Raw genomic sequence first — 57,671 nt, forward strand, 5'->3', positions numbered from 1 at the left:
CGCGCGAGCCGCAGCGCCGCGCAGCCGCGCAGGCGGTGCCGCTTCCGCTGTGCGTGCAAGCGGAAGCCGCGGCCCTGCCTCGGCGCGCAGCGAGGCAGGCACAGGCGCCGCAGCTGGCGCACGCGCGGGCAGTGCAGCGCCTGCGGCGGCGGGCGCGGCGGAGCAGGGTCGTGCGCCGCGTGGGGCCGAGCAGCGGGTGTTCGTGAAGCTCACCCCGCAGGCCGAGAAGCCCGAGCTGCTGGCGCGCCTCAAAGAGCTGCTTCAGCAACACCCTGGCCCGGTGGCGACCGTGCTCTTCTACGAGCAGCAGCAGAAGCTGCTCGCCCTGAGCGACGCCTACCGGATCAAACCTTCACCGGCACTGTTCTCCGAAATGGAGAAAATGCTTGGTGAAGGGACGGTCAAAATCAAATAAAGCTGAAGCGGGTTTTACCACCTTCAGCAAGGGGATGTCCACCGTTTACAAGATAGAGAACGGTGGACATCCTTTTTTTATACAAGATCTGCGAACCAAGTATCCCTTCGGCTCAGTGTTAGTGTTCACCAGAAGTCTTTGCGCGAATGTACAATTTTCCAGTGGTAATGATCATGAGAAAGGTTTATTCCGGTGAAAAACAGCAAAATCCGCCGGGAAATTCTATTTTATGATGAATTGTGTCCACTCCGGTTACCGGGATCTCCTTCCTGATTTACAAGCATCTCTATATGAATGAAATATGAGATAATGATCTATTTAAAATTTTAGCCAATGAACGCCAGCTGTACTTGCACACGCTTGCCAACAGAAGAGCGGTGTGGCGTGACGTTCGCTTGAGCGTGTACATTCGCACATTTTATGAACATTTTGGAAGTTCGCTGCATACACTTGAGAACACCGAAGAACCTTGAAGTTCTCTGGGGATTGATGCGGGAGGTCGAGATATGTCATATGAGATCGCGGAAGCTATGCTGGCCCGGCGAGGTGTACACATTGATGCTATCGCAGAAATTGTATATCGTTTGCAGAAAGGGTACCACCCGGAATTGACCATGGACGACTGTGTAACCAGCGTAAAATCCGTTTTGCAAAAAAGAGAGGTACAGTACACACTGTACACCGGCATTGCGCTTGATGAACTGGCTGAAAAAAAGCTTCTGCCCCAACCGCTGCAAGCGATAATGGAAGCGGATGAGTCACTCTATGGAGTGGACGAGACTCTGGCTTTAGGGATAACGCATGTGTATGGCATGATTGGACTAACCAGTTTTGGTTATCTGGACAAGGAAAAAATAGGTGTGATTCATGACTTGAATGAACAAAAATCTGCCGTTCATGTGTTCCTGGATGACCTGGTTGCAGGTCTTGCGGCGGCAGCCTCCGCCCGGATTGCACACAAAAATATTAAAGCTAAGAAATACCCTTCCGACCTGTAAAATCCATTAATACCAACATAATACTGCTGCTACCAACTCCATCTGTCTAATGGGATTGAGGGCGGCTATGGCTGCCCTGGAAGGTTTTTGCCGAGTGGAAAAAGTCTGCGAATTGCATCACATGACTATGACCATTTGGCTTGCAAAGCAGGGGTCAATGTCCCGAATCATCTGATTTTCTCCCGAAAGGTCTTCAACCCTTCCTTGCAGAAAAAAACGGTGGTATGGTATCATTAGTCCAATATACGGGCTCTGAACATTAGCTTAGGGGGCGGACATGGCATGTGGACGGTGATTTACATTGCGCCGACAGCAAAGGTTGCGGACAAGATCAAGACCAAGCTTTCGGAAGAAGGTTTTCTGGTACAGACCCGTCCCATCAGTTTATCCAAGCAACAATATGAGATTCGCGTCCCTTCTGGGGAATTGGAAGAGGTTCAGGAAGTGTTGAATTCCATTCTGCATTCTTGATTCTCGATATTGAAGTGCCTTGGCAGATAACAAAAAGTACCACTGGTACATAAGGGACTGACCGCGGAAGCGGAAAGAGGAATCGACTTGCATGTGTGTAATGCTACTGTCCTTCCTTCTTTTTTTGTTAATCGGTTATTGCAGGTAACATCAATTGTGCGGAGAGCAGCCGTTGATGTTTGCCTTGTATCGGAGGAATTTTGTTCTGAATGCTAATTAAGGTATAAGTCTTAGCATGAGTTATAAGCGTAAGCGGTTCACCGCAGCATGCAGATCAAGCTGATTGTTACAGCGGACTGTAGCCTGCGGCCATCAAATTATTGGCTGGAGAGGTGTAGTTGTGTTCAAAGATATATTCCAAAAGAAACGGAAGTACGCTACCATACCTTCCGAGCGTGCTATTCCAGGCGAGCGTCAGGAAGCCGTCGAGCGCCCAAAACGTGAAATACCTGAAGGACTTATGAACAAGTGCAGCAAGTGCGGCACCATTCAATATAGCAAGGAGCTGGAGAAAAACCTGAAAGTATGTCCTGCATGCGGCTACCATATGCGTCTTAACGCTATGGAGCGAATCGCAATGGTGCTGGACGAAGAAGGTTTTGTTGAGCATGATGCCGATATGGTTTCGGTTGATCCTCTCGGTTTTCCAGGTTACAGCAGCAAACTCGAACAGCAACGTTTGAAGTCTGGTTTGAAGGAAGCTGTTATTACGGGAGAAGGCACGATTGAAGGGCTGCCCGTTGTTGTCGCCGTGATGAGCTTTGATTTCTTCACAGGCAGCATGGGCTCCGTTGTCGGAGAGAAGATCACCCGTGCGGTTGAACATGCCATTGAGAAGAAGCTCCCTTTGATTATATTCTCTACTTCAGGCGGTGCCCGGATGCAGGAGAGTATTCTAAGTCTAATGCAAATGGCTAAAACGAGTGCGGCTTTAGCACGATTGGACGAGCAAGGCGGACTCTATATTTCCGTGATTACCGATCCGACGACAGGTGGGGTTTCGGCAAGTTTCGCGAGTCTTGGCGATATTATTATTGCTGAACCTGGTGCGGTATTTGGTTTTGCGGGCAGAATTGTTATTGAACAAACGATCCGTCAGAAGCTGCCGGATGATTTTCAGACCGCAGAATTCAACCTCCAGCATGGTCAGCTGGACATGGTTGTTCACCGGAAAGAACTTCGGGCAACCCTTGGCAAGCTTCTCGATATGCATAGTGAAAAGGGAGGGGTCTAAATGGCGGGTGGTTTGCCATATGAAGCGCCTCTGATTGAGATGCGCAAAAAAATTGAAGAACTCGTTCAGTTTGGACAGGAGAAGGGAATTGATTTCACCGAAGAGATCGCCCGTCTGGAAGAACGTTATCATAGACTGGAAGAAGAGATTTATACGGGCATAACGGCAGCGCAGAAGATGCATCTGGCTCGTCATCAGCAACGCCCAACCGCGCTGGACTTAATCCAGCTTATTTTTACCGATTTTACCGAATTGCATGGTGATCGTATGTTCGGCGACGACCTTGCGGTGGTTGGTGGACTTGCCAAACTGAATGGACAGACCGTAACGGTTCTTGGACAACAACGCGGCAAGGACACAAAGGATAACATCGCCCGCTTTTTTGGAAGTGCTCATCCGGAAGGTTTCCGTAAAGGGTTACGTCTGATGAAACAGGCTGACAAATTTGGCCGCCCGATTATTACGTTTGTTGATACTAAAGGGGCGTATCCGGGTAATACTGCAGAAGAGAGAGGTCAATCGGAAGCGATTGCTCGTAACTTGCTGGAGATGGCGAAGCTCTCGGTTCCTGTTATTGTTGTTGTCATCGGCGAAGGCGGAAGCGGCGGTGCTCTAGCTATGGCTGTAGGTAACCGTGTGCTTATGCTTGAGCATGCCATCTATTCTGCAATTTCACCTAATGGTGCGGCTTCGATTCTATGGAAGGATGCTTCCAAAGCAGATCAGGCCGCTGAAGCGATGAAAATTACAGCGAAAGACCTGCTCGAGATGGAAGTGATCGAAGAGATTATCCCTGAACCGCGTGGCGGGGCTCACCGGGATTATGATACAGCTGCGGCAGCGATCTCCGAAGCTCTAGTTCGTCATCTGGATGAGATGAAAGGATGGAGTGCGGAGCAATTAAAGCAGGATCGCTATGAAAAATTCCGCAAAATTGGTTCAGTGACCTTTGAAGCACCAGCCTCTGCGGTAGAACCTGCTGAAGAAAGAGTGTCTGCGGGTGAAGTAGAATCAAAATCTGGGGCAGAATCTGTTCAGGTAGAAGCATCAGAACAGCCCTTACAGGCAGAGCCTGTGAAAAATTTGTCGGGAAATGCAGAATGATGTGACGAATTTCCTATACAAATGATTAAAAGTATAGTAAATTTAATAGTTGGAAAAAGAAAAATAGAGATATAAAGTTAGACCTTTAAAATCGGAGGAAACCCAAAATGCGCAAAACGAAAATTGTATGTACGATTGGCCCATCCAGTGAATCCCTGGAGAATACCAAGAAACTGATTATGGCTGGCATGAACGTAGCCCGTCTGAACTTCTCCCACGGTGATTTCGATGAGCACGGCGGACGGATCAAAGCGATTCGCCAAGCATGCGAAGAGCTGAACAAAACTGTAGCGATCCTGCTGGACACCAAAGGACCGGAAATTCGCACAGGTAAACTGGAAGTTGAGCCTATTGAACTGGTTCAGGACGAGTACATCACTTTGACAACAGAAGAAATTCTGGGAACCAAAGATCGTCTTTCCATTACGTATGCAGAGCTTCCTAAAGATGTTGAAGCAGGATCTACAATTCTGATCGACGACGGTCTGATCGGACTGACTGTGGTGGAAGTACAAGGCACTGAGATCAAATGCCGTATCGTTAACGGCGGTACAATCAAAAGCAAAAAAGGTGTTAACGTTCCAGGTGTTGCGATTTCCCTGCCGGGTATCACTGAAAAAGATGCTAATGATATCGTGTTTGGTATCGAGCAAGGTGTAGACTTCATCGCAGCTTCTTTCGTTCGTAAAGCAAGCGACGTGCTTGAAATTCGTGAATTGCTTGAGAAACATAATGCAGGTCACATTCAAATTATCTCCAAAATTGAAAACCAACAAGGTGTTGACAACTTGGATGAAATCCTTGAAGTGTCTGACGGCCTGATGGTTGCTCGTGGAGACCTGGGTGTAGAAATCCCCGCGGAAGAAGTACCACTGGTACAAAAACGCATGATCGAAAAATGTAATGTAGCGGGTAAACCGGTTATTACAGCGACACAAATGTTGGACTCCATGCAACGTAACCCGCGTCCAACTCGTGCGGAAGCAAGTGACGTAGCAAACGCAATCTTTGACGGCACAGATGCAATCATGTTGTCTGGTGAGACTGCTGCCGGTAAATACCCGGTAGAGTCTGTACTGACCATGTCCCGTATCGCAGAAAAAGCAGAATCTGCTCTGCCTTACCAAGAGTTGTATCTGAAACAACGTGTTGCACAACAAACAACGGTTACTGAAGCGATCAGTCAATCCGTTGCTCTGTCTGCTCAAGATTTGAACGCAAAGGCGATCATCACTTCGACGGAATCCGGACATACAGCACGTATGGTCTCTAAATATCGTCCAGAAGCTCCAATCATCGCTGTAACGACAGAAGACAGAACTTCCCGTCGTCTGGCACTGGCATGGGGTGTAACTCCTGTTAAAGGCAGATTGGTTGATTCTACGGATGCTTTGTTCGAAAACGCAATTGAAGGCGGCGTAAAATCCGGTCTGGTTAAAGAAGGAGACCTGGTTGTGATTACAGCTGGTGTACCTCTGGGCCGCTCCGGTTCTACGAACCTGATCAAAGTAAGTCAAATTCCGAACAACGCTTAATTCTAGCGTATGATTCGGTAAGTAACATGAAAGAAGCAATGGGGCTTGATGTCCCGTTGCTTTTTTTCCATCTTCATGACACGATTCTGTGATGTGAAGCGTATGAATGGTAGAGCCAAGGAGGCTGAGAACGTGCAAAAAGAAAGTAATGGCAACTGGTATACAGCTCGTCTTCGTGTACGTTATCAGGAAAGCGACCAGATGGGTGTTGTCTATCATGCGAACTATCTGAACTGGTTCGAGATCGGTCGTACCGAGATGATTCGCCAAATGGGGTATACATATCGTAAAATGGAGGAACAGGGACTGTTGCTTCCGGTAACCGGTCTGGATGTGAAGTACCACAAACCGGCACGTTACGATGACGAGATTATGATCTTTACACGCATTGCCACCTTTAGTGGTCTGCGCCTGGGCTATGAGTACGACATAAGACGCATCTCTGAAGTGCCTGATGTTTCACTTGCTGTAGGAGAGCGGGTCTGGTCACATGACGAATCACTTCCGGGTGAACGGCTGGTTACGGGCTCTACCCAGCACGTGTGGGTGAATGCAGACTGGAAGCCTGTTAGACTGGATAAAGTAGCCTCTGAGCTATATAGCGTGCTTGAAAAGGTGTGGCTTTCAGGAAAGGAGTAACCTATCAATGCGAAAATGGATGTGGGCGTTACTATTAATTATTCCGGTGATTGAACTGTTTGGTTTCATTCTGATGAGTGATTGGATCGGGGCCGGAAAAACATTGCTTCTCATGATTCTCACGTCCTTGATTGGTATAGCCATGTTACAGTTTGAAGGGCGAAAGGTATTGATGGACGCCAAACAGGAGATGGAACGCGGCAAGGTGCCTGGGCGGAAAATGGTTGATGGTCTTTTTGTTTTTGTCGGGGGATTTCTGCTATTGATTCCCGGCTTTGTAACTGACCTGATCGGCTTTACGTTGGTATTTCCGTTAACACGTCCGGTATATCGGCTGTTCTTCTTGGGCTGGCTGGAGAAAAAGATGAGGAATGGCAGCATTACATTTTATCGCCGTCCGAAGTAAGAAATGACCTGGTATCAACAACAAAGCAAAAGTCTCCGTTCTGCAGATGCCTTCTGCTTGGGACGGAGACTTTTTTGCTTTTGCCATGTTTAGCTAAAGTGTAAATCAGACTCATCGGACTCTGCCATTAATGATATAAGTCCTGAGGTCACGAAGTACATTGGCACGATTGAAGGCATCGAGAATGACGAGGCTCACCGGGCCGATAATGAGGCCAAGCACACCAAACAGCTTTAAACCAACAAACATGCCCACTAATGTAGCAAGGGGGTCTAACCCGACACTACTGGCAAGAACTTTCGGTTCAATGATCTGCCGGGCAATGAGCAGGATAAGATAAATAACACTAATACCGATGCCAAGATAGATATCCCCGTTCATGAACAAATATGCTGCCCAAGGCACCATCACCAGACCGACACCAAGATAGGGGAGCAGATCGACCAGACCAATCAGCAGAGCGATCGTGAACGCTGACTTGACTTGAAGGATGAGAAGACCAATCATGACGAACAGTGCTGTAATCGAGATCATGATCAGCTGTGCGCGTACATAACCAAAGAGTGCTTTTTTGAGATCATTCCAGATATCAGAGATCGGTTTACGAACAGTAGACGGAACCCAGCCAGAGACTGTAATGCTATGACGCGTCCAGCCTTTGCTAATGAAGAAGGTAGATAATAGCACCACGATGAGAACCGCACCCATATTAGGCAGCGAAGTAAGCAAGTTTAGAATCAGGTTGAAAAAACCAGTAACAAGGTCGCTTACCGCTGTTCCGACGGTCTCCGTTGTTTTGCTGATGTTGCTATTAATGGTTTCTTGATAGTTCGGGTTTTCTTTGTAAAAATCGTTAATCTGCGCTATCAAACTTTGAATCGTATCGTTCTGTGTCCAGCGTACAAACGTTTCTTTGATTTCGTCCACATGCAGATCAAAGCTGGTCGTTAATGAAATGACTTCTTTAACCATACGAGTAACAGCCGCAGATAAAATTACAGCGATTGCCCCAAAATACAATAGGAGTGACAAGGTTACTGCTAGCCAGCGCGGAAAACGGAGTCTGTTCTGAAGCAGCTTTACGAGCGGATTCATGGCATACGCAATAATCCAGGCAATAACAAAAGGATATAACAGCGGGAATAACAGATATATGGCTACAGCGATCAGAAAGGCAGCTACAATGACCCACAGACCGCGAAGCAGACGTTTGAGAATGATTCGATCCAAGGTTCAACTCTCCTTTATTCAGTCAAGAGCTTATCTTATTAATATAGAGCAATCGTAAGCTTTTGAAACGCCAAAAAGAACAGTCTGCAACCGTGTGCCGGAATGCTACTATGTACATTGTCTGCCTAAAGTATGCCTGAGGTTTACAAATTATAGCAATACATTTTGTAATTATATTTTTGGGTACATCCTCTAATGACATGAATTGTTTAATACACATTAAATGTCAACCTTGCTTGTGTAAAGGTTTTCAAAAATGCTTTATCACTCCGATAAATATGTTTGATGTGCGAATGAACTCTCATCATGTTCACATAAACGACAAAATCCAGTATGATGATATAAGTAAATACCGATTGACAGATAAGAAAACCGAATTTTGACAACTTAGGTCATTTTTAAAAATGAAACGGTTTACAAAAGAGGTTAGGTGCACTTCGGCACTGATATGACTTAGAATGATTTCTGATTTCGCTTATTAAAGGAGAGATGTAATATGACAGCTACCAAAGGTCTGGAAGGCATCGTTGCAACAACCTCTTCGATCAGCTCTATTGTAGACGGTGTGCTTACATACCGTGGATACGATATCGATGATTTGGCTGAACATGCAAGTTTTGAAGAAGTTGCTTATCTGCTCTGGTTTGGCAAGTTGCCAACAGCAGATGAACTGAAGTCACTTCGTAAAAGTCTGAGCGATTACGCACCGATTCCAAGCGAATTGATCGCCCAAATCAAGTTGTATCCAAAACACATCAGCACGATGGCAGCTCTACGCTCTGCAGTCTCCGCACTTGCGCTCTATGATGAGCAAGCCGACGAGATGACAGAAGCTGCGAACGAAAACAAAGCGGTGAAGTTGCAAGCCCAATTGCCAACAATTGTAGCGGCGATCTCACGTATTCGTAAGGGGCAAGAGCCTGTGGCTCCAAAAGAAGGCGCTTCCATCGCTGAGAACTTTTTATACATGATGACAGGAGAAGAGCCGTCCGAGACCGCGGTAAAAGCACTTGATCAAGCACTTGTTCTGCATGCGGATCACGAGCTGAATGCTTCAACATTTGCTGCCCGCGTTACGGTAGCGACCCTGTCTGATATTTATTCAGGCGTAACTTCTGCGATCGGTGCACTCAAAGGGCCTTTGCATGGTGGTGCAAACGAAGCTGTTATGAAAATGCTGGACGAGATCGGTACACCGGATCGTCTGGAAGCGGCTATTCAGGAAAAACTGAATAACCGTGAGAAAATCATGGGCTTCGGACACCGCGTATACAAAAATGGTGACCCACGTGCAAAGCATTTGCAGAAGATGTCCAAAGAACTGGGTGAGATGAACAACGATACCCGTTTATATGAGATGTCCGTAAAGATCGAAGAGATCGTGACCGGTCAAAAAGGTTTGAAGCCAAATGTCGACTTCTATTCCGCTTCCGTTTACACTCAACTGAAGATTGATCAGGAATTGTTCACACCGATCTTTGCGATCAGCCGTGTGTCCGGTTGGACAGCGCATATTCTGGAGCAACTTGCAGATAACCGCATTATCCGTCCGCGTGCCGAGTACACTGGCCCAACAGATCAGAAATACGTTTCCATCGATCTTCGCTAAACTTTAGCAAAAACAGTATAATCATATAGATGAGGTGAGGGGCTTGTGAATACAAGGCTATACTGCCGAGTAGAGACAGCCCTTCCTTCCTGCAAAAATGTGGTATGCTTCATACTGTGAAACCAAAACTTAGGAGGAATTGTAATTATGAAATTGGAAAAATTTGCACTCCCAACTGAAGGCGAAAAAATTCAAATTGACAACGGTACGCTTCAAGTACCTAATAATCCAATCATTCCATTCATCGAAGGTGACGGTACAGGCCGTGACATCTGGAAAGCTTCTGTACGCGTTCTGGATGCAGCGGTAGAAAAAGCATATAACGGTACTAAAAAAATTGCTTGGTATGAAGTGTTTGCTGGTGAGAAAGCATTCAATACATACGGAGAGTGGTTGCCGAATGATACGCTCGAAGCGATTCGTGAGTACATCGTAGCAATCAAAGGACCTCTGACTACGCCAATTGGCGGCGGTATCCGTTCCCTGAACGTGGCCCTGCGTCAAGAACTTGACCTCTACACTTGCCTGCGTCCTGTACGTTATTTCGATGGTGTACCTTCCCCGGTTAAACGTCCTGAGCTGGTTGACATGGTTATTTTCCGTGAAAACACAGAGGACATCTATGCAGGTATCGAGTACGCTGAAGGTTCTGCAGAAGTGAAAAAAATGATCCAGTTCTTGCAACAGGAGATGGGTGTTAACAAAATTCGTTTCCCTGAAACTTCCGGTATCGGTATCAAACCTGTATCTGAGGAAGGTTCGAAACGTTTGGTTCGTGCAGCGGTACAATATGCTGTTGACCATAACCGCAAAACCGTTACTTTGGTACACAAAGGTAATATCATGAAATTCACTGAAGGTGCCTTCAAAAACTGGGGTTACGAAGTGGCTGAAGCAGAATTTGGCGACAAAGTATTCACTTGGGCACAATACGATGTAATCAAAGAAAAAGACGGTACAGATGCAGCTAATGCAGCGCAAAAAGCAGCTGAAGATGCTGGCAAAATCATCGTAAAAGATGCAATTGCTGATATCGCTCTGCAACAAGTATTGACTCGTCCGGGTGAATTCGACGTGATCGCTACATTGAACCTGAACGGTGACTATCTGTCCGATGCTCTCGCAGCGCAAGTTGGCGGAATTGGTATTGCACCTGGTGCAAACATCAACTATGTAACTGGACATGCTATCTTCGAAGCAACACACGGTACCGCACCTAAATACGCAGATAAGGATGTCGTGAACCCTGGTTCCGTAATCCTCTCCGGCGTAATGTTGCTTGAGCACCTGGGCTGGCAAGAAGCGGCTAACCTGATCTACAAAGGCATGGAAACATCCATCAACAATAAAACGGTAACGTATGACTTTGCACGTCTGATGGACGGCGCAACAGAAGTGAAATGTTCCGAATTCGCTGATCAAATCATCAAAAACCTGTAACAAAAACCTGTAAGGGGAGATGTGAATCGTGACTATTCAGCGCAAAAAAATCACAGTCGTTGGTGCCGGTTTTACCGGTGCTACAACTGCACTGATGCTTGCCCAGAAGGAACTCGGGGATGTTGTTCTGGTTGATATTCCTCAACTGGAGAATCCGACCAAGGGTAAAGCACTCGATCTGCTGGAGGCTAGCCCTGTGCAAGGGTTCGACAGTCATATCGTGGGAACTTCCAACTACGAGGATACAGCTGGTTCAGACATTGTGATCATTACAGCCGGAATTGCCCGCAAACCGGGCATGAGCCGTGACGATCTGGTGAATACGAATGCAGGTATTGTGAAGTCCGTGTGTGAAAATGTGAAAACATATTGCCCTGATTCCATTGTCATTATTCTGAGCAACCCGGTAGATGCAATGACGTATGCAGCGTATCAGACACTCGGTTTTCCGAAAAACCGCGTGATCGGACAGTCGGGTGTTCTCGACACTGCCCGATACTGTACGTTCATTGCGCAGGAGTTAAATGTATCCGTAGAGGATGTACGTGGCTTTGTACTTGGAGGTCATGGTGACGATATGGTACCGCTCGTTCGATATTCGAGTGTAGGCGGTATTCCAATCGATACCCTGATTCCAGCAGATCGCATTGATGCGATTGTGCAACGTACTCGTGTAGGCGGCGGTGAGATTGTTAACCTGCTGGGTAATGGCAGTGCATACTATGCTCCGGCAGCTTCACTGGTTCAGATGACGGAGGCCATTTTGAAGGACAAAAAACGCATTATTCCGGTTATCGCTTATCTTGAAGGTGAGTACGGATATCAAGATCTGTTCCTCGGTGTGCCAACCATTCTGGGAGGCAACGGAATTGAGAAGATTTTCGAACTGGAGTTGACAGCCGAAGAAAAAGCAGCGCTTGATACATCGGCAGATTCGGTGCGCAACGTCATTTCAATCGTTAATATTTAAGTTTTGAAGACTTTTTGAACATAAAAAGTGAGAAAACCTCCGTAAACGCGGAGGTTTTCTTTTCTTTGGATAAGTTCCCCAGTATAATAAAATGTGATATACAGCACAGCGAATATGTTGAGGAGGATGAAAATTTTGACAATGATTATGTATTTGCTCCATATCGTCGGAGCACTGGCCATGGGATTTTATCTGATTCTGCCATTTGTGGTCGGTAAAATTCGCACATTGAGCTTGCCAGCACAGGAGGGAGCATTCGCGTCACTTCGTTCCTTAAACAAAGTTGCACAGTATGCACTGGTTATTCAGCTCCTTACAGGTGGTTATCTGATGACAAAAGGGGATTACTCCCACATCTGGATGGCTGTTGTAGTGGTACTTCTTCTCGCGATTGCAGCTATTGGTGGAATTATGGGTAAACCGTTACGTCTTGCCGCAGAAGGCGTGAAAAGTAATAAGGATGTAACACCATACCAAAGCAAAATTCGTACATTCAGCACGTTGCTTGCCGTGTTCTTGCTCATCATGGTGTACCTGATGGTCGACAGATCCATTTTCTAATAAGAGAAATAAGCGACTTCAGGCTCGAATGCTGTTCCTCAGAGTATAACTACGAGTACAAGGTGAAGCGTTTGCACATGCTCAGGACGAGTGACAGCGCTGAAAGCTGGACTGAGGAAACATGTAAGCTTCAAGCCATGTGGCGTAAGTAACGCCCGTTCCTCTTGAATCAAACCGTACAGACAAACAAAAACAGACAGCCTGCAAAGGCTGTCTGTTTGATTTGTGACTTCTTATTCAATGACTGCGCTAGGAACATAACGTTACGTAACCTTGCAACTCACAATGAACTAACACTTGCACTATAAACTCTTACTGCATTTCGGCCATTCCGTTTCGACTCATACAGCGCATGGTCTGCATCACGAAGTAATGATTCCAGGGTATCCGCCTCGCTACCCGTTTGGGACACACCAAAACTGGATGTGACTGAGATGGACTCTCCTTGTATATCAAGCGGTTGATCCAGCAATGCGATTCGCAGTTGTTCGGCTAAATGATACGCTTCCTGATTTGTCATGTTGGGCAAGGCAATAACGAATTCCTCTCCGCCGTAACGGGCGAATAACACCTCACTGTTTAAATAACCATTGCATACGGATACAACATGAATGATGGCTTGGTCACCCGCATCGTGACCGTATGTGTCGTTGATGCGCTTGAAATGGTCAATGTCAAACAAGATGAAGGAGACCGGTTGAAGATTAAGCCGGGCTTCTTGAAGCAATTCTCTTCCTTTGTTCAAAAATTGAGTCCGATTATATATCTTGGTTAAACCATCGAAATAAGCTAGTTGTTTCAACTGTTCTTGTAAAAAACGTTGTTCGGTAATATCGATTAGCATAATGAGAATACCGACAACTTGAGGATTTTTGTTAAATACATAAGACGTCCTAACCTGGTAACAGACGGTTTCTCCGTTTAATTGCCAGTACAGGTCGGTTTGCAGCCCTTCTCTTTCATATTCAACGGGAAAGGTCTCTCCTGCAAGACCAAGCCATATGTCATTCAAAGGTTGTCCAACCATCGATATTTCAATCTCAGGTAACATGAGTCTTAGGGATCTGTTGAAATCGACAAGACGATAGGAACTATCCAGCACGAGAACCCCTTCACGCATGCTTTCAAATATACTTTCTTTGGCAATGGGCACAATAGTCAGCAGCCTGGAAGAAAGAATAGCCCAAATGTACATGGCGGATGTGACACACATTAGAATAGGAACAGGATCTAAACCAGAGGGTGTCAGACCAAGTAAGTACACAAACGCGGCAACCATCGGTATAATCTGCGATACAATTAATGTAAGCAGTTGACGACGATACATCTTTTTGGTGTGACGCCATTGTGCAATTAAGATAAGGCCAGCACATAAAAGGCACGAGAACGTAAATGCACCATGGACAACATACCATTGACCGATTTCCATTGCCATGACAGGGACATTGCTATCCTCACGTAACCATACTTTCTTGTAATAGAGATGATGCCAATCATTCGTAGCAACCAGAAGGACTGTAATGGTAGGAATGATGAACAAGGCTGATGTCCACCACTTAGATAGCTTTTTTCCAGTGTAATGAATCATGAGAAGCAGGCCAAGCGGTGCAGAGATCGGCATACCAATATATTGGACGATATTCCAGAACTTCATCTGTTCCAGTGTATTACTGGCGAGGCCGATGGCATATCCGAAGGTATATACGGACAGGGAAGCCGTGTACAGTATAAAGATGTTGGCGTTTGGAAAATGGGCTCTTCTGAAGTACGTATACATACACAGAAACAGATTCAGCACGGCTGACGTGGTCACAAGTGTAATGTATGAAGTAATATGCGATTCCATGTTCAGATCTCCATGTCAAATTAGATTGTTGTCGTATTTAAGCAAATGAGATGATGCTGCTAATCACGCTAGGTGACTAAAAAAGATGAATATAATCTCCACACTGTACATTGTACATCAGCCCTATCTGCTTAGGAACACCATTTGCATGATGAAACAGGTCAATTTCGAAAAAAATTCGAATATTTCACAAATGCAGATGGTGACGAAATACAAGTTTTAATTTCCATATATGTGGTAAATAAGGAATGACAGTAATTATGATGGTTCGCATAGCTGTCCAGTAGAAGAATAATCTGGTCGCTTCATGCCATCCTACAGAATGAGACTTATGACGAATGAAAGACAAGGAAGCAAGGTGATTGTGTCCGAGTCTTCTTTAAATCAAACATGTTCATTTTGAAAGGAGAAGGTACCATGTCAAACACTACCCAGCAACAACAAACGATGCCTGCCCAACATCAGGATCAGCGTCCAGGAATTGAATCCAAGATGAACCCCAAACCTGAATTTGAGAAGCGGCAGTATAAGGCGGCTGGCAAACTAATGGATAAGGTGGCTTTGATTACAGGAGGGGACAGCGGGATTGGACGGGCTGTTGCGGTTACGTATGCCAAGGAAGGCGCAGATGTAGCGATTGTATACTTAAGTGAGCATGAAGATGCCAAGGAAACAAAACGTCAAGTGGAGCAGGAAGGGCGCAAGTGTGTGCTTATCGCAGGTGACATCGGCGATGTGAATTTTGCGAAGAAAAGTGTTCAGCAGACAGTCGATGAACTTGGCAAACTCGACATTGTGGTGAACAACGCAGCCGAGCAGCACCCGCAACAAAACCTGGAAGATATTACGCCAGAGCAACTGGAAAAAACGTTCCGTACCAACATCTTTGGTATGTTTTATGTTACACAGGCGGCTATGCCCCATCTGAAACAAGGCAGTACAATCATTAATACGACATCCATTACAGCTTATCGGGGAAGTCCGACGTTGCTGGATTATTCATCGACCAAAGGGGCAATTACATCATTCACCCGTTCATTGTCGATGAATCTGATTGAAAAAGGGATTCGTGTGAACGCGGTAGCCCCTGGTCCAATCTGGACACCCTTGATTCCTTCGACATTTGATGAGAAAAAAGTAAGTGAATTCGGAGCCACGCAGCCGATGAAACGTCCAGGCCAGCCGGATGAATTGGCTCCAGCTTATGTGTACCTTGCTTCCGATGACTCTTCTTATGTCAGCGGTCAGGTGATGCATGTGAACGGCGGCGAAGTCGTTAACGGCTAGGTTGATGCACCCGCGCAAATAACGTTGCGGAACGGGCGAGTGTATGCGCTGTATCGAGAAAGACGGGACGCCAAAGGAATGCGGCGTCCCGTCTTTTTTGTTTTAATTTTTTTTGACTATGTTCATCCTCAATGTTGATTTTCAGCCAAAGATAAACCGCCTTGGAAAGACGGTTTAATATGCTATCGTATCGCGATAGTTGAACGATATAAGCATTTTTGTTGCACACCTTATAGTGAAAAATCACTTGTTTATTTTCCCATAGACTACATGCCTCTTCACCTATAAAAGAGTCCTTTTTTTTCGAAAATAAAACTTGTTGAATTCCCCTTCAAAAAATATGCCATATTTCCTTCACTAGAAGACGAGTTTTAATGTATCTTTATCATCCATATTCTTCTTTAGCTATTCTCCCGTTAGCTCAGCAGTAAGCCATCCGTCGAAGTCTGGCGTTCGTATCCGTCACAGAAAACAGGCATGAGGATACCAACATTGTAAGATGCGATTTACAAAAGTCTGTATCTGCGTTGATATATCTATGATACCTTATACAGGTCTGACTTTAAAGCAATGGATTGAGTCAGAGGGAAAGAAGGCAGACGTAAAGCTCCTTTTACATGGAAAGATATCTCATTATCTGTGATATGATAGACCGGATAACATATTCGGGAGGCACTCATATGAAGATTAGCAAACAAGAGGCAACGCATTATATATGGGGAGCTCAGTGTGATGGTTGGCATCTGGTTCAGGGAGAGACACTTAGTGTGATTCATGAGCGAATGCCTGCAGGCACGACAGAAACAAGGCATGTACATGTGAAGAGTCGTCAATTCTTTTTTGTTCTCAGCGGTGAGGCTTGTATGGAACTGAATGGAGAGACCTATGTGCTGGAAACACATGAAGGTATCGAAATCCCGCCGGGAGCACCTCATCAGATGCAAAATCAAAGTGCGCAAGATGTGGAATTTCTGGTCATCTCACATCCAACGACACGCGGTGACCGCATCGAATTAAACGGATAAACAATGGTTTGTTTTCATCATTTGAATTTACTAATTTACTTATTTACATATGAACGGAGAGGACAGAAAAAACCTGAAAAACGAAGTGTTCACCTTGTTCAACGGATCAAAATATAACAGAAGGAAGAGATTAATGAGACCGTTTCGCATTCGATTGGCTCTAATTATGATGGTTCTGATTGGCGTATCCGTCATTGTCGCAGGATATACGATGGGCAGAGTTTTCAAGACCACTCACATCTCCGCACTGGAGCAAACGATGGTGCGCGAGATTAATTTGTTAAAAGCAACCTTCCCGTTTCATGATGCTTCGAATCCGACTTCAGCGGAGACACGGAAGTATTACTCGGATCGGGCGCTGGAATTGGATCGTCTGACAGACTCGAGGGTAACCTTCATTAATAAAGACGGTATCGTCATTGGCGATTCCGAGAGCGACCCTGCAACAATGGATAATCACTTGAATCGGGAAGAGATTAGGACGGCTAACGCAAATGCTTTTGGACAGTCCATCCGATATAGTGCAACGTTAGGGCAGGACATGCTGTATGTTGCGTTGCCTGTTAATTCGGATCAAAGTGACATGATTGAGATACCCAGTGGCAAATTTGACGGTTATATTCGGTTGTCTATGAGTTTGCATGCGGTGGATCAGGGGCTTCAACGTGGATGGATGATTATGTTTGCAGCACTCGGACTGCTTTTCTTGATTGTGGCATTAGTCAGTTACCGGGTAGCCCGGGGATTAACATCACCCATTGAGCATATTACCAAAGTTGCCCACCGGATTACGAAACTGGAGTACGATGCCAGAGTAAAAGTTACACGCAGGGACGAGATTGGCCAGCTGGGTCTGGCGATTAACGGAATGGCGGACAGTCTGCAGTCGCAGCTCAAGACGATTCGAGACAATGAAGCGCTGCTTCAAAGTGTTCTGGCGAATATGACCGGCGGCATCGTCATGATTGATGCAACACAGTCGATTGCGCTGGTTAATCGGGAAGCGGAACGTATACTCGGTATTCAGGCCATGAAGGTGACAGGCAAACCGTATACCGAATTCAAGCGTCATTACGAGTTAACACGCACGATTGAAGAGAGTGTGGCCAATCAGGAACGGATGCACGAAGAAGTAAGTGTATTTAACCCGGAGGAACGGTTGATAAGGCTGGATGGTGTACCGATGTCGGAAGACAATGGCGGATATCGGGGAATGTTATTCTTGCTGCAGGATGTAACCGCGATTCGCAGATTGGAATCCATGCGCAGCGAATTTGTTGCCAATGTCTCACATGAACTCAAAACACCTGTGGCAGCAGTGAAGGGATTTGCAGAAACCTTACTAAGCGGCGGTGTACAGGATAAGGAAACGGAACGTTCTTTCCTGCAAATTATTTATGATGAAGGTGATCGACTTAACCGTTTGATTGGAGATATTCTGGAGTTGTCCAAGATTGAATCCAAACGAGCACCGCTGGAATGTTCACCGGTACATGTGCATTCCTTCTTCGAAATGGTGTTGGGAACCTTGTCCAAGGTAGCGGAGAAAAAGCAGATCCGTTTGGAAATGAACGTACCGGAGGAGCTGTATATCGAAGCGGATGAGGATAAAATGAAGCAGATTTTCATTAATCTGTTATCCAACGGCATTAACTATACACCTGAGGGCGGAAGAGTGAAACTGCAGGTGAAGATGGATCAGACGAGTGAGGAAGAACAGGTGGTTTTTTCGGTGTCCGACACTGGAATCGGTATTCCCAAGAAGGATTTGCCGCGAATCTTTGAACGTTTCTATCGCGTAGATAAAGGTAGATCACGGAATTCCGGAGGCACGGGACTTGGACTCTCTATCGTTAAACACTTGGTGGAGCTGCATCACGGAAAGGTGTCGGTGGATAGTGAACTGGGCATGGGAAGCACCTTCCGTGTCACCCTACCATTAATTCAGGAGGAAGAAATCTAGTTTACATCAAGAAGAAATGTAGGCGTATAGAAGCAAAATGTAAAATGAGTCATTTGCTTTACACAGCGTTAACAAATTAGTGCTATGATAGAAAAAGTGTTGTGGCAACAGACAACCTATGAAGAGAGAAGGGGTATCATGGCACAGCGTTTGCTGGTTATTGAAGATGAACCGACATTATCGAGATTACTTACGTATAACCTGACACAGGAAGGCTATGACGTAACGGCAGAGGATCATGGATCAGCAGGATATGACCGGGCCTTGTCCCAGGATTTCGATTTGATTTTACTGGATCTGATGCTGCCAGGCATGAATGGTCTGGATATTCTGAACAAACTGCGTATTCAGGGAGTAAGTACTCCTGTCATTATCCTTACCGCCAAGAACGGTGAAGCCGAGGTTGTGCAAGGGCTGAAATCGGGTGCAGATGATTACATTACAAAACCTTTTGGTGTATCCGAGCTTTTGGCACGTGTAGATGCGGTACTCAGACGGTATTCGAATGGCGAAGATTTACCGCAGCCTGAAGATAAAGACGGCTCACGAATTATTCTTGGAGAACTTGAGATTTATCCGTTGAAGTATGAAGTGACTTTGGGAGGACAATCGATCAGCTTGCGTCCGAAAGAGTTCGAAGTCCTATTATATCTCGCTAAAAAACCTGGCGTGGTGCTGACCCGGGATGATCTGATGAATGCGGTCTGGGGTTTTGATTATATCGGAGGCCAGCGAACCGTAGATGTGCACGTCAGTTCATTACGTAAAAAGCTGGAACTTGATCCTGAATCCGTTCATATCGATTCCATCCGCGGTGTAGGTTATAAATTGGTTGTCAAAAGAAAAACTCCCCATCATTCTAGTTAAATGATCGGGGAGTTTTATTTTTACATCCATTTTACACAAAGGAAGATTTTTCTTCATTTATGGGGAGTAGGATGAGGTTATCCAAGTGATACTTTGTACCTAAAAAGCCACCTTAGGGCGGAGCTAACACGTAAAGGAGAATGTGTAATTATGCCCATGTTGTTAGAGGCTAGACCTGAGAATCTGGATGTTAGTTTACCAAAAGAGGAAGAAATACGGTTCGTACCTGAGTTGGAATCGGATGAATCGACAAGCGAAGTTCAGGAAGAAAATGCCGTTTCTTTAACCGAATATTTCCGTCAGGTGCCTGTAGCAAGAGGAGATACGACTTGCGGAGAAGCCGCTGCGATGCTCAGTGACGGACTGGAGCATCCGTGTATTGTGCTCTGTGATGAACACTTGAAACCGACAGGATTACTGATGCGTGAGAACTTATATCGGTTACTGAACGGAAGATTCGCAGCGGACTTATTTTATCGTAAACCGATTATGAATGTAGCTAACGCATCACCGGTTATTGTAGATATACATATGGAACCTGCAGCTATTATTGATGCCGCGCTTCGGCGGGATGAGGATCATTTCTATGACTGTCTGCTCGTAACGGAGCAGGATCGATTTCTTGGTGTGCTCACGATCCGTGATGTAATGTCGCTTTCCCGTAAGCTCCAGCAGGAGGCATCCGCAGACCGCATATGCACCGTGACAGAGAGTGGACAGGAAATTTCACGCATTCATGAGGCCGTAACCAAATTGGTTCAAGCCGCTAATCAAACCGTGCAAGAAGCAGGGCAGGTTATCAGGTTATCCAATGATGGAGAAAGCCGTTTGCGTCAAGTTGAGTCTTCCTACCTTCAGGTTCATGAGCATATGGGAGATCAGGGCAAACATGCAAGTCAGATGCTCGAATCCATTAAAACAGGTGCAGGAATGGCACGTTCCATTCGAACGTTGGCGGATCAGAGTGGGCTTCTGGCACTGAATGCATCCATTGAGGCTGCTCATGCGGGAGAATATGGAAGAGGGTTCCAGATTGTTGCCGGAGAGATCCGGGCACTGGCCAAGCAGACACGCGAAGTGGCTGGAAACATGACTGTTTTGCTTCAGGACATTGAACGTTTAACCCAGCAGACCGTATCTCTCGTTCAGGCGAGTGGTGCTGAAATCGATGATAGTGCGCAGTATGTGCAGGAAGGTGCGGCAGCGTTTGGAAAGTTAAATCGTGCGGTGAATGCTTTGTCCTGCATCGTTGAGACGATTGCTACTGAAGGCGGGGAAGCTGGCAGGGTCGCAGCGAATATCCAGTTGAAGCTGAAGGCCATGATTACGGATCATTCCGAGCTATGAACTAAAGCACAAACCGGGGCACAGAGTACAACGGAAATCGCGAAAGGCAAAAAAGAGAGACCTGGGACGTTAATATAACGGCTTGGGTCTTCTTTAAGGTGTTTTTACATTCCGTTAACATGAAGGTGGTACTGTTTTTACAATGTTACGTTAGGATATTAAAGATGACTGTGCTGATTGATAGAGAATATGAACGCCGGTCTCAACGTAAAGGGAATCCAATGATCCCTGCAGCGAAGGAGAAGTGAGCATCCATGAAAGACCTCATTCACATTGATGGACTTAATTTATACTATGATACGCATCACGCGCTTAAAAATATATCGATGGATTTGCCGGAGAAAACCGTCACGGCGTTTATCGGGCCGTCAGGTTGCGGTAAATCGACATTGCTCCGCACGTTGAACCGGATGAATGACATGATTCCGGGCGTTCGTGTGGAAGGACAAGTTATGCTGAACGGTTCGGATATTTATAGTAATGAAATTGAAGTGGAGACGCTTCGCAAACGGGTAGGAATGGTATTCCAACAGCCGAATCCTTTTCCAAAATCGATCTATGACAACGTGGCGTACGGACCACGTCTGCACGGCGTAACCCAAAAAGCAGAACTGGATAGACTCGTCGAACAGAGTCTGGTTCATGCGGCATTGTGGGATGAAGTCAAGGATGTGCTGAAAAAATCGGCATTAAGTCTGTCTGGTGGACAGCAACAACGTCTGTGCATCGCACGTGCACTGGCTGTACAGCCAGATGTGTTGTTGATGGACGAAGCCACTTCGGCGCTGGACCCGATCTCCACGCTGAAAATCGAGGAATTGGTCAAAGAGTTGCATCATAAATATACCATCGTCATGGTTACGCACAATATGCACCAGGCAGCACGAGTGTCTGGGCGTACGGTATTTTTTCTGAATGGTGAGGTGGTGGAGGCAGCTGATACGGAGACGTTATTCTCCACACCGCAAGATTCCCGGACCGAGGACTATATATCCGGTCGGTTTGGTTAAGGCGAGCTGAACAGGATGATCCCGGCTTACCCGGAGATGATGGAGAAGGAGGACATGGAATCTATGATTCGCAGAAAAGAATTTGATCAAGAGCTGGAAGAACTGCGCACCCTGCTGAAACAAATGGGGGAACATGTAGGAAATGCCTTGGACGGTGCGATTGAGAGTTTGCAGACATTAAATGTAGAGAAAGCTCAGGTCATCATTAAGAATGATGCGAATCTCAATGCCCTTGAGGACAAAATCATGGAGCTGGGCTCCAAGCTTATTATTACGCAGCAGCCCGTTGCCAAGGATTTAAGACGCATTATCGTGGCCTTCAAAATCTCCAGTGACCTGGAGCGTATGGGGGATCTGGCCCTCGACGTGGCAAAGGTAACGATTCGTATGGAAGGTCAAGAACTGATCAAGCCGCTGGTGGATATTCCGCGTATGGCGGAAGTGGTGAAATCCATGATTGATGAGTCCATTGAGTCCTATTTGAAGGAAAATACGGATCTGGCCTATAAAATGGCACAAACCGATGATCAGGTCGATCAGTTGTACAGCAACATGATTCGTGATCTCTATACGTTGATGACTGAACATCCAACAAATGCATCTCAGGCTATGCTGCTCTTGATGGTTGGACGTTACATTGAACGTATTGGTGATCATGCAACGAACATTGGTGAAAGCACCGTGTACCTGGTGACGGGTCAGCGTCCAGACCTGAACCAGTAAGTTGTTCTGGGCAGGCTCTGCTGCACAAGCGGGGAATAATAGACATACAAGATAAAAGAATATGATCGAAATGGGGAACTTTCTTCCGGCTGGCCTGTGCACAGGCTGACTGGGAAGGAGGTTCTTTTTTTGCGGAAGAAAGTGGGGAAAAGGGTTGCGAAGTTTTTTTGATGTAGGTGGCAGGTATGGTATCATGAGAGTATGTAGGTAAGTACAGTCTGACCATATGATACGCGAGGTGCTGGAATGGACAAGTTTATTCTTATAGATGGAAATAGCATTATTTATCGGGCATTTTTTGCAATGCCTCCCCTGACGAATTCGAAAGGTCTGCACACGAATGCGGTATACGGCTTTACGACGATGCTGCTTCGCTTGTTGGAAGAACACAAGCCTACGCATGTTATGGTGGCGTTTGATGCGGGCAAAGTGACGTTCCGCCATGAAGGGTACCAGGAATACAAGGGTGGACGGGAAAAAACACCGCCGGAGTTGTCAGAGCAGTTCCCTTTGCTCAAAGAATTATTGAAAGGACTTGGGATTGCCCAGTTTGAACTGGCTGGTTTCGAGGCAGATGATATTATCGGAACGCTAACCAAACGCGCGGATGATGCAGGCAGACAGGTTCTCGTTGTTTCAGGTGACAAAGATATGCTGCAGCTTGCTTCTGACCATGTACATATCGGGCTGACGCGTAAAGGGGTTACGGAGATTGAACTGTATGACCCTGCTCAAATTAAGGAACGTTACGGTCTGACACCTCTGCAGATTATTGATCTGAAAGGTCTGATGGGCGATGCTTCGGATAATATTCCGGGTATTCCGGGTGTCGGGGAAAAGACGGCGCTGAAGCTGCTCCATCAGTTTGGATCGGTAGAAGAAGTGCTGAACGGTACAGGTGAACTGAAAGGCAAGATGAAGGAAAAGATTGAAGCCCACGCCGAAGATGCACGCATGAGCAAACAGCTGGCGACCATTCACCGCGAGGTTCCGCTGGAACAGACGTGGGAGGACATGCAGTTTGATGGATTGAAGGAAGCAAGTGCGGGACCGGCACTTGCTAAGCTGGAGTTTAAGTCGTTGCTCGAGCGTTTGGCCTTTAGCAGCAGCGTAGCTTCTGAGCAAGAAGCTGTTCCGGCTGCTGAGGTTGAATCCACAATCGCAACAGAGGAAAACCTGGCTGAACTGATTGATGTACTGGGTTCAATCGATGTGCTTCACGTGGAGACCCATGGAGATAATCCGCATCAGGCGAAGCTTGTTGGACTTGCTGTAGGCGCCGGGGAGAAATATACGTTCATATCTCCGGAGCTGCTGCAGTCGGGTGCGGCAGCTCCTGTACGGGAATGGCTTGCAAGCGCCGACCAGCCGAAGCGTGGATATGATCTGCATCGTGTGGATTTGGCTTTGCATGCACATGGCATTGAATTCGCCGGTGCAGCTTTTGACGTGCAGCTTGCTGCCTATTTGCTTGACCCAACTGAGTCCAATCAGACCATTAGCGGGCTGACGTCTAAGTATGGACTGCCCTCGCTGGTTGAAGACGATATAGTACTAGGTAAAGGGGCTAAATACAAACTGCCAGAGGCGGAAGTTCTGGGCGATTTCCTGTGTCGGAAAGCTGCTGCGCTGGCGGCAATTATCCCGCTTCAGGAGCAGGCACTGGAGAGCGATGAGATGAATTCGCTGTTCCATGAGCTGGAAATGCCGTTATCTCGTATTCTTGCCGACATGGAGAAGCAGGGAATCAAAGCGAATACAGAAGACTTACAAGCCCTTGGTCGTGAATTTGAAGAACAGATCGGCAAACTGATGGCCGAAATCTACAAGTTGTCCGGTACGGAGTTTAATCTGAACTCACCAAGACAACTCGGCGAGATTTTGTTTGATAAGCTGGGTCTTCCTGTCGTGAAGAAAACAAAAACAGGCTACTCTACTGACGCTGAAGTGCTCGAAAAGCTGGCTCCTTATAACGACGTGGTGCAGCACATTTTGCAATATCGCCAGCTTGCCAAGCTGCAATCCACTTATGTGGAAGGTTTGCTGAAAGAAATATCGGACCGGGATGGTAAGGTGCATACGTTCTATCGTCAAACCATTGCAGCAACAGGACGACTGAGCAGCCAGTTCCCGAACTTGCAGAACATTCCGATACGTATGGAAGAAGGGCGTAAAATTCGGAAAGTTTTTGTACCGTCCGAGCCGGGCTGGTCTATTCTGGCAGCCGACTACTCCCAGATTGAATTGCGTGTACTGGCACACATCTCGGATGATGAGCGTCTAAAGGAAGCTTTTGTACATGATATGGATATCCATACGAAGACCGCTTCTGATGTATTTGGCGTGAAGCCGGAGGATGTAGACAGCGACATGCGTCGTTCCGCGAAGGCGGTTAACTTCGGAATCGTATACGGCATAAGTGATTACGGCCTTTCCCAGAACCTGAACATTACGCGGAAAGAAGCAGCACAGTTCATTGATCAATACTTCGAAGTATTTCAGGGTGTACGCCGCTATATGGACGATATCGTGAAGGAAGCAAGGCAGGACGGGTATGTGAAAACATTGCTGGAACGCCGTCGCTATTTGCCCGAAATCAACGCGAGTAATTTCAATCTGCGCTCCTTCGCGGAACGTACGGCGATGAATACACCGATTCAGGGTACTGCGGCTGATATCATTAAGCTGGCGATGGTGCAGATGGACGAGGCGTTGCGGGAACGTAAGCTTCAGAGTCGTATGTTACTTCAAGTACACGATGAGCTCGTGTTTGAAGTGCCAGCAGATGAACTGGAGCTGATGAAGGAGCTTGTGCCTTCGGTGATGGAAAAGGCGCTTACGCTGTCGGTGCCGCTAAAAGCTGAAGTTAGCTTTGGTGAGAACTGGTATGAAGCAAAATAGATAAGAAAGGGTCCCGCTGAGCGTCATCTTCCGTTATAATGTAAGGGAGGTGAGAACATCATGCCGGAACTACCGGAAGTCGAAACAGTCAGAAGAACGTTGAATCAACTTATTGTAGGTAAAACGATTGATCATGTTACCGTTAATTTGCCGCGGATTATTCAGCGGCCTGACGATATAGAAGCATTTGCATTGGAACTGGCAGGACATACCGTGATTGGTGTAGAGCGCCGGGGCAAGTTTTTACGTATTTTGCTGGACGGGCTTGTGCTGGTCTCCCATCTGCGAATGGAGGGACGTTACGGTGTGTACCATCAGCGCGAAGAGGTGGAGAAACACACTCATGTCATCTTCCACTTTAATGATGGTACAGAGTTGCGATACAAGGATGTTCGTCAGTTTGGAACGATGCATCTGTTCAGTGCAGGTGAAGAGCTGGTATCTAAACCACTCATGAAGCTCGGACTGGAGCCACTGGATGAGGCATTTACCGTGGATGCGTTCCGCGATGCAGTAGGCAAAAGAACCACCAAAATCAAAGCTGTATTGTTGAATCAGGCATATGTTGTTGGCATCGGGAATATTTATGTGGACGAGGCACTCTTTCGCGCAGGTATACATCCCGAGACGATTGCCAAGACGTTGACCGAAGCACAGCTAAAGGTGTTGCATGAAGCCATTGTGGCTACGTTGCAGGATGCGGTGAATGCCGGGGGCTCCTCGATCAAATCGTATGTCAACGGGCAAGGCGAGATGGGCATGTTCCAGCATCAGCTGAAAATTTATGGTCGCAAAGCGGAGCCTTGCCATACCTGCGGCACATTGATTGAAAAAAGTGTCGTTGGCGGCCGAGGCACGCATTTTTGCCCCAATTGTCAACGGCTTTGATCTCCCGAACCAGAACTGAATCAAGGAAATGATGAAATCATAGCACCCTTGGATTCCTCCCTCCATATACTGATATGGCAGAAATAAGCGGGCATATACCCATACTGACATCATCAGTTGGCACGTACCGCACAGGGGAGGAATCCGGGGTGCTGCATCATTTTATTTCATTACTGGCGCTTGCTTTTGCAGTGAGTTTAGATGGTTTTGGAGTTGGAATTACATATGGACTTCGGAGGACCAAGATTCCGCTCTTATCCATTGGTATTATTTCGCTTTGTTCGGGATTGGTTATCGCGTTATCTATGCAGGTTGGCGTACTTTTATCTCATGTTGTGTCGCCAGGTGTAGCTTCCATTGTGGGGGCTGTCATTCTGATTGTGATCGGTGCGTGGTCGCTCGTGCAGCTGATTCTTCGGCGGGGCAAAAAACGTGAGGAAACAGAAAGTGCAGTGTCGCAGGAGAGATTGCTTCAGGAAAATGGAACAATGGATTCGGGGCTTTCATCCAGAGGCAAGAATCAATTAATGGTCCTGGAAGTGCAGCCTTCACCAACGGATGGCTCTGTGGAGCGCATGGTATTCACACTGGAATTACGCAAGCTTGGTGTGGTCATTCAAATTCTGCGCAGCCCGTCCAAGGCGGACATGGATAACTCAGGGAGTATCTCCGCACAGGAAGCGATGTGGCTTGGAATTGCGCTGTCACTGGACGCCTTTGGTGCAGGTCTGGGTGCGGCGTTACTTGGATTTCCTACGCTGTGGACAGCACTGGTGATTGCGTTGTTTAGTGGGGCGTTTCTGTCACTTGGCATGAAAGTAGGATTACGGTTTGCAGCACAGCGCTGGATGCAGAAGCTTTCCATTCTGCCGGCTCTGCTGTTAATGATTATGGGAGTAATAAAGCTGTTATGAGGTGAGACGATGAATATAGGCTTAACGGGCGGAATCGCAACAGGCAAAAGCAGTGTTTCCGCCTATCTGGCCAGTAAGGGAGCGCTGCTCATCGATGCAGATGTTATTGCCCGGGAAGTCATGTTGCCTGGGCATCCCGTTTTGGCCGCCGCTGTTCAGCGGTTTGGACAAGCCATACTGAATGAGGATGGAACGCTGGATCGGAAGAAGTTGGGGAGTATTGTTTTTCAGCACCCTGAGGAACGTAAAGCGCTTGAGGCCATCACTCATCCCGCCATACGGAAGGAGATGCGTGAGAGAGCGGCTGCATATGAATTGAACCATCCGGACAAGCTGGTGGTATCGGATATCCCCTTGCTGTACGAGTCGGGTCTGGAGGAAGGTTTTACGGAAGTTATGGTCGTATATGTACCTAGAGCAGTACAACTGGAACGGCTGATGAGTCGGGATCTGATGACCCGGGCTGACGCCGAAGCGCGCATTGCGGCACAGATGGATATTGAACGCAAAAAAAAGCGGGCAGATATCGTGATTGATAACAGCGGTTCATGGGCTCAGACGGAGAGGCAGCTTGAATCATTTTTAACGCATAAGGGTTTGTTATGAAAATACTGCGTAAAAAACGTGTACTGCTGATCATGTTTGTTTCCTTTGTACTGGTGTTATTTCTAAATACGAACTGGATGGCCTGGTTTTATCCGATTGAATACAAGGAAGAGATTCGGGCGCAATCCCAGAGTTATGAGGTTGATCCGTTTCTGATCGCTTCAATCATCAAGGTGGAGACCAATTTCAAAACGAGCAAAGAATCCAAGCGGGGTGCGATAGGGCTGATGCAGCTCATGCCGGATACGGCGAACTGGATTTTGGAACAAGCCAAAATTCCGGATACTTCGCTTGATGAATTAAAGCATGAACCTGAGCGAAACATACAGCTGGGCACATGGTACTTACGTAATCTCTCCGATCAGTTTAATGGCAACGAAATTGTGATGATTGCAGCCTATAATGCAGGACCGGGGAAGGTCAGCAGCTGGTTGAAAAATGGTGTGTGGGATGGCAAACTTGAAACGGTGAAAAATATTCCTTTTGGTGAGACACGCCACTATGTACAACGGGTTATTTACTATTATAATCAGTATGTGAAGATCTACGATACGTTCTAGAGCGATTGCTTGGAAAAAGATAAGGGAGAAGCACGGAGCAGACCGGTAGTGTACCGGCCGCCCCATGCTCCTCTGTGTAACGTATTACGATGCAGATAATTATTGGTATTGACCTGCCAATTGCTGTTCTGCAATTGTTACCAGACGCTTCGTGATGTATCCACCGATCGAACCGTTCTCGTAAGAAGTCATGTTACCTTGGTACCCATCTTGCGGGATGCTGATTCCGAGTTCTTGAGCTACTTCGTATTTCATTTGCTCCAGGGCTGCGGAAGCTTTAGTTACGACCAAGTTGTTGGAGTTACCGTTGCTTTGTGCCATTGCTGTTCACCTCCTCGCGGGTTGGTAAAAGTATTATGTGTCGCCGATGCGATTTTCATAACAAAATATGCTCAGGGAATATGTGGTAAAAAGTAAAAGTGGGAAGTGATCTAAGTTGAAATGTCCTTATTGTGGTTATCTGGGTACCAAAGTGCTGGATTCCAGACCAGCGAATGAATCCAAATCCATCCGTCGCCGACGCGAATGCGAGCAGTGCGCGAGAAGATTCACAACCTTTGAAATGATTGAAGAAACACCTTTGATTGTCATTAAGAAGGATGGCAGTCGGGAAGAATTCAGCCGTGACAAAATTCTGCGTGGATTGATCCGTGCGTGTGAGAAGCGTCCTGTCTCTGTAGAAACGCTGGAGATGATGGTATCTGAAGTGGAGAAGTCACTGCGTAACACAGCCGAAGCTGAAGTGGAAAGCCGCCAGATCGGCGAGCTTTTAATGGAACAGTTGTTTCCGGTGGATGAAGTGGCGTACGTGCGATTTGCTTCTGTGTACCGCCAGTTCAAAGACATCAACATGTTCATGAAAGAACTGAAATCGCTGCTGTCCAAAGAAGATCTGGAGGACTAAATGTAGTGGGAAAAGGAGAAGAGCAATCCGGAGCCGCATCTGGTATGTGCCGTATGTGCCCGTAACATGAATGTTCTTCTCCATAAGATTTTCGGTGCACGAAAACCCCTAACGAAAAACCAAATCTAAGTATTTGAAAAAACTACGCCTAAAGCAAGTTTTTTTCTAAATGGAACTCTACGTAGAGGGAGTAGGCAGTAGAACAGTCTCAATATTGGGGAATAAAAAACATTACATATTTAAATAAACAAAAGACCCTACATAAAATAGGGTCTTAAAACTATGGAGCGTAGGGGGGTCGAACCCCTGACCTCTTCGCTGCCAGCGAAGCGTTCTCCCACTGAACTAACGCCCCAAGACGAATACAAAAATTAATATATCACTTAAATATTAAGCAGTCAATGTTTGTTTTATCTTTCGTAGCACTGTTATATTTGCGAATGAAGCTGTTCGCCTACCGAAAGAGGATCTCCTATCTTGCTGTGTTCAATTATGCTAATATATGTGTAACTCATGGTAAGTTTTCCCTGTGTCAATGTAGTGTAGGGATCTTCATAAAATACAATCTCTCATTTACATAGAATTCTTAAAGCTACCTTTTTATCAACATAGATGTATTACAACAACAACTAATATATTAAACATGTAAATAAGCTAATGAGAATCTCCTTCTGAAAGGTTGATGTTATTTTGATTAGTCCTTATAACGAGTTATGGATGGATTGTGTAACTAATAATCTTATAGCTATGCTAGCTAGCCAAAATGAAGCATTCCTTAAATTCCCCTGCTATATGGACACGATTTACCTAAGAAAAGTTTTTAATCAATCTTATAGTTCAGAGGGAATTCAAGAGGACTTGATGTCCAATGGTGCATACTTCCCTAAAATACAGTATTCTCTAGAGTTGCTTAATAATTATATTGATCATGAATTCGAAGAGATTAATCAGGATTGCCAAAGCATCCATAATATTATCAAAAGTAAAATCGATGATGGTTATTGTCTTTTTATTCTTGTGGATCGTTTTTTTTATCCTTCAGGTCTGGATGCGAATACTTCTCACATGATACATCCAACGTTTATTTATGGCTATAATAATGATAACCAAAGTTATATGGCGTTAGAGGATTGCGTAATGATGGGGAAAATGGATTATTACAGCATTCCTTATAGTTCTATTGAGAAATCGAGTCAATACATTACAAGTTTAGGTAGAGCAATAAGTTTAAATTTTTGCAAAACTAATGAGTCTTCAAAAGAATTTAATGGTGAAATTCCGATATTACAGGTGATTAACTCGCTGGAGAAAATGCTACAAGGAGGACAAATATATAATAAAGAATATGATTTGTACTATCATTGCGGACTAGATTCATTATCTACTTTTTCCAATGAAATTAGTACTTTCTTTTATAAATTGACAGATAAAAATACATTCAGAACAAGGGCATTGTCTTTCTGTCAATATCATAAGCGAAATCAAGACGTAGTTACTCTTATTTCGAAATATTATGATATTAATATGGGAGAGATTAAGCTATATTATGAACAACTTTACAAAAAATGGTTTGTTTTTAAAAATAAAAGTAATTATATTTTGGAAAAGCGGATGTTTAGCGGAATTCATATAAGTAAGGACGATCTTGCATGGTTGAATTTTAACTTAAATGAAATAATAGATTTAGAAAGAAGAACAATGGAAAGAATGTGGTTTCTGTGCAGAGAATATTAAATTGGAAATATTCTGAATATTTGAAACTGGAAGAATGAAGGAACTATCCCTGTAAACAGGTCTCTATAATTGTAAGTCAATTGGGAAATATGAATGGAAACAGAGGCATTTAACAAGCATTACATGATAGCTTGTGAAGATGATCACGCGTAAAGCGTAGAGTGAAATCCACTGCTGGAATATATTCATAGTTCGTATATCTGTAATGCTTGTGAATAGAACCCACTCACTTTTATCAAGAGCCCATTTGGTATTATAAAAAGACCCTAGGCTACAAACTGGCGTCGGTATTCCACCGGCGTCAGTTTGTTTAGTTTTCGCTGTGGGCGTTTTCGGATTTTCTACACTGTACCAAAGAAATAATTTTACGTTTGGCATGGGCATAAAGCCCGCTTCGAGACACATGAAACACATGACAGAGCTTCTGGATGTCACTGTTCCCCACTATCTTTTCCATGATTTCAAATTGCTCTTGATCGATGTATTCTGTTCGGCGACCTCGTTGATCGATCAGTCCAAACTCACCTAGTTCCCGATATTTTCGCATCCATCGCTTCATTCGTCCAAATCTGCATTTTTTGTTGAAACAATTGTCTCTGTTCAAATTAAGATGGGCCTGAGAAGTAGTGGTCCTCTGATAGCGTTTCTCTTGTGGGGTCAAGTGGGCTAGAGTAGCTAGGTCACAGATGAAAAATTTGTTTCTCTGTGTAACGAATATAGGCAATTGACGTATGTGAAATTCCTAATATGATGATATGGGGGAGGGTTATGTTATGCCGAAAAATGATAATATGTTAGCCATTCTATGGATGTTGAATTCGGGAGAGAAATGGACTGCAAAACAAATATCCGAAAAGTTAGAAGTAAATATAAGAACAGTTTATCGGTACATTGATGCACTATGTTCTAGTGGAGTTCCTATCATAGCCGACCCAGGTCATCATGGTGGCTATAGCCTGTTGCATCATTTTATCAGAGCGCCTCTGCTATTTGATATGGAAGAAAAAAAGACACTCCTTCATGCTGCTGTTTTTGCAAAAGAAGCTGGATACCCATTGAGTGATTCATTAGAGAATGCGACGTCCAAGTTGAAAATGTATTCGAATGAGCAACAGGAGAGCACACTAAATCATCAATTAACTGGATTTGAAGTGATAAACCGGATGATCAGCCCTTCGAATCAGCTTATATTAGCGGAATTGGAGCATGCTGTAGAACAGGAAATCTCTGTAGAGATGGACTACCGTACAAACCATGAAGAAAAGCCAAAGAACAGGATAATAGACCCTTATGGAATAGTATACTGGAACAATAAATGGTATACGGTTGCATTTTGCCACCTAAGGAATGAAATACGAAGTTTTCGAGTAGATCGGATTTTACTAATCAAGCGTACTCAACTCATTTTTAAGCGTCCTGAAGCTTTTTCTAGCCGTGAATTTTTTATGAAAAACCTGTTACCTGATCTTATGGGGAAGAAAGGATTAATTTCATTAATAATCGAAGGTAGGCCAGAGGCGTTAGACGAATTAAGCATGCATTGGTTTTTCGGCCATCATCTGAAAGAGCGAACATCTAATCAAGCCATCTTTTTATTTGAGGAAAAATCCATTCATAGCTCTGTCCCTTATTTTCTCCTATCCTATGGTAAATCCATTCGAATAATTGAACCCCAGAGTGTGAAAGACAGACTTGTTGCTATTGCAACAGAGTTAATGGAATATTATCAACATTAGTAGCTTCACTGACAGCGGATGTCAGTGAAGCTATTTTATAATGAGATAGTCAGTGATTATCGATGGATTGTAGTCCTTGATAGATAAAAAAAGGGAGAAATTCTAAATGAAAAACAAAGTATATCTTTATGTTTTTGACAGCATGTCCGATTGGGAAATAGGTTATTTAACAGCCGAGCTGAATTCAGGAAGATACTTTAGAAAGGGGCTGGCTCCAGCACAAATAGTCACCGTCGGGATCGAAAAGTCTCCAGTAACTACAATGGGCGGATTGAAAATAACACCTGATATTAAAGTGGATGAGTGCAATATTAAAAGCATAGATGCACTCATTTTACCTGGTGGGAATACCTGGACTGAGGCTATTCACAAGCCCATATTAAAAATTGCCGAGATGTGTCTACGGGAAAGGATCATGGTTGGAGCCATTTGCGGTGCTTCCATCGGACTTGCTCAAGCAGGGTTGTTAGATTCACGTTTTCATACAAGCAATGATCTGGCTTACCTTAAAATGATTTGTCCGTCTTATACGGGCGAAGAATATTACAAATTGGATGCTGCTGTTACGGATGGAAAACTGATAACTGCTTCCGGAGTAGCTCCACTTGAATTTTCTGTTCATTTTTTAAGAGAGCTAGATGTATTTTCTCCAGAAACATTAGACGCATGGTATCATCTTAATAAAACTCATGAACCTCAATATTTCTACGAATTGATGAGTTCAATTCAGTGACAGCTCTATTCAAAGAGAAACACCATCACTTAAATGTGATGGCGTTTTTTGATGGATTGCTTCGTAGGTCAGTCTACTTACGGGGAGTGAACGTAAGGATGTTTTCTAAACTGGTCTTTACCAAGGGTAGAGCTTTAGGTTGTATTGTTTAGCCGGAAGGTAGCGCATCATTCTGTACACGCTTTCAATTATGCGAGTGTTCGATGAACCGTACAAAGATAGTAGCTGCTTCGGAGCGGGTAGCAGTGGCTGTAGGAGCAAATAGATTATCCGGCTTGCCTGATACAATACCGGTGCTCCGCATCGCCTTAACGGCCTCCAATGCCCATGAGCTGATCTCACTCTCGTCGGCGAAGGACTTAGACTGGCTTTCAGGTATTTGATAGCTTTTGTACTTCATGTAGTTATAAAGGATCACTGACATCTGTTCACGAGTCATCGGAGAATTGGGGTCAAACAGATTCGCGTTTAAACCGTTGACTATGCCTTTTTCTGCCGCCCACTCGACTGCCGCCGTGTACCACTGTTCGTCCGTCACGTCCCTATAGCGAGAACTCGTATAGTCGGTATGTTTTACATTCTCCAGATTGGCCAGTACCTGCACGAACATTGCGCGCGTCATTGCGCTGTCCGGTGCGAATGTCGCAGACGTCGTGCCGTTGAAAAGATTGTACGTGTAAACGGAATTAACGTAACCGTAGAACCAGTTCTCCATGGTGGTATCCCTAAAAGGATTGCCTGATCGCAAGAGGAAGCCCAGTGAGGAGGTATCATTAAATGTAAGCTCTGTGGCCTCACGAATGTTCAGCGATATGCCGTTGTTTAAGTCCACTCTTGCTCCGTGCAGTCCTGCCACAACCGTACCGTCGGCTCGTATCTTCGATCCTTCATGGATATGCATTTGATTGCCGTTTGGCAGGTTGCTGTGCGCTCCTTTGCTTCCTACAGTGACCGTTCCGTCGCTTTCAATCGTGGAGCCGCTTGGAATGGTCACTGTGCTTTTGCTGCTGGGGAGTGTCACTTGGGCGCTCTTGTCCCCCGGAACGGTCACCTTACCGTTTGAATCTATCGATGTGCCTTCAGGTACCGTGATTTCCGTGCCACCTTTGGTCGAAATCTTGCCGCCACCGGGCAGGGTAGTGTTACCATTTTTGTCTGTGACTGCGGGTTTATCCTTCGGTGTACTCACGGTGTAGCTCGACTTCGACATACCAGCTTCTGTCCCGGTGCCCGTAATGTCGGTGTTGCTTGTGTTATCTGTGTTGCTTGTATTACCGGTGTTGCCCGTAGTGCCACCAGAACCAGGCACGGTAGGGGTTGCCGCCGCCGTCGGCATAGCCGTTACACTGATCTCTGCGCCGCCGCCCTTTGCGTTCAACGCGATGATTTTGAAGCTGTAGCTTTGACCGTTTGTCAGGTTATTGAAGGTATATTTAGTTTCGGTCGCTTCCATTGTAACTGGCGGTACGTTGCCATACCATACCTTGTAGCCCGATATTGTGCTGCCACCGTCGTCAGCTGGAGCAGACCAACTCAAGGTGACCCGTCCGTCACCCGCTGTCGCCTTGAATCCGCTCGGCGCACCGGGCACGACCGGTTTTCGCTGCGCGAACATCCAATCGAAGACATCGGTGTAGTCATTGTTCCAAGCAGGCAAGTTAGAGGATTGCGCCGTAGGAGCTATACTCCAATTTCCCATAGTTATCTGGTTGTAGAGAACAGCTGCTTCAACTTCATGCGCTATATAATCAGCCAGAACAGGTGTGTTGGCAGGATTCGGCCTCAGATTCGGCTGATCAAATTGATTGTAAGGCCATGTAAGCACCTCATTACTCTCAAAGCGTGAAGCCCTTGCATTAATCATTTTTGGCATATTGGTATTGATGAAATTATTGAGGTTAGTCTGGTAGCCACCAACATTATGAGCATTTAAAAACATCCAATAGGCCAAGGTGTGGTGAGAGTCATTGTCCTTAGCGTTCGGTGAACCGCTTACCGGGGCCATCGGTGCGGCGGCAGCGAAGAAGCCGGGATAGCTGTTAACTAAGTTGTTCGTATACTGGCCGCCCCAGGAGAAGCCTGCTGCGTAAACACGGTTAGGATCTACTTCGCCGCTGGCGATCAGGGCGTCAATGACCTTCTTAACATTCTGTGTGGAGGGAACAGAAACGCCATTATAGGAAATATTCAGGATGTGGCTGGCGTACTTTTCGGGATTCTGTGCCATTTTTTTCATTAGGGCGACCGATCCATTGGCGGATTTCATGGCCGCTTTTTGGTCTGCCGCAGCGTTTGTGCCGCCGCGTGACATGCCGTGGGTGTACACATACAGCGGCAATCCTTTCACCACGTTACCGTCTTCATCCTTATGAAGGTAGAGCGAGCGATTGACCGAATTATCCGTGAATGTTGTGAATTTATCAAGGATTGGATTCACAACTTTTTCTTGCTCAAAAACCACGTTGTGAAGTGGATTCCCCTCTGTCAGTACGATCTGACCCTTTTGGCTGAGGGTGTAAACCTGCTTTGTCGAGTTACTGCTGCCATCTAGTGTTGTATTGCCGCCGCTTTCTGAATAAAACTCAGATTCAACGACGATGTAACGCCCGCTTGCCAGTCCGTCCTGATAATCCGGTGAATTGCTAACCGGCCCCACATAGCCGCGTACCTTCGGTTCATCATTAGCGTATACCCTTGTGATCTTGCGTGGTCCTTCAAAAGTAACCGCTTCACCGTTCAGGGTGGTGTTCCTAGCCGATAAGGCAAACAAATCTGGACGAAGCTCGGAGCCTAACGCCGAATTCCCTTCACCTAAGTCGATGATGACAGCCGTTGTGTACTCGCCACTGGCGAAGTTGTCATTCCATACGATAAAAGGAAGTATGCTCGCGCCCGGATCATTTTTGAATGTCACATGAATGGTATGGCTAGCTTCAATATTCGTAAAGGTATAAGAGCTAGAAGATTGAGTCACGATCACGCCGTCTACCGTTACAGTATCCACAACTTTACCGGAATCGGGGCTAAACGTAATGTCTTTATTAGAGCCTCGTTCTACTCTTAGGACATCGCCAGGCGGATTCGACATGATTGAGCCACCCGGTCCGGCAGTGGCGGTAATTGTTAATCTAGTGTCCACTTCATTGGCTGGGATGAGCTGCAGGCTGTTTGTAAATGAATCAGAGCTGGTATAAGCTGCGTCCGGAACTCCAAAAGAGGAAACGACTTCATAGCGGTCACCGCCGTTTTCTGTCGAGTTATTGATATAGACCTCGAAGGTAAGATTTCCCTCCTGTAAGATCAAATCTCTTTTGGGTATTCTCATCTCCACGATGTATCCTGTTTCCGTGGTCTGGGTCCATGCAGCTCTGCCTGGAGCGGCCTGCCCTGAAAACACACCCGTCGCGCTGACACGCCACTGGTTCGAGCCACCTGTTCCAGTACCAACATAAAACTCCAGGCTGTCGTACCGGTGATCTCCGCCAGCTCCCTGATATAGATTACTGTCATTCACAACTACGCGGGCATACACGTAGTCATGATCCCAAAGGATTCTGGCAGTGCCCGTGGCATGAGGTCTGGGATCGGTGGGCACAGTGCTTTTGTTGATGTGATGCTCCATGGTTTGGCTCCAGAGGGGGTCATTTGACCCGAGTTCGGGAGTTCCAAAAATGGCGGCCTTTGTTTCATTTGTTACTACTGCGTTTTCAATGTTGTCATTGTCGGCAGCATAGCTCATAGGCATTAACGAGGCTACCATGACCAAGCAACAAAGGAACGCGAGCATTTTTCTAAATCGTTTTGGCATAGATGCAATCCTCCTTATTTTTTGATCCGGTGCGCTCATGGTTTACTCGCATCCGTATTTGGAAGCGTTATCAAAAGATGGCAGGCGCCCAACTATATATATTATGTTTATCCGGGGTTAAATCCTTTAATTTCAATGTAGAGTATATTTTGGAATAAAAACGATTACTTCGAAGTATAGGGACAACGCTTTAGTCCACATCAAATTTCAAATTGCAATAAAAAAATCCACATTATTAACATGATAGTACATTGAATTGAAATATCGGAACACGTAATATGAGAAGAAATGTAAGCGCATTCATTTTAGAATGTTTTTCTAGCTCCTGAAGTGAGGTGGTCTTGTTTTGAAGCTGATCTGTTGTTTTGTATGCATCTGAAAATTAAACGAGGGGAAGAATGCTATGCGAAAGCGAATTACAAACATAACTTTAGTTTTACTTTTGACCTTCAGCAGCTGTTTTAGTTTGGGTATACCGTTTAACAATCAAGCTTCAGCGGACACAGTAACACCAATGATGTTGGCGCATTATCCATTGCTTGAAGATGTATTGGATACATCTGGTAATGGCAATCATGGAACGGCTGTAGGCAACATTACGTACGACGATGGTCTTACTCTACCGGGAGGGACCGATAGTAATACGAACTATGTACAACTTCCTACGGGTTTGTTTGATCATCAAGAAAACACAACAATCTCTGTATGGATGAAGAGTAACACTGGACGCGGGAACTACGCAGCATTATTCTACGGTACGCCAGCAACTGAAAATAATTTGCCAACGAATTACTGGCTGTTTAATCCATCCAATCCAAGTGGTGATTTTAAGTCCGTATTTACAGATCGCAATAATGTTGATCAGCCTTGGACGACTGAGGTAGGCGTATCAGGCACTTCTACGTCACAGTATGAAGGTCAATGGGTTCACTATACAACGGTTATCACAGAACGCTCTATTACAGGCTACATTAACGGAGTAAGTATAGGCACCGTCGCCAAAGAGAAAACAACAGCAAGCTTTGGTACGGATTTGCAAGCTTATATCGGTCGCTCCAATTATTTAGCGGATGCTACTTTTGCCGGTAGCTTTCAAGATTTAAGAATTTACGGAGCGGCATTAAGTAGTGAAGATATCGCTGGAGTATATCAACAATCGCTCGATGAAAAGCAAATACAACAAAGTAAAAAAGAGCTAACGTTAGGTGATGTATCTGCCGTTACCGAATCTCTTGAACTCCCTTCTGCCAATAAGTATGGGGCATCGATATCGTGGACTTCCAGTGATGAGAGTGCGATTAGTCCAACGGGAGAAGTGTTTTTACGAGAAATAGAGCAACAAGTGACGTTAACGGCAACCATTTCTTTAGGTGGTAGCCAAGTAACGAAAGAGTTTATCGTTAACTTGCGGCCAAAAGATGACTCTATTGAGCAGATTGCTGTTAAAGGTGTTTCGCTTAATAAATCTACACTTCGTTTATCCGTGGGGGACAGCGAGGCATTAGTGGCTACAATTTCACCATTAAATGCAACCAATAAAAGGGTTACATGGACATCTAGTGATTCCAGTGTAGCAAATGTCAATTTGGCCGGTAACGTTACAGCGGTTAGTGAAGGTACAGCCACCATTACGGTACAAACGGAGGATGGAGATTATATAGCTGTCTCAACTATTAGCGTACAAGAAAAGTCACAAAATGATGATCTGATTCTTCATTACAACATGAAAACCACTGCAGAGGTAGATGGTCAACTCGTACTAAAGGATGTCGCCAATAAGAAAGTTAAATTTGATGGGATATTTAGAAATCGAAACAATGGACAATTCATTTCTAACAGTGAGGTTGGTTTTATATCCTTCAATGGAGGAAGCTCTGCATCGAATAGTGGATATGTTGAGATTCCTAAGGGCACAAACGGACTAGATCTATTACAGGGTCTGAATGAGATTACCGTATCTTCCATCGTGAACTGGACGAATGATGGTACGAATCGCTGGATTTTCGGTCTGGGTACAGTGTTAACACCGGAAACGAATAAATATTTTTTTGTAACCCCACGTCACGGTAGCGGATCAGGCAATATGATTGCTACGGGTATATCTAAAAATGGCTGGCCGAACGAAGCATTAGTTACAGGCAGCGCAAATTCCAACCTGATCGGTGGACAGTGGAAGCATGTAACGGTGTCCTTCTCTGAAGCCAGCAACAGGATCACATTATTTGTGGATGGAGTTAAAGTTGCTTCAGGTAATGCGAAGGGACTAAAGCTGGCAGAAATCATTAATCCGGCTTCTACGTTCTCTGGTTTTATCGGAAAGTCCATCTTCGCGAACGATCCATATCTTCAAGGAAGCCTGGCTGATTTCCGAGTATATAATCGCGCATTGACGGAGCAAGAAGTGGGGGAGTTATATCAACAAGAAGCAGTAACTCACATCTCCCAAATACGTCAGCTTACTGTTGATGATGCGTCGAATCAACTTAGCATAGATCGTTACTTAGACGAAGCAGATCAGAGTGCGGATAAAATAACGAAAAACGTCGCCTTGCCAACGAGTGGTAAAAACGGTGTCAACATCACTTGGAGTTCCAGTTATCCTTCCGTCATTTCTAACAGTGGAGTTGTAGAACGTCCAAATGCTCAAGCAAGTGATGCTCAAGCAGAACTCACAGCAACTTTAACGTATCAAGGAGTATCTAAAGCGGCTGTATTTCCTGTTACGATTTTGAAGCAATTTGATGATCAACAGAAGATTGACCTGGATGCTGAACAATTAGAGATTTACAATGCAGACAACGTTAAAGGCAACTTACGTCTTGTGACTACAGGTGAACAAGGATCTACCATTAGATGGACGTCTAGCAAACCTACTGTTGTTAAAGGAACAGCCGAAGCGGCTGGAAACGCTACACAGCTGGGCTGGGTAAGCCGTCAAGCTACGGATGTACCCGTTTCGTTAACAGCCACAATTACAAATGGTACAGCTTCTAAAGAGCGTACGTTTGACCTTACCGTTAAAAAAACAGCTGCGCCAGTACAGCATGATGCGTACTTCTTTGCGTACTTTACAGGTGAATATGAGGGTGGTGAAGAAATCTCCTTCGCTACAGCTGAAGACCCATTGTTCTGGAAAGCCCTGAATAATGGTAAGTCGATCCTTCAATCGAATATGGGTGAAAAAGGACTTCGTGATCCATTCGTTATTCGTTCAGCAGAAGGTGATAAATTCTATATGCTGGCAACCGATTTGAAAATGGGCGAAAGTACGAATTTCGACCAGGCTCAAATTACAGGCAGTCATTACATGATGATTTGGGAGTCGGAGGATCTCGTCAACTGGAGCCAGCAGCGTATGATCAAGGTTGCTCCCAAGACGGCAGGAAATACATGGGCACCAGAAGCAATCTATGATCAGGTAACCGGAGAGTATATCGTATTTTGGGCATCATCGATGAAAAACACAGAGACATACGGTGATTATAACGGAAGACCGGCAGGTCAGTACAATGTGATGTACTATGCAACAACACGAGATTTCTATAACTTTTCAGAGCCAAAAGTCATGATTGATGAGTCACTTCCAACCATTGATACGACGTTTATTGAGCATAATGATATGTTGTATCGATTTACCAAATCAGAAGTCAATACCAAAGTGTATGTGGAGAAAGCACCGAATTTCTACTATGACAAGGACGGTATTGCCGCAAATGGTCTTCAATACGACGCTGTTCCGGGTACACGTGATAACAAACTCGGTTTGATCGGAAAAAATGGAAATAACGAAGGACAAACGATTTTTAAAGATATTCATAAAGACAAATGGTATCTGTTCCTGGATTCATGGCCATATCATGTGCGATATACAACAGATTTGGATAGCAGCTCACAATATATTAATAATGTATTAAGTAGTGATCAATATGCACTTCCTCCAGGGCCACGACACGGAACGGTGATTCCGATCTCACGTGCGGAGTATAATGCTTTGCAAGAGAAGTATGCATTAAAAGGCCCAGCACCATCAACAGACCCGGTTGTACATTACTCATTTGATGCAAATTCAGTGAATGGTACAACGTTAAACGACATTTCGGGGAATGGCCATCACGCAACACTGGTAGGTGGAGCCATGATTAATGAAGAGAATCACATCGGTAAAACGGGCGCTTCGCTAGAGCTTAATGGGTCAACAGGATATGTGAAACTGCCAGATAACCTAATTCAATCCTTGAATCTGGAGAAGGCTACGTTCTCTACATGGGTTCAAATGGACAAAAATCAGGCCAATCAAAGAATATTTGATTTTGCTTCCGAAACATACAGACAGGTTAACCGCAACACCATGTACTTGAGTACACAAGGTGATACAGGTAGTCTGGAGTTCGCTGTCGTAACCCCTTTTACAGAGAAATTTAGCAACGACAGCACGAGACTCGGAGCAGATTATAAATATGCATTGCGAAATGCTGGATTATTACCAACGAAGACTTGGCAGCATGTTGCCATTACGATGGATGAGTTTGAGGCAGTACTGTATGTGAATGGCCAAGAGGTTAAACGCAGCTCGACATTTAACGTGGAGCCAAGAATGTTACTGGAAACAACGATGAACTATATTGGTAAATCGAGAAATAGCTCGGATCGTCTGTTTGCTGGTAAATTGGATGATTTCCGTATTTATAATCGTGCATTGTCCGCTGAAGAGATTGCAGCATTAGCGGATGAAGACATTACTCCTCCAGTAGAGCAGCCATCCGGGGCTGAGCTCATTCTCCACTACGATATGAATGATATCAATGGTGATACGGTTATTGATCAAACAGGTAACTTCAACGGAAAATGGAAGAATCCGTCTAAGGCAGAATGGATTCGTACAGAAGATGCTGGTGTATTGAGCTTTAATGGGGGCAGAGCAGATTCCTATGTAGAGTTGCCACAAGGAATTCTCGATGGATTAACGGATATCACCGTTTCATCTATTGTGAACTGGAACGGAAAAAACGCTGCGGAGTGGTTGTATGCGTTAGGAAGACCAAATAATAACACGCACTATACGTATTTCACACCACGTTATAATGCTAACGGGCTAGCCCGTTTAGGAATCGCGACGAATGCCTGGAACAATGAGTCTTCAACTTCTACCACGGGGTTAAAGAATAATGAATGGAAAGTAGTTACGACCGTTGTTTCAGGCAAGGATGGTACACTAATAATTTATATTGATGGTGTTGCTGTTGCATCAGGCTCAACCAATGGAATGACGCTAGAACAAATAAAAAATACTTCAGGCAGCAGTGGATACATCGGTAAGTCATTTTATACAGCTGATCCATACTTCGGCGGGTTGATTGCAGACTTCCAAATCTATGATGGTGCTATGACTGCGGCAGATGTTACGACACTTAAGGCTCGTGCTGATCAGAAGATTGCTTCAATGGAGGGCATGCTTGTATCGGCTGCGGCAGAGAAGTTAACGATCATTGATCTGCTTGCCACGAATACATCCAAAGATGCGATTACAAGCAATGTAACCTTGCCAACATCAGGTACTTATGGCACCACGATAAGCTGGACAACGGATAAAAGCAATGTGATCTCAACTACAGGTGTCGTAACTAGACCAAATAACGCAACTGGCGATCAAGTTGTAACGTTAACAGCGGTATTTACAGATGGTATAGAGACAGTTAACAAAACCTTTACGTTGAGGGTTAAAGCATTGCCGAGCGATGCCAATGCTGTAGAGGAAGCAAAAGCGGCACTAGTTGTTCATAACATTCAGGATGTAAGAGGTCATCTCTCCTTAACGACATCTGGATTATATGGATCAACGATTACTTGGGCTTCGGCTCAACCAAACGTCCTTTCAGGAACTGGTGAAGTGCAACGTCCGGCCCATGGTAGTGGAGATGTAGACGTGAAGCTTACAGCTACGATTGCATTAAACTCAGCATCCACAACGAAGGAGTTTATTGCAAAGGTCAAGGAACGACCTGCTGATGAAAAATATGCGGGATACTTCTTCACATATTTCACTGGGGAAGGGACTTCAACTGGTGAGCAAGTTTATTTTGCACTAAGTAACGGTAATGATCCGTTAAACTGGCGAGAACTGAATGAGGGTAAACCTGTACTGACCTCTACCTTAGGGGAGAAGGGAGTACGTGATCCATTCATTATTCGTTCGCCTGAAGGCGACAAGTTCTACATGATCGCTACCGATCTCAAAATCAACGGTAATGGTGACTGGGGCAGAGCACAGACGTGGGGTAGCCGTTCCATAATGGTTTGGGAATCGAATGATCTCGTCAACTGGACAGATCAACGCATGGTAGAGGTTGCACCGGAAGAAGCGGGTAATACTTGGGCACCAGAAATCATGTACGACAAGACAACAGGCGAATATATCGTATTTTGGGCATCAAGAATGTTTGGTGATGCATCCCATACAGGTAACGCTTATCAAAAAATGATGTATAGCAAGACAAGAGATTTCTATACGTTTACTGAGCCGAAAGAATATTTGGATTATGGATATTCCATCATTGACACCACAATGATTGAGCATGATGGTAAAGTATATCGTTTTACGAAGGATGAGCAGGACAACGGAGCTGCTGCTCCATTTGGCAAGATGATTTTCCAAGAGGTGGGTGACTCGATCTTAGATCCAGCCTTCAAGATGGTTAATCAAGGTGTGGGTAACATGAAATGGGTTGAGGGTCCAACGATCTTCAAATCGAATACAGAAGAAAAATGGTATTTATTCGTGGATGAGTTTGGTGGAAGAGGTTATATTCCATTCGAGACAACCAACCTTGCATCAGGTCAGTGGACATTATCTTCTAACTACAACTTACCCGCCAGTCCGCGTCACGGAACGGTCATTCCCATTACACAAAGTGAGTATGATTCACTCAGTGGGAAGAAGGTACCCGTTAACGGAGTTAGCTTGGACAAAACGACGTTGTCCATCGTAGAAGGTCAATCAGGACAATTAACAGCTACGATCACACCGGCAAACGCAACGAAAAAAGCAGTAACCTGGAGCTCAAGTAACCCAGCTGTATCTACTGTAAGTGCGACAGGTCGAGTAACAGCGGTTGCACCAGGAACAGCAATAATAACCGTAACTACAGTAGATGGTAATTTATCATCCAGCGCTACAGTAACGGTGACACCACTATTTGAACCGACTGCACCAGGAGAAGTAACCGGAACAAGCGTAATAGCGGGTAATCAGAAGCTGACTTTGAAATGGAGTAATCCTGCAGAAAGCGATCTGGTCGCTATTAAGATTACAGGTCATGGAAATACAGAGTTTAAGACGGTAACGCTGAATCATGCGGCTAGCAGTTATGAAGTCACAGGACTTGCGAATGGTAGGCGTTATGAATTCCGTATTACTACGGTAAATGCAGCAGGGAATGAATCCGCAGGAGTTGTGGTGTCGGGAACACCACAAGCACCAAGCAGTGGTAATGGAGATGGTGGCAATGCCAGTGGCAGTAACATCCCTGCACCTACAGCACCACCAGCTTCTACAGGTGGAAGTGAGCCGGTGGTAATGGACAACGGTCAAATAAACATTAAGCCAGTTGTTAATGAGAACGGTGTTTCTAAAGTGAAGTTAAGTCCAGATACGGTGAAGCGTGCGCTTGATCGAACGACAGGCGGTAAGCTGCAGGTGCGAGTTGAAGGTGATCAAAGCTTGAACGAGCTAACCGTTGAGCTAGCCGTAGATCCGCGCTTAACTAGTGCAACTTCTAAAGTAGGTAGCATCGAGATCAACATGGGTTCTGCAGTCGTAACGTTGGCTACCGAAAGGCTTGGATCAGGAATAAGCACAGGGAAAACGTTAGGATTGTCGGTTATGAGAATGGCAGCGAATCAACTGCCAGCTGGCACACAAGCTAGGTTAGATGATAAGGTCGTATACGATATCAAGCTAACGATGGATGGTACGAAGCTAACGGAGTTTGATGGTAGAGATGATCTTGTGATTGCATTGCCATATACGCTGAAGGCTTCCGAGAATCCAAACAACATCATCGTATACGATGTGAAGGACAACGGAGAGCGAAGAGTTGTGATGAATGGTAAATACAATGCAGGGACAGGTCAAGTAGAGTTCAAACCAACGGATCTAAGTAAGTATACGGTAGCGTATGTTGCAACGAGCTTTCAGGATGTGACCCAAGGCTGGGCGAAAGATGCGATCTCGGCATTGGGAGCAAGAGGCATTGTAAAGGGTGTAGGTGACGGCGAGTTTAATCCGAAAGCTCAGGTGACAAGAGCAGAATTTATCACGATGCTGATGAATGTGTTGGAGTTATCGGATGAGAGCGCGGCGGCAAGTTTTAGTGATGTGGAACAAGGAGATTGGTACCATGGAAATATCGCAACCGCGCAGAAGCTGGGAATTGTGAACGGGAAACCAGATGGAAGTTTCGGAGTTCATGAGAATATTACGCGAGAAGATATGGCCGTTATGGTATACAAGGCGATCCGATTGAAGCAACTAAAATTACCAGATCGCGAAGCTAGAGCTTTCAAGGATAAAGCAAACATCGCAAACTATGCGAAGCAAGCTGTAGAGGCAATGCGGGGAGCAAGCATCATAAACGGTGTAGGTAACGATGAGTTTGCACCGAAGAAAACGGCTAACCGTGACGAAGCAGCCGTGATGATCTATAATTTATGGAGTTTGATGTAGACACGTTGAGTATAGGATAGGGTATCTACATGGAGCCAAGACGAAGCTGTTAGCCTCCTAGGCTTCATAATAAAAGGAACGCCATCACATTACGTGATGGCGTTTTTGATATAAAAAACCGTGGAACTTAGAGTAGAGTACAAAGAGTTTTCATAGCCTATTCAGAGGTGCGCGCTTTTTGCCTTGTTTCAACTAATGTGAAGACGTCATCCATGTCGAGGGAAAACATAGCGCTTTCACTTGTTACTGGTTGGAAGTGGAATTCCAGCTTTTCTTTGCCGAATTGGTTCTCAAGCTCTCCCCACTGTTCCGTAGACAATAATAGAAATGCTAACGTGTCACTGCCCAGGGACTCCATAAACCATCGAATCTGATATTGGGGAGCGATCATCTCTTCCATAGCCCGAACGGCACTGTCCCGATCGGTCCGATCATCGGCGAACGGAATCGTCAGTGTACGCTCGTCCGAACTTAACACGATATCGACGCCCCTTGGTTTGTCGATTTGGATAATTTTACACTGGATTTGGTGAGGTTCCGGCAGTTGATCGTTAAAGTAATGGATCACATCCCCTTCGTCTTCTCTCCAATCAATCCAGATTAATGACTCGTACTCAAAAAATTGTTCGATGACGTCTTCATCGGACGAATGTTGCAAGACATGGATAATTGGTTGCAACGTACTCATGATCATCCCATCCCTTATTCGAAGTTTATATATACTCTATATTATCTTATAGGATGGGCAGGTCTGAATAGGGCAACGGACATACTTCCTTTCGGAGATGGGACTATTTCTCATCATTTAATTCGATGCTATGTTAGTATGGAGTTATGTTTTTAGTTTTCTTAAGTATAGAAATAGGTCAATTATACATATGAAGGTAATACAGTTTGAGTACTCACTATTATTTCAGTTGGTTTAATGATGTTTTTCCAGAGAAACTGGTTGAATGATTGCAAGAGGATATCACAGATAGAAAATCGCTTGTGATGATTAGCGCTGAGCCGTCTGATTATGAAGGAGAGCAAGTGAACTTTGATGATTTAACGGAATGGACATGGTTAACTCAGGCTAATCTTAGTTTTGATGAACATCACTTTATTGATTATCGTATGCAGAAAGAAGAGGCTCAGCAGCTCATTCAGAACGCTTCTGTCATCTTTCTATGTGGTGGAGATCCTGTTCAGCAGCACAAGTTTTTGGCGGAATATGAACTATCCGATATGATTAAGAACAGTAACGCCGTTATCATCGGTGCAAGTGCCGGTGCATTAAATATGGCTGCAAAATGGATATCTTCGGCTGATGCTAACCCTAAGGATGAAACAACTACGTTTTATGAGGGTCTGAGCTTTGATCATTTTGCCTATGAATCTCATGCTAGACGCGACTACAGCACGTTTGTTAAAGGATACCTGTTTCCACTATCTGAAGAGATGAATGTTTATGCGGCAGAGCAGGAGAGTGCTATTCGTGTAAAGAAAGGCAAAATAAATATCTTAGGCCCAGTATATTTTATTTCCGAATCTAAGATTCAGAAATTAATTGAAACACTCTGATATACATACTGTCATTTATTAACAGAAATAAACATTTCTTTATAGACCGCCTTCAATGGCGGTTTTTTTGAACTCTATAGGTTTTGAATGCTTATATGTTGAACTATTCATTTACACTTTAACGGAGAGGACAGAAAAAACCTGAAAAAGCGAAGCGGTCGCCTTTATCACCGGATTTTCCCTTTGGAAAAGGGAATCAAAAAATCTGGGGATAACAGCGATAGGAAGGTTATTCTGTCATCGGAGTGGCTTGTGTAAAATCCTTAATTCAGTTTAGATACGAGTTGTATCCTCAGGAAGCGTCAATGAAGGACGCCTAGTTCTTCTCGGTGTTTTTTTGCTCGTTTTTATTTTAGAATGGATATGTATATAGATAAGGAGTGTTACGATGAATATGAACATCTTTATTATTGAGGACGATGCTCTTCTTCTTGGAGCACTTCGAGAAGGATTGAGTCAGTGGTCATATGAAGTTAGTAGTCCAACGGATTTCGGACGTGTAATGGATGACTTTGTTGAACAGCGGCCCCATCTGGTGATTATTGATATACAGCTTCCGAAGTTTGACGGATTTCATTGGTGCAGAGAGATCCGTGCCGTGTCGAAAGTGCCGATTATTTTTCTTTCCTCCAGAGATCATCCGATGGATATGGTGATGGCGATGAATTTGGGGGCAGACGATTATGTTCCGAAACCATTTCACATGGATGTACTGATTGCCAAGGTGCAAGCTATTCTTCGTCGAACCTACACGTATGAGGAGGCTTCCTCCGATGTGATGGAATGGAATCAAGCGATACTTGATTTGAAAAGTGGTGAAATTCATAAAGATGGTAAGACGATTGACTTGACCAAAAATGAATTTTTTATCCTATCGGCTTTAGTGAAATCCAATAACAAAATCATCTCACGCCATGAACTGATGCAGATGCTCTGGGATGATGATCAGTTTATTAATGACAATACCTTAACAGCAAACATCACAAGATTACGTCAAAAGCTGTCCTACCTTAACTTGGCTGATGGAATTGTAACGAAAAAAGGTTTGGGGTATATGGCCGTTACTCTTTAGGAGGTTCCCATTGTTCATTGCTTATCTCAAGTATAAAAAAAGCTGGATCGCCTTAATTGGCTTATTGCTTCTGCTGACCAATGTCTTAATACAACTGGATGCTGGCATCCCTGTGGAGGCACAGTCTCTCATCTATTTGAATTCATTATTTCTCATTATCTTTTTGGCTTTCTTGGTTTGGAGATATAAAAAGGAAACATCTTATTATAAATCATTGCTCACCGTTTCTAATCGCATCGAGGAAGACTGGTTTGAAGACATCCCCAAACCTAAAAGTTCTTTTCCTGATGCTATGGTATATGCTTTATTGGAAAATATTCATCAACATGATCAAATCAAGCGCCGCGAGAATCGATCCGCCCAACGCATGGAACATACGGATCTTGCCTCATGGGTACATGAAATGAAAACACCCCTTACGGCGATGAAAATCACGATGGATGCCCATCGTTCGAATGAGCTGGCTGGCCGGTTAAATGCGTCTTGGCTCAGGATGCACTTATTAGTGGATCAACAGCTTTATATTTCACGATTAGCCAATTTGGACGCTGACTTACTACCAGAGAAGCTGGGAGTACAAGAACTGTTACGAGCAGAAATTCGTGAGTTATCGATATGGTGTATGGAAAAAAATATATCCATTGAGCTGACGGGAGACACTGCCTCTACCGTGTATACCGATAAAAAGTGGTGCAGATTTGTGATCAGACAAATCTTAACGAATGCAATCAAGTACAGTCCAACCAACGGAAATCTAATTATTCATACAGGTCTCCATGATAATGCATCTGTAATTGTTACCATCCAAGATAAAGGACCTGGCATACAGGTACATGATCTACCTCGCATATTTGATAAAGGTTTTACAGGTGAAAATGGGAGAATACAGAACTCGGCTACTGGAATGGGCCTTTACCTAGCGAAAGACATAAGCAAGAAGTTACATTTGCAACTTGAAGTTGCTTCAGCTGTGGGGGAAGGAACATCGTTCTCGATGATATTCAAGAGTGACAACCCGTTTGAACAGCTTAGACGAACCTTACTATAAGTGAGGCAATCATAGAGCAGTCAGGATGTTTTCTACAGCCTGGCTGTTTTTTTAATTGGGCACAAGTATTCCAGTGAATCGGCAAGGTGACGAAAATATCACATTTGAGACTGTTTTATCATCTAAAGCTTACGACCCAGACGCCGAAAAGAACTACACTGTATATAGAACAACTCGATTGGAGTGCATGGGATGACACAACAAAAGATACCGAAAACCGTTTTGAATGCAGAAGGTGTGCGTAAATCATATGGTTCAAAAGGAAATGTACAACAGGTATTACAAGGCATTGACCTTCGTGTGACTGAGGGAGAGTTTGTCGGCATTATGGGACCTTCCGGTTCGGGTAAGACCACACTTCTCAATACGTTAGCGACGATTGACCGGGCTACCGATGGCAAGATCTTTATACAAGAGCATGAGATTTCTAAAATGAAGGATAACCAACTTTCCGATATCCGTCGTCAACATCTAGGTTTTATCTTTCAGGATTACAATCTGCTCGATACGTTAACGGTCAAAGAGAATATCTTACTTCCTGTATCGTTAACAAAAATAAGTAAAACCCAAGCTGAACATGAGTTTATTGAGATTGCAGCCATTTTAGGCATTGAAGAGTTAGCGGATAAGTATCCTACTGAAATTTCAGGCGGCCAAAAGCAACGTACCTCCGCGGCACGAGCGTTAATTCACTCTCCATCACTTGTTTTTGCAGATGAGCCTACGGGTGCTCTGGACTCGAAAGCCGCTTCCAATTTACTCGAAAATTTACATGGGATCAACCAGTCACGGCACGTTACCATTATCATGGTTACTCATGACCCGCTGGCTTCCAGCTATTGTAGCCGAGTAGTTTTTCTGAAGGATGGTAAGATTTTTGCTGAATTGTATCGGGGAGAGAAAACGAGAGAATCTTTCTTCAAAGACATTCTGGATATGCAGGCCGTGCTTGGAGGGGGCGGTCCTCAATGAACATACGAAAACTCGTCATGCGTAGCATGCGGAAAAATATCAAAATGTATTATCTTTATTTTTTCGCGATGATCTTCAGCATCAGTTTGTATTTTATCTTATCTACTCTGCAAAATGATCAAACCGTAATGGAGACGGTTCAATCCAGCATGAATTTCTCAACAGCTTTTCAAATTGCAGGCATCCTGCTTATTCTTATAACGATTGTGTTTACGATGTATGCGACAAATATCTTTATCAGAAGGCGTAGTCAAGAGATTGGATTATACCAGTTGATTGGTTTGTCCAGGGCTTGGGTCGCACGGGTATTGATCTTGGAACATAGTATTCTTGGTCTAGGCGCTTTACTGATCGGAACGGTGGTTGGAACTTTGCTCTCGCGACTGTTCCTCTTACTGTTAATGAGCATCTTAGGGCTTGATGCCAAGATCGGTTTAACCTTTTCCGGTCAAGCATTACTTCAAACGATTGCTGTGTTTACTTGCTTGCTTGTGATCACTTCTTTCCAAATTGTATGGACGATCTACCGCAGTACGTTGTTGCAATTGTTTCAGGCCAATCATAGGCATGATCCATTGGTTAAACGTCCCAGCATCGTGTCAGGTATTTTAGGGCTGGCAGGGGTGTGTCTGATCGGGCTTGGTTATTATGTATCTACCTTTATTGGATACGATGCAGATGCTCTGATTTTTCTGATGTTAGTCGTGCTCGTCAGCACCATACTTGGAACTTACTTGACCTTTCATACAACGGTTAGCTGGATATTATTTGTTTATCGAAAAAGACAAAATGGAAACCTTGGCTTGGTTAACAGCCTTTCGATAGCACCATTAATGCACAGAATGAAAGGTCACGCCAACTCGCTAACGTTAATCACGATATTATCTGCGATGACAATCACGATGATTTCGCTCTCATATTCATTATATTATTCCATTGAAAAGGATGTCAGATTGGCGATGCCATTTGATTTTGCAGTGGATATGCCAGAAGATGCCGCTGTGATATCCAGTAAGTTAGAAACGGCACGGATTGCATTCGATCAACACCAGGTCGATGCCATTCAATTTAATGGCTCATGGGTGGATTATGAACAGCAGTCCAAACCAAGTCATAGCAACAGACCCTTTTTGCTTTTCTCCGCAGAGCAGATGGTGCAGGTTGGATTAAAGGTGGAACTTCCCTTGAAAAATGAAGCCATTTATCATAATTCGCGAGCAGTAATCGAGGGAATGGAAGTTCCGCCTCTAGAAGAGGTGCAGTATGCATCCAACGATGAAGTTAATCTATTAACCGTCTCCAAGAACAAGCTTCAGAATGTCATGAATTACGTTTTCCGTGGAGATCAATTACTGGTTTCTGAAGAAACGTTCAAGCGAATGAGGGACAGCATTCAGGAGGATGAGAACAAAAAATCGGTGACGTTTGAGGTTTTTAACATATTGGATAAGGAAAGATCAGCTGATGCTTCTAGCATCTTTAACGAGAATGTGGACAAAGATCGTTATCTCACCGACTTTTATTCCGCTTATGAGGGATCACGTCAAAACTTTGGAATGCTCATTTTCATTGCCGGGTTTTTGGGTTTGGTCTTTATCCTTTCCACCGGAAGTATTTTGTACTTTAAACAGATGACCGAGGCCGAACAAGAGAAATCTCATTATCGGACACTGCGACAGCTCGGATTCCAGGTAGGGGATATGATGAAAGGCATCATCCGTAAACAAATCTTTATATTTTTAATCCCGTTGGGAATGGGGTTAACTCATGCTGCTTTTGCCTTGAAGGTAAGTACAATTCTCATCGCGGCGAGCATGCTGACTCCAATCCTCATCAGTATGGCAGCTTATATCATCATTTATTTAGTGTTTATGGTTGTTACCATCCGGTACTACAAAAGGATCGTCACTAATGCACTATAGAAAGGAAAACAACAAATGAACAAAAGGATTCTAAGTTCTTGTCTTGTTGGTATGGTTGTGATCGCTGGCCTCTATATCTTTATGCGTGAACCATTGGATCGTTTTAACCCATTGATTAAAGAGGAATATGTATATGTTCAGGTTCAAGCTGAACCTGAAGATGATGATGGGAGATATAAGTATAGAGAGCAGGGTGTCACCGAAACTGGAGAGACCAAAAAAGTAGTATTCAGCACCAGTACCCGACTCGATCAAGGTACATTCGTGAAAGTGCTCACCAAAGGTACCTATTCAGCAGACTACAAATTGATAAAAGAAGATGAAATGCCAACGAAATAAACGTTAGAAAAAGATGATCATGATGCGCAGGACATCAAAAGAATAACATGAACGATCTCTTAACGTTAGCTTGATATCGGATGGATTCTTCCATTCAGATTGTCAGTGTACGCCATGTCTCCATCTGTCGTGATCACGGCGGCTTCGATATGTTTCATTTGATTCACTTTATGAATAACGGAGGCGGCATCTAACCCGAATAATTCTGTCGTATAGATGTCACAGTCCAGCGATCTATCCGCAATAATGGTCAAAGAGGCGACATTACTTTCGATGGGATAGCCTGTTTTGCTACTAAAGATATGATGGTACTGCTGTCCTTTCTTTTCTAAAACGCGCTCGTATATGCCCGAGGTAACGATGGATTGCTCTCTGATTCTGACGAGTGCTGCTGCATGACCTCGGGGTAAAAAGGGATTTTGTATCCCCACATTCCAGTGACTTGAGCCGGAAGGGGAATCGCCATGAACAAGCACATTTCCGCCCATATCGACCATAGCTGAGGTTACTCCGTTTTTCTTGAAAAAGGCCATCACCTGATCGGCAAAATAACCTTTAGCGATGGCTCCAAGGTCGACTTCCATGCCTTTTTTTAATAAATGCACGGTGTGCTGCTCATCATCGAGCTGTATATGTTCAGGGTTTAAGAGCGCCAGCACCTTCTTAATCTCTATATCCTCTGGCACATGTGCCTCGCGGAAACCGATTCTCCACAATTTGATTAATGGTCCAATCGCAATATTTAAAAAAGAATCTTCCTTCAGGCTGTGTTCTTTGCCTATCTTGATGAGATCATACAGTTCCCTGTCGACTTGGAGCGGACGGGAGGCGGCTTCTTGCTTCAACATCGCAAGCTGTGAGTGATCACTATTGGCGCTAAAGACTTTCTCGTAATAGAACAGCATGTTCTCCGCTTCCTGAGCAAGCTCTTCTGCATTCTCCCCCTCGATATATAGAGAGATTTTTGTTCCCATGAGAGGGATCATTTTCGTAAAAGATTTCATGCAAACCTCCTCCTACACTGCGCATTGTTGTCCATGATTGAGAAAAGTATGGATAAGGTCATGATCCACACTAGTCAGCTTTCTTTCGCTATGATGTGCTATAAAATAGTCCAGACTCATCTTATCAATCGGGATAGGGTAGATGTTGTATTCGGAAGGAGACTCGTCAATCCGGACACTCTCGGGAATGATCGTCAGGCCCATATTCTGTTTGGCAAGCTTCAACACCGTATGAATTTCGTTGCTTTCCATCACGATGCTCGGTTGTATTTTGTGCACACTAAGTAATTGATCGATTTGTTTACGGACGGCAGAGCCTTTGGACGTTAAAACGAGCTGTTGGCTCAGAATGGTAGGGATATCAAACGTTCCCTCCGGGATGACGGCAACATTCTTCTGATATAGTTCACAGCCGCGGGGAATAACCGCCCGGTAACTGTGTTTGCCCCAACTAAACGCATTTAGATTTGGAGAAATACTGCTCGAATTTTGCCCAATCCAGAAGTCCAATTCAACATTTTGAATCCGTTTTTCATTTTTTTCAGGCAGATCCTCTATCAGACTAATCTTATAAGTAGGATGAAGCTTTAAAAATGCAGGTAAGAAAAGGGGTGTCAAATAGGAACCCAGGCTGGGCAGAATTCCGATTCGTAACACTTTATTGCCGATATCCGATGCATAGGAGATTTCTTTCATGAGCTTGGCGTAGCTATGTTCAAGCGATGTTAAATACTGATAATAGATTTTTCCCTGTTCGGTTAATCGATACGGAAGCTTGTTGCGAGTGATCAGCTCACAATCCAACTGACTTTCGACTTTTTTGATTACCTTGGTCAGATAGGGCTGAGAAATATAAAGGGATTGGGCCGCTTTGCTAAAATTGCTGTATTTTAAAAGGCTGTCGATGTAACACAAAATATCCTGCGATTCTAATTTAGACATGTCATTCACCCTTTGTGAAAAAAATAACAAACTTTGAATTTGAGGTGATTATAACAAATTGGTTATCAAACTGCAATGAATAACTATTAGATCATTCGAGCCTTCGTATGTTAGAGTTATGCCGAAAGATCGAGTCTGACATTGACGAACATTATTTTCGAATGACAGAGAGGGGATTACGATGAATTATTTAGCTATTGTCGGCACGAATTCGGATGAATCAACGAACCGCACGCTGCTTCAATTTATGCAAAAACATTTTGCAGATGAGGCTCAGATTGACTTGTTTGAAATTAAGGATCTGCCTGCTTTTATTGAAAAGGATGAAATAGAAGATGCTGAAGTTGACATTCCAGAGAAAGTGCAGGACTTACTGGAGAAGATTTCTAACGCAAAGGGCATTATTATTGCTACTCCGGAGTATGATCATGCGATCCCTGCTGTGCTCAAAAGTGCGCTGGAATGGATCAGTTATACCACTCAAACGTTGAAAGACAAGCCGGTTCTGATTGTGGGTGCTTCACATGGCTCACTTGGTTCTTCCAGAGCGCAAGCACATCTTAGACAAATTCTGGATTCTCCTGAGCTTGGAGCGAGATTAATGCCTAGCAGTGAGTTTCTTTTGGGAAAATCGCAGAGTGCATTTGATCACAGTGGCAGTCTGATCAGTGCAGAGAAAGTAGCAGAGCTTGAAGAGATTTTCAGGGAGTTTGTTTTGTTTACGGAGATCACCGCGGAACTGCTGTCCAAACGGACGTTGAAGCAAAAAACGAAAAAATTTTCCTGGCAAGAGTAGGAGGCTGACTACAATGAAAATCATAGCAATCGTGGGCACCAATGCAAAGAAATCGTATAATCGCAAGCTGCTTCAGTTCATGCAAAAACATTTCGAGTCCAGAGCAGCCATTGAAGTTCTCGATATTACCGATGTTCCGATGTTTAATCAATCCGATAACCAAACGAACAGTGCCATTATACAATCGTTTAATGAAAAAATTATCGCAAGTGATGGCGTTATCATTGCAACTCCAGAATATAATCATTCCATCCCTTCATCCCTTAAAAGTCTGCTCGAATGGCTCAGCTTTGAAATCCATCCGCTGGCAGGGAAGCCCGTTATGATTATTGGTGCGTCACAGGGAACGCAAGGTTCCTCTCGCGCACAGCTTCATCTTCGTCAAATTCTAGATGCACCGGGTGTTGAAGCGAACGTGATGCCAGGATACGAATTTTTGCTGGGCAGTGCACATAAAGCGTTTGATGAAGCAGGCAACCTGAACAATGAAGGCACGATTGATTTCCTGGAGGTTTGTTTCTTGCGGTTCCTCCGTTTTGCGAAAATATCCAATCAGCTCAACGAGGAAGAAGAGTTCACCTATAAACCAGGTGTGTATGAAGTCAATGCCATCGGTCACAGTGGGAATCTTCCAATGAAGGTATCCTTTAGTGAGAATCGGATTGAAAGCATCGACATCGATTCGAAAGGAGAAACCGAAGGCATCGCCGATGTTGTTTTTGTAAGAATCCCGAATAAAATTATCGAAGGACAGACACTTAATGTGGATGCGCTCTCCGGTGCTTCTGAAACGAGTAACGCGGTCATTAACGGTGTTGCCAAAGCGGTTAAGCTTGCCGGCGTGAATCCGGATATCCTGAAAAGACGTGCAAAACCTGCCAGCAGCCAGATGAGGGATGATGAGGAATATACTTGTGACGTGGTCGTTGTAGGGGGAGGCGGCGCGGGTTTAAGTGCTGCTGCAACAGCTTTACAACATGGAGCCAGTGCGATTGTGCTTGAGAAATATCCAGCTGTGGGGGGCAATACGATTCGTTCAGGTGGCCCTGTGAATGCCGCAGATCCGGTATGGCAACAGCAGTTTAACGAAAATCCAGGAGAAAGACAGACCATCGAAAATTTATTAAGTACGGATGAGAGCCTGATCCATCCCGAATATATAGATGATTTCCAAGCTCTAAAAGAAGAGTTTACAGCATATCAGGAAAAGTTCGGTACACAAAAGGCTTATTTATTCGACTCTCCGTTGCTTCACAGAATGCAAACCTATTTCGGGGGCAAACGAACGGACTTGAATGGCAATACGATCTACGGACAATATGATCTGGTCAAAGTACTTACGGACCGTGCCTTGGAAAGTGTGCAGTGGCTTGAAGATATCGGGGTCGAATATGATAAGAGCATCGTATTTGCTCCAGTGGGTGCCCTGTGGCGACGTGGTCATAAACCTGTCAAAAGTTATGGCTCAGCCTTTATCATCGCACTTAGCAAGTATGTAGAAGAAAATGGCGGACAAATTATTACAGATACTCCGGTTAAACAGTTAATCATCGAAGATGGAAAAATAGCAGGTGTTATTGCAACTGGAGTTAACGGACAGAAAATCACCGTTCATGCGAAAGCCGTTGTGCTTGCTAGTGGTGGGTTTGGTGCGAATACGCAGATGCTCAAGGAATATAACACGTACTGGAGCCACATCGATGATGATATCAAAACGACGAATTCCTATGCGATGACAGGGGATGGAATATCACTTGGCAAGAGCGCAGGAGCGGCATTAACAGGCATGGGTTTCACACAAATGATGCCTGTAGCCGATCCAGAGAC

Annotated in this window: 44 protein-coding genes, 1 tRNA gene and 1 pseudogene (1 of these 46 running past the window's edge); 37 read left to right on the plus strand and 9 right to left on the minus strand. The window is 44.7% G+C overall.

Annotated features, from left to right (window positions below):
* The 8 genes and pseudogenes from EC604_RS30490 to EC604_RS10810 all read left to right on the plus strand — a co-directional run.
* A pseudogene (locus tag EC604_RS30490) lies at window positions 1–415 on the plus strand (DNA polymerase III subunit alpha); the annotation flags it as partial.
* A 506-nt stretch (window positions 416–921) separates the two neighbouring features.
* The gene (locus EC604_RS10780) at window positions 922–1,413 is read left to right on the plus strand and encodes a phosphatidylglycerophosphatase A family protein (protein WP_123064193.1); all 492 of its coding nucleotides are present in this window, start codon (window positions 922–924) and stop codon (window positions 1,411–1,413) included.
* 282 nt (window positions 1,414–1,695) lie between these two features.
* The gene (locus tag EC604_RS10785; protein ID WP_090920220.1) at window positions 1,696–1,884 is read left to right on the plus strand and encodes a glutamate decarboxylase; all 189 of its coding nucleotides are present in this window, start codon (window positions 1,696–1,698) and stop codon (window positions 1,882–1,884) included.
* Window positions 1,885–2,224: 340 nt separating this feature from the next.
* The gene (gene accD / locus EC604_RS10790) at window positions 2,225–3,118 is read left to right on the plus strand and encodes an acetyl-CoA carboxylase, carboxyltransferase subunit beta (protein WP_123064194.1); all 894 of its coding nucleotides are present in this window, start codon (window positions 2,225–2,227) and stop codon (window positions 3,116–3,118) included.
* Window positions 3,119–4,222: an acetyl-CoA carboxylase carboxyltransferase subunit alpha gene (locus tag EC604_RS10795; protein WP_123064195.1), complete on the plus strand. Its 1,104-nt coding sequence runs from the start codon at window positions 3,119–3,121 to the stop codon at window positions 4,220–4,222.
* A gap of 107 nt (window positions 4,223–4,329) precedes the next feature.
* Window positions 4,330–5,757, plus strand: a complete 1,428-nt coding sequence (gene pyk / locus EC604_RS10800; RefSeq protein WP_123064196.1) for a pyruvate kinase — start codon at window positions 4,330–4,332, stop codon at window positions 5,755–5,757.
* Window positions 5,758–5,832: 75 nt separating this feature from the next.
* Window positions 5,833–6,396 (plus strand): acyl-CoA thioesterase, encoded by a 564-nt coding sequence (locus tag EC604_RS10805; RefSeq protein WP_240036809.1) that lies wholly within the window; start codon window positions 5,833–5,835, stop codon window positions 6,394–6,396.
* A 7-nt stretch (window positions 6,397–6,403) separates the two neighbouring features.
* Window positions 6,404–6,802 (plus strand): FxsA family protein, encoded by a 399-nt coding sequence (locus EC604_RS10810; protein ID WP_123064197.1) that lies wholly within the window; start codon window positions 6,404–6,406, stop codon window positions 6,800–6,802.
* Window positions 6,803–6,913: 111 nt separating this feature from the next.
* On the opposite strand, the gene ytvI is transcribed toward EC604_RS10810, so the two are convergent.
* On the minus strand, window positions 6,914–8,032 hold the full coding sequence (gene ytvI, locus EC604_RS10815; protein WP_123064198.1) for a sporulation integral membrane protein YtvI: 1,119 nt from the start codon (window positions 8,030–8,032) through the stop codon (window positions 6,914–6,916).
* Between the two features lie 496 nt (window positions 8,033–8,528).
* Between ytvI and citZ the strand changes: the two genes are divergently transcribed.
* The 4 genes from citZ (at window position 8,529) to EC604_RS10835 (ending at window position 12,612) form a co-directional block, all read left to right on the plus strand.
* On the plus strand, window positions 8,529–9,641 hold the full coding sequence (citZ, locus tag EC604_RS10820) for a citrate synthase (protein WP_123064199.1): 1,113 nt from the start codon (window positions 8,529–8,531) through the stop codon (window positions 9,639–9,641).
* Between the two features lie 147 nt (window positions 9,642–9,788).
* Window positions 9,789–11,081, plus strand: a complete 1,293-nt coding sequence (gene icd, locus EC604_RS10825) for an NADP-dependent isocitrate dehydrogenase (protein ID WP_123064200.1) — start codon at window positions 9,789–9,791, stop codon at window positions 11,079–11,081.
* A gap of 28 nt (window positions 11,082–11,109) precedes the next feature.
* The gene (mdh, locus tag EC604_RS10830; protein WP_123064201.1) at window positions 11,110–12,051 is read left to right on the plus strand and encodes a malate dehydrogenase; all 942 of its coding nucleotides are present in this window, start codon (window positions 11,110–11,112) and stop codon (window positions 12,049–12,051) included.
* Window positions 12,052–12,186: 135 nt separating this feature from the next.
* Window positions 12,187–12,612, plus strand: coding sequence for a hypothetical protein (locus EC604_RS10835; RefSeq protein ID WP_123064202.1), 426 nt, complete (start codon window positions 12,187–12,189; stop codon window positions 12,610–12,612).
* A gap of 280 nt (window positions 12,613–12,892) precedes the next feature.
* Here EC604_RS10835 and EC604_RS10840 read toward each other — a convergent pair whose 3' ends face one another.
* A complete protein-coding gene (locus EC604_RS10840; RefSeq protein WP_123064203.1) occupies window positions 12,893–14,458 on the minus strand; it encodes a histidine kinase N-terminal 7TM domain-containing diguanylate cyclase in 1,566 nt (521 codons plus the stop codon).
* A gap of 417 nt (window positions 14,459–14,875) precedes the next feature.
* On the opposite strand from EC604_RS10840, the gene EC604_RS10845 reads away from it, so the two are divergent.
* The 12 genes from EC604_RS10845 (at window position 14,876) to EC604_RS10905 (ending at window position 28,549) form a co-directional block, all read left to right on the plus strand.
* Entirely contained in the window at window positions 14,876–15,745 is an 870-nt protein-coding gene (locus EC604_RS10845; protein WP_123064204.1) for an SDR family oxidoreductase, read from the plus strand.
* Between the two features lie 680 nt (window positions 15,746–16,425).
* Complete coding sequence (locus EC604_RS10855) at window positions 16,426–16,770, plus strand: cupin domain-containing protein (protein ID WP_123064206.1); 345 nt, start codon at window positions 16,426–16,428, stop codon at window positions 16,768–16,770.
* Window positions 16,771–16,903: 133 nt separating this feature from the next.
* A complete protein-coding gene (gene pnpS / locus EC604_RS10860) occupies window positions 16,904–18,733 on the plus strand; it encodes a two-component system histidine kinase PnpS (protein ID WP_123064207.1) in 1,830 nt (609 codons plus the stop codon).
* 138 nt (window positions 18,734–18,871) lie between these two features.
* Window positions 18,872–19,600 carry a response regulator transcription factor gene (locus EC604_RS10865; RefSeq protein ID WP_123064208.1) on the plus strand — a complete coding sequence of 243 codons (729 nt, stop codon included), beginning with the start codon at window positions 18,872–18,874 and terminating at the stop codon, window positions 19,598–19,600.
* A gap of 150 nt (window positions 19,601–19,750) precedes the next feature.
* Window positions 19,751–20,947 (plus strand): methyl-accepting chemotaxis protein, encoded by a 1,197-nt coding sequence (locus tag EC604_RS10870; RefSeq protein ID WP_123064209.1) that lies wholly within the window; start codon window positions 19,751–19,753, stop codon window positions 20,945–20,947.
* Window positions 20,948–21,201: 254 nt separating this feature from the next.
* A complete protein-coding gene (gene pstB, locus EC604_RS10875; protein ID WP_123064210.1) occupies window positions 21,202–21,957 on the plus strand; it encodes a phosphate ABC transporter ATP-binding protein PstB in 756 nt (251 codons plus the stop codon).
* Between the two features lie 63 nt (window positions 21,958–22,020).
* The gene (gene phoU, locus EC604_RS10880; protein WP_123064507.1) at window positions 22,021–22,680 is read left to right on the plus strand and encodes a phosphate signaling complex protein PhoU; all 660 of its coding nucleotides are present in this window, start codon (window positions 22,021–22,023) and stop codon (window positions 22,678–22,680) included.
* A 246-nt stretch (window positions 22,681–22,926) separates the two neighbouring features.
* Entirely contained in the window at window positions 22,927–25,581 is a 2,655-nt protein-coding gene (gene polA, locus EC604_RS10885; RefSeq protein ID WP_123064211.1) for a DNA polymerase I, read from the plus strand.
* Window positions 25,582–25,641: 60 nt separating this feature from the next.
* The gene (mutM, locus tag EC604_RS10890; protein ID WP_123064212.1) at window positions 25,642–26,469 is read left to right on the plus strand and encodes a DNA-formamidopyrimidine glycosylase; all 828 of its coding nucleotides are present in this window, start codon (window positions 25,642–25,644) and stop codon (window positions 26,467–26,469) included.
* Window positions 26,470–26,618: 149 nt separating this feature from the next.
* Window positions 26,619–27,383, plus strand: coding sequence for an MntP/YtaF family protein (locus tag EC604_RS10895; protein WP_192895091.1), 765 nt, complete (start codon window positions 26,619–26,621; stop codon window positions 27,381–27,383).
* 9 nt (window positions 27,384–27,392) lie between these two features.
* Window positions 27,393–27,989, plus strand: a complete 597-nt coding sequence (coaE, locus tag EC604_RS10900; protein WP_123064214.1) for a dephospho-CoA kinase — start codon at window positions 27,393–27,395, stop codon at window positions 27,987–27,989.
* On the plus strand, window positions 27,986–28,549 hold the full coding sequence (locus EC604_RS10905; RefSeq protein ID WP_123064215.1) for a lytic transglycosylase domain-containing protein: 564 nt from the start codon (window positions 27,986–27,988) through the stop codon (window positions 28,547–28,549). Before coaE ends, EC604_RS10905 begins: the two co-directional genes overlap by 4 nt.
* A gap of 99 nt (window positions 28,550–28,648) precedes the next feature.
* On the opposite strand, the gene EC604_RS10910 is transcribed toward EC604_RS10905, so the two are convergent.
* Window positions 28,649–28,870 carry an alpha/beta-type small acid-soluble spore protein gene (locus EC604_RS10910; RefSeq protein WP_017689472.1) on the minus strand — a complete coding sequence of 74 codons (222 nt, stop codon included), beginning with the start codon at window positions 28,868–28,870 and terminating at the stop codon, window positions 28,649–28,651.
* A gap of 115 nt (window positions 28,871–28,985) precedes the next feature.
* On the opposite strand from EC604_RS10910, the gene nrdR reads away from it, so the two are divergent.
* Window positions 28,986–29,453, plus strand: a complete 468-nt coding sequence (gene nrdR, locus EC604_RS10915; RefSeq protein ID WP_090920285.1) for a transcriptional regulator NrdR — start codon at window positions 28,986–28,988, stop codon at window positions 29,451–29,453.
* Window positions 29,454–29,736: 283 nt separating this feature from the next.
* On the opposite strand, the gene EC604_RS10920 is transcribed toward nrdR, so the two are convergent.
* Window positions 29,737–29,808, minus strand: a tRNA-Ala gene (locus EC604_RS10920).
* A 335-nt stretch (window positions 29,809–30,143) separates the two neighbouring features.
* Here EC604_RS10920 and EC604_RS10925 point away from each other — a divergent pair.
* Window positions 30,144–31,187 carry a hypothetical protein gene (locus tag EC604_RS10925; RefSeq protein WP_123064216.1) on the plus strand — a complete coding sequence of 348 codons (1,044 nt, stop codon included), beginning with the start codon at window positions 30,144–30,146 and terminating at the stop codon, window positions 31,185–31,187.
* A gap of 310 nt (window positions 31,188–31,497) precedes the next feature.
* Here EC604_RS10925 and EC604_RS10930 read toward each other — a convergent pair whose 3' ends face one another.
* Window positions 31,498–31,746, minus strand: coding sequence for a hypothetical protein (locus EC604_RS10930; RefSeq protein WP_151458068.1), 249 nt, complete (start codon window positions 31,744–31,746; stop codon window positions 31,498–31,500).
* Window positions 31,747–31,960: 214 nt separating this feature from the next.
* Between EC604_RS10930 and EC604_RS10935 the strand changes: the two genes are divergently transcribed.
* Window positions 31,961–32,923, plus strand: coding sequence for a helix-turn-helix transcriptional regulator (locus EC604_RS10935; RefSeq protein ID WP_123064218.1), 963 nt, complete (start codon window positions 31,961–31,963; stop codon window positions 32,921–32,923).
* 106 nt (window positions 32,924–33,029) lie between these two features.
* Window positions 33,030–33,656 carry a type 1 glutamine amidotransferase family protein gene (locus EC604_RS10940; RefSeq protein ID WP_123064219.1) on the plus strand — a complete coding sequence of 209 codons (627 nt, stop codon included), beginning with the start codon at window positions 33,030–33,032 and terminating at the stop codon, window positions 33,654–33,656.
* Window positions 33,657–33,840: 184 nt separating this feature from the next.
* Here EC604_RS10940 and EC604_RS10945 read toward each other — a convergent pair whose 3' ends face one another.
* Complete coding sequence (locus EC604_RS10945; RefSeq protein ID WP_123064220.1) at window positions 33,841–37,464, minus strand: S-layer homology domain-containing protein; 3,624 nt, start codon at window positions 37,462–37,464, stop codon at window positions 33,841–33,843.
* A gap of 466 nt (window positions 37,465–37,930) precedes the next feature.
* Here EC604_RS10945 and EC604_RS10950 point away from each other — a divergent pair, with 466 nt between their 5' ends.
* The gene (locus EC604_RS10950; protein ID WP_205127928.1) at window positions 37,931–46,186 is read left to right on the plus strand and encodes an immunoglobulin-like domain-containing protein; all 8,256 of its coding nucleotides are present in this window, start codon (window positions 37,931–37,933) and stop codon (window positions 46,184–46,186) included.
* 157 nt (window positions 46,187–46,343) lie between these two features.
* On the opposite strand, the gene EC604_RS10955 is transcribed toward EC604_RS10950, so the two are convergent.
* Window positions 46,344–46,874 (minus strand): glutathione reductase, encoded by a 531-nt coding sequence (locus EC604_RS10955; protein WP_123064222.1) that lies wholly within the window; start codon window positions 46,872–46,874, stop codon window positions 46,344–46,346.
* Between the two features lie 305 nt (window positions 46,875–47,179).
* On the opposite strand from EC604_RS10955, the gene EC604_RS10960 reads away from it, so the two are divergent.
* From EC604_RS10960 to EC604_RS10985, 6 genes are all read left to right on the plus strand, one after another.
* Entirely contained in the window at window positions 47,180–47,749 is a 570-nt protein-coding gene (locus EC604_RS10960; RefSeq protein ID WP_345789269.1) for a Type 1 glutamine amidotransferase-like domain-containing protein, read from the plus strand.
* Between the two features lie 388 nt (window positions 47,750–48,137).
* On the plus strand, window positions 48,138–48,821 hold the full coding sequence (locus EC604_RS10965) for a response regulator transcription factor (protein ID WP_123064223.1): 684 nt from the start codon (window positions 48,138–48,140) through the stop codon (window positions 48,819–48,821).
* 10 nt (window positions 48,822–48,831) lie between these two features.
* Window positions 48,832–49,869, plus strand: a complete 1,038-nt coding sequence (locus tag EC604_RS10970; protein ID WP_123064224.1) for a sensor histidine kinase — start codon at window positions 48,832–48,834, stop codon at window positions 49,867–49,869.
* A 192-nt stretch (window positions 49,870–50,061) separates the two neighbouring features.
* Complete coding sequence (locus EC604_RS10975) at window positions 50,062–50,841, plus strand: ABC transporter ATP-binding protein (protein WP_123064225.1); 780 nt, start codon at window positions 50,062–50,064, stop codon at window positions 50,839–50,841.
* A complete protein-coding gene (locus tag EC604_RS10980; protein WP_123064226.1) occupies window positions 50,838–52,763 on the plus strand; it encodes an ABC transporter permease in 1,926 nt (641 codons plus the stop codon). The genes EC604_RS10975 and EC604_RS10980 overlap by 4 nt, the downstream gene beginning before the upstream one ends.
* 15 nt (window positions 52,764–52,778) lie before the next feature.
* Window positions 52,779–53,102 (plus strand): YxeA family protein, encoded by a 324-nt coding sequence (locus tag EC604_RS10985; protein ID WP_123064227.1) that lies wholly within the window; start codon window positions 52,779–52,781, stop codon window positions 53,100–53,102.
* 65 nt (window positions 53,103–53,167) lie between these two features.
* Here the strand turns inward: EC604_RS10985 and EC604_RS10990 are convergent, their stop codons facing one another.
* Both EC604_RS10990 and EC604_RS10995 read right to left on the minus strand, forming a co-directional pair.
* On the minus strand, window positions 53,168–54,106 hold the full coding sequence (locus EC604_RS10990) for an FAD:protein FMN transferase (RefSeq protein WP_123064228.1): 939 nt from the start codon (window positions 54,104–54,106) through the stop codon (window positions 53,168–53,170).
* A gap of 12 nt (window positions 54,107–54,118) precedes the next feature.
* Window positions 54,119–55,048 carry a LysR family transcriptional regulator gene (locus EC604_RS10995; RefSeq protein WP_123064229.1) on the minus strand — a complete coding sequence of 310 codons (930 nt, stop codon included), beginning with the start codon at window positions 55,046–55,048 and terminating at the stop codon, window positions 54,119–54,121.
* 181 nt (window positions 55,049–55,229) lie between these two features.
* On the opposite strand from EC604_RS10995, the gene EC604_RS11000 reads away from it, so the two are divergent.
* Together EC604_RS11000 and EC604_RS11005 are read left to right on the plus strand one after the other, a co-directional pair.
* The gene (locus EC604_RS11000) at window positions 55,230–55,844 is read left to right on the plus strand and encodes an NADPH-dependent FMN reductase (protein WP_123064230.1); all 615 of its coding nucleotides are present in this window, start codon (window positions 55,230–55,232) and stop codon (window positions 55,842–55,844) included.
* Window positions 55,845–55,857: 13 nt separating this feature from the next.
* Window positions 55,858–57,671, plus strand: partial view of a flavocytochrome c gene (locus tag EC604_RS11005; protein ID WP_123064231.1) — the 5' portion only. 610 nt of this gene lie beyond the right edge of the window; 1,814 of the gene's 2,424 nt are visible here — the first part of the coding sequence; it begins with the start codon at window positions 55,858–55,860; its stop codon lies off the right edge, out of view.

This window comes from Paenibacillus amylolyticus, assembly GCF_003719335.1.
In the GTDB taxonomy this organism is placed as follows: domain Bacteria; phylum Bacillota; class Bacilli; order Paenibacillales; family Paenibacillaceae; genus Paenibacillus; species Paenibacillus amylolyticus_D.

Coding starts and splice junctions, on each gene's coding strand:
- EC604_RS10780 (WP_123064193.1), top strand. CDS start 922: ATGTCATATGAGATCGCGGAAGCTATGCTGGCCCGGCGAGGTGTACAC.
- EC604_RS10785 (WP_090920220.1), top strand. CDS start 1,696: ATGTGGACGGTGATTTACATTGCGCCGACAGCAAAGGTTGCGGACAAG.
- EC604_RS10795 (WP_123064195.1), top strand. CDS start 3,119: ATGGCGGGTGGTTTGCCATATGAAGCGCCTCTGATTGAGATGCGCAAA.
- pyk (WP_123064196.1), top strand. CDS start 4,330: ATGCGCAAAACGAAAATTGTATGTACGATTGGCCCATCCAGTGAATCC.
- EC604_RS10805 (WP_240036809.1), top strand. CDS start 5,833: ATGACACGATTCTGTGATGTGAAGCGTATGAATGGTAGAGCCAAGGAG.
- EC604_RS10810 (WP_123064197.1), top strand. CDS start 6,404: ATGCGAAAATGGATGTGGGCGTTACTATTAATTATTCCGGTGATTGAA.
- citZ (WP_123064199.1), top strand. CDS start 8,529: ATGACAGCTACCAAAGGTCTGGAAGGCATCGTTGCAACAACCTCTTCG.
- icd (WP_123064200.1), top strand. CDS start 9,789: ATGAAATTGGAAAAATTTGCACTCCCAACTGAAGGCGAAAAAATTCAA.
- EC604_RS10840 (WP_123064203.1), bottom strand. CDS start 14,458: ATGGAATCGCATATTACTTCATACATTACACTTGTGACCACGTCAGCC.
- EC604_RS10845 (WP_123064204.1), top strand. CDS start 14,876: ATGTCAAACACTACCCAGCAACAACAAACGATGCCTGCCCAACATCAG.
- EC604_RS10855 (WP_123064206.1), top strand. CDS start 16,426: ATGAAGATTAGCAAACAAGAGGCAACGCATTATATATGGGGAGCTCAG.
- pnpS (WP_123064207.1), top strand. CDS start 16,904: ATGAGACCGTTTCGCATTCGATTGGCTCTAATTATGATGGTTCTGATT.
- EC604_RS10865 (WP_123064208.1), top strand. CDS start 18,872: ATGGCACAGCGTTTGCTGGTTATTGAAGATGAACCGACATTATCGAGA.
- EC604_RS10870 (WP_123064209.1), top strand. CDS start 19,751: ATGCCCATGTTGTTAGAGGCTAGACCTGAGAATCTGGATGTTAGTTTA.
- pstB (WP_123064210.1), top strand. CDS start 21,202: ATGAAAGACCTCATTCACATTGATGGACTTAATTTATACTATGATACG.
- phoU (WP_123064507.1), top strand. CDS start 22,021: ATGATTCGCAGAAAAGAATTTGATCAAGAGCTGGAAGAACTGCGCACC.
- polA (WP_123064211.1), top strand. CDS start 22,927: ATGGACAAGTTTATTCTTATAGATGGAAATAGCATTATTTATCGGGCA.
- mutM (WP_123064212.1), top strand. CDS start 25,642: ATGCCGGAACTACCGGAAGTCGAAACAGTCAGAAGAACGTTGAATCAA.
- coaE (WP_123064214.1), top strand. CDS start 27,393: ATGAATATAGGCTTAACGGGCGGAATCGCAACAGGCAAAAGCAGTGTT.
- EC604_RS10905 (WP_123064215.1), top strand. CDS start 27,986: ATGAAAATACTGCGTAAAAAACGTGTACTGCTGATCATGTTTGTTTCC.
- EC604_RS10910 (WP_017689472.1), bottom strand. CDS start 28,870: ATGGCACAAAGCAACGGTAACTCCAACAACTTGGTCGTAACTAAAGCT.
- EC604_RS10930 (WP_151458068.1), bottom strand. CDS start 31,746: ATGAAGCGATGGATGCGAAAATATCGGGAACTAGGTGAGTTTGGACTG.
- EC604_RS10935 (WP_123064218.1), top strand. CDS start 31,961: ATGCCGAAAAATGATAATATGTTAGCCATTCTATGGATGTTGAATTCG.
- EC604_RS10940 (WP_123064219.1), top strand. CDS start 33,030: ATGAAAAACAAAGTATATCTTTATGTTTTTGACAGCATGTCCGATTGG.
- EC604_RS10945 (WP_123064220.1), bottom strand. CDS start 37,464: ATGCCAAAACGATTTAGAAAAATGCTCGCGTTCCTTTGTTGCTTGGTC.
- EC604_RS10955 (WP_123064222.1), bottom strand. CDS start 46,874: ATGAGTACGTTGCAACCAATTATCCATGTCTTGCAACATTCGTCCGAT.
- EC604_RS10960 (WP_345789269.1), top strand. CDS start 47,180: ATGATTAGCGCTGAGCCGTCTGATTATGAAGGAGAGCAAGTGAACTTT.
- EC604_RS10965 (WP_123064223.1), top strand. CDS start 48,138: ATGAATATGAACATCTTTATTATTGAGGACGATGCTCTTCTTCTTGGA.
- EC604_RS10975 (WP_123064225.1), top strand. CDS start 50,062: ATGACACAACAAAAGATACCGAAAACCGTTTTGAATGCAGAAGGTGTG.
- EC604_RS10980 (WP_123064226.1), top strand. CDS start 50,838: ATGAACATACGAAAACTCGTCATGCGTAGCATGCGGAAAAATATCAAA.
- EC604_RS10985 (WP_123064227.1), top strand. CDS start 52,779: ATGAACAAAAGGATTCTAAGTTCTTGTCTTGTTGGTATGGTTGTGATC.
- EC604_RS10990 (WP_123064228.1), bottom strand. CDS start 54,106: ATGAAATCTTTTACGAAAATGATCCCTCTCATGGGAACAAAAATCTCT.
- EC604_RS10995 (WP_123064229.1), bottom strand. CDS start 55,048: ATGTCTAAATTAGAATCGCAGGATATTTTGTGTTACATCGACAGCCTT.
- EC604_RS11000 (WP_123064230.1), top strand. CDS start 55,230: ATGAATTATTTAGCTATTGTCGGCACGAATTCGGATGAATCAACGAAC.